This is a genomic window from Curtobacterium sp. MCBD17_034 (genome assembly GCF_003234515.1).
Classification (GTDB): Bacteria; Actinomycetota; Actinomycetes; order Actinomycetales; family Microbacteriaceae; genus Curtobacterium.
Genome location: NZ_QKTN01000004.1, coordinates 1 through 57,671 on the forward strand (window position 1 = coordinate 1; position 57,671 = coordinate 57,671).

Consider the following 57,671-nt stretch of genomic DNA (forward strand, 5'->3'; position numbering starts at 1 on the left):
GCAACCCCCTCGCCCCCGCACGTCTGTCCGTCCCCGACGACCCGAACGCCCTGGTCGCCCGCATCTGGCCGGCCTCGGCGACACGGACGGACGACGGTGACCTCGTCGTCGGCGGGGTCACCGCGTCCGATCTCGTGGCGCGCCACGGTTCCCCCCTGTACGTCGTCGACGCCTCCGACGTCCGCGCCCGTGCGGCGCGCGTGCGCGACGCGTTCGAGGACGCCTTCGCCCGCGTGGGTTCGACGGCGCACGTCTACTACGCCGGGAAGGCCTTCCTGACGACACAGGTCGCCGCGTGGATGGCCGAAGCCGGCCTCCGCGTGGACGTCTGCACGGGCGGTGAGCTCGCCGTGGCGCTCGCGGGCGGCGTCGATCCCGGACGGCTCGGGTTCCACGGCAACGACAAGTCCGACGCCGAGATCGAGCGTGCCGTCGAGGTCGGACTCGGCACGATCGTGCTCGACAGCGTCGAGGAGATCGGCCGCGTCGCGCGGATCGCCGAGCGCGCAGGAGCGGTCCAGCGCGTCCGCATCCGGATCAACAGCGGCGTACACGCCTCGACGCACGAGTACCTCGCCACCGCTCGCGAGGACCAGAAGTTCGGCATCCCCCTGACCGAGGCGGTGGCCGCGGGCCGGGCGGTCCGGGCGGAGCCGGCGTTGGCGTTCGTCGGGCTCCACTCGCACATCGGGTCGCAGATCTTCGACGAGGGCGGGTTCCGCGAGGCCGCCCGTCGCCTCGTCGAGGTCCACGCCGCCCTCGCCGCCGAGGGGCCCGTGCCGGAGCTCAACCTCGGTGGTGGCTGGGGCATCGACTACACCGAGTCGGACCGGGCGTTCGAGCCGGAGGACATCGCCGAGGCCCTCGCACGGATCATCGCGGACGCCTGCGCGGCACGGGACGTCCCCGTGCCGGTCGTCGCCGTCGAACCCGGGCGGTACATCGTCGGGCCGCCCGGCATCACGCTCTACCGCGTCGGTACCGTCAAGCCCGTCGAACTCGCACTCGACGCCTCGACCGCTGCACCGGGCGACGGGTCCGGAGCGGAGGACCCGGTGCGTGCCGAGGAGGCGCCGCACGGGCCGGTCGAGACCGCCGAGCACCGTCCCCTCGGACCGACCGCCGTCCGGACGTACGTGTGCGTCGACGGGGGCATGAGCGACAACGCGCGGCCCGCGCTCTACGACGCGGACTACACGGCCCGGCTCGCCCGCACCTCCGACGCCGCCCCGGTCCTCGTGCGCGTCGTCGGCAAGCACTGCGAGAGCGGCGACGTCGTGGTGCGGGACGACTATCTGCCGGGTGACGTCCACCGGGGTGACCTGCTCGCGGTGGCGGCGACCGGCGCCTACTGCTGGAGCCTCTCGAGCAACTACAACCACGTGGCGCGCCCGGCGGTGGTGGCGGTGGCCGACGGCGTCGCCCGTATCCTCGTGCGGGGCGAAACGGTCGACGACCTGCTCGCCCGCGACGCCGGCCTCGTCCCGAGCGGCGGCGCCTTCGGCGGCCCGACCGCCCACGGCGTCCGCGGCGACGCATCCTGACCACCGTCCGCGCCCGACCCGCACGAGGTACACGAACCCCCATGATCGAATACCGCAACGTCCGCGTCGCGCTCCTCGGGGCCGGCTCCGTCGGCGCCCAGGTGGCGCGACTCCTGCTCGAGCACGGCGACGAGCTCGCGTCACGGGCGGGAGCGGGTCTCGAACTCGTCGGGATCGCGGTCCGCGACGTGGACGCGCCCCGTGACGTCGACCTGCCGCGGTCGCTGTACACGACGGACGCCGAGTCGCTCATCCTCGGCGCGGACATCGTCGTCGAGCTCATCGGCGGCATCGAACCGGCCCGGACCCTCGTGCTGCAGGCGCTCGGTTCCGGCGCCGACGTCGTCACCGGCAACAAGGCGTTGCTCGCGACCCACGGCCCCGAGCTCTTCACGGCCGCCGAGCAGGTGGGCGCACAGCTCTACTACGAAGCGGCGGTGGCGGGGGCGATCCCGATCATCCGGCCGCTGCACGACTCGCTCGCGGGGGACCGTATCGACCGCATCATGGGCATCGTCAACGGCACGACGAACTTCATCCTCGACCGGATGGACCGCGAGGGCGAGAGCTTCGAGGACGCCCTCGCCACGGCCACCCGGCTCGGCTACGCGGAGGCCGACCCCACGGCGGACGTCGAGGGCTACGACGCGGCCCAGAAGGCCGCGATCCTGGCGTCCCTGGCCTTCCACACCACCGTGCCGCTGGCCGCCGTGCACCGCGAGGGCATCACCAGCGTCACGATCGAGCAGGTCCGCGCGGCCCGCAAGGCCGGCTACGTGGTCAAGATCCTCGCGCTGTGCGAGCGCCTGACCGACGCGGACGGCCGCGAGGGCGTGAGCGCACGCGTGTACCCGGCGCTCGTGCCCGAGGGGCACCCCCTGGCAGCCGTGCACGGCCCGAAGAACGCCGTCTTCGTCGAGGCCGAGGCCGCCGGCGACCTCATGTTCTACGGGGCCGGCGCGGGCGGCGTCGAGACCGCGTCGGCCGTGCTCGGCGACCTCGTGTCGGCGGCACGGCGGCACGTGATCGGCGGACCCGGCGTGGCGGAGTCGACGCAGTCGAACCTGCCGGTGTTCCCGATCGGCGTCGTCTCGACCCGGTACCAGATCACGATGCGCGTCACGGACGCCCCTGGCGTGTTGTCCACCGTGGCGGGGGTCCTCGCGCGGCACTCGGTCAGCGTCGAGACCGTCGAGCAGACCGTGGCCGGGGCTGCCCCGGCGTCGGACGCGGGCACCCCCGGGGCCACCGCTACATTGGTGATCGGCACGCACCGGGCCCGCGAGCACGACCTCGCGGCGACCGTGGTGGCACTCCGAGCCGAACCCGTCGTGGCCGCGGTCACGAGTGTCCTGAGAGTAGAGGGAGCCTGATGGCCCACCAGTGGCAGGGTGTCCTGCGCGAGTACGCCGACCGTCTCGACGTCACGGACGCGACCCCCGTCGTGAGCCTCGGCGAGGGCGGCACCCCGCTCATCCGGGCCCGCGCGCTGTCGGAGCGGACGGGCGCCGACGTGTACGTCAAGTTCGAGGGGATGAACCCGACCGGGTCCTTCAAGGACCGCGGGATGACCATGGCCATCTCGAAGGCCGTCGAGCACGGGGCCGAGGCCGTCATCTGCGCCTCGACGGGCAACACGAGCGCCTCGGCCGCCGCGTACGCCGCACATGCCGGCATCACCGCCGCCGTGCTCGTGCCCGAGGGCAAGATCGCGATGGGCAAGTTGAGCCAGGCCGTCGCGCACGACGCGCAGTTGCTGCAGGTGCAGGGGAACTTCGACGACTGCCTCGACATCGCCCGGGACCTCGCGGCGAACTACCCCGTGCACCTCGTCAACTCGGTCAACAACGACCGCATCGAGGGACAGAAGACCGCCGCGTTCGAGGTCGTCGACGTCCTCGGGGACGCGCCCGACTTCCACTTCCTGCCGGTGGGCAACGCGGGCAACTACACCGCCTACGCGCGCGGCTACCGCGAGGACCTGGCCGCCGGACGGACGACCCGGCTGCCGCGCATGTTCGGTTTCCAGGCGGCAGGCGCCGCGCCGATCGTCCGCGGCGAGGTCGTCAAGCACCCGGAGACCGTCGCGAGCGCGATCCGGATCGGGAACCCGGCCTCCTGGCAGTTCGCGCTGGAGGCCCGCGAGGAGACCGACGGACACTTCGGCGCGATCGAGGACGACGCGATCCTCGCCGCGCAGCGGATCCTGTCCGCCGAGGTCGGCGTGTTCGTGGAGCCGGCGTCCGCCATCAGCGTCGCCGGACTGCTCCAGCAGGCCGAGGCCGGCGCGGTCCCGCGTGACGCGCGGGTCGTCCTCACCGTGACCGGCCACGGTCTCAAGGACCCGCAGTGGGCGTTGCGCGGCCCCGAGGGCACCGACGTCACGCCGACGACCGTGCCCGTGGACACCGCGGCCGTGGCGGACGTGCTCGGCCTGGTCGGGGCGCCTCGGTGAGCGCGGACCGCCCCGGACACGATCGGCAGGAGACGCCGTCCCGGTCCGGCGGCGGTCTCCGAACTGCACCGGCCGGACGGACCGTCGTCGTCCGTGTCCCCGCCACCACGGCGAACCTCGGGCCCGGGTTCGACTCGCTCGGGCTCGCCCTGTCGTTGTACGACGAGGTCACGGTCCGGGTGCTGCCCGAGCCGGGGCTCGTCGTGTCGGTGTCGGGCGTCGGCGCGGGCGAGGTACCGGAGGACGAGACGAACCTGGTCGTGCGAGCGGTCCGTCACGGGTTCGCGGCAGCCGGCGTCGAGCAGCCCGGACTCGAACTCCGCGCCACGAACGCGATCCCGCACGGTCGCGGGCTCGGTTCGTCGGCGGCGGCGATCGTCGCCGGGCTCATGGCGGCGCGGGGCCTGCTCGACGGCGTCACCGAGCTCTCCGCGTCCACGATGCTCGCCGTCGCGACCGAGATGGAGGGACACCCGGACAACGTCGCCCCGGCGCTCTTCGGTGGTCTCACGATCGCGTGGATGACGCCTGACGGGCCGGCGTACAAGCGCCTCCTCGTGCACCGCGGGGTGTCACCGGTGGTGTTCGTCCCCACGTCGACGCTCTCGACCAAGCTGGCGAGGAGCCTCCAGCCCGCATCCGTGCCCCACGCCGACGCTGCCTTCAACGTGTCGCGGTCGGCGTTGCTCGTCGCCGCCCTCATCCAGAGCCCGGAGCTGCTGCTCGCGGCGACGGAGGACCGCCTCCACCAGAGCTACCGCGCGAGCGCCATGCCCGAGACCGACGGGCTGATCCGGATGCTCCGCGAGCACGAGCTCGCGGCGGTCGTCAGCGGGGCCGGACCGAGCCTCCTCGTGCTCGGGAGCGACCCGGCGCAGCGCCTCCGGGCGGCCGATCTCGTGGCGCGACACGCGCACACGTCCTGGACGCCGCTCATGCTCGCCGTCGACCTCGGAGGTGCTACAGTGGTGCCGCACCCGGCCCCAGGGGCGAATGTGCCGCTCGTCGTACCCGTCTCGAAGTGATCGCGAACAACCCGATTGCCCGCGTCTGACGTCCTGCGGATCCCCAGGGCCCGGTGCATCGGGAACCATCTCTTTCAGAAGCCGTCTCCCGATCGTCGTCTGAACGGCGGTCGTGGCGTACCCGCGCGGGGGACGGCGAATTTCTCCGCGTTCTGCGGTCCGAAAGGAAATCCATCTTGACCGACGTCACCACCGCTGCGGGCTCCGCGGCGGACACCACAGCCGACCTGCGGGCACTCCGCCTCCCGGAGCTCCAGCGCATCGCCGCCGGCCTCGGCATCGGCGGCCTCTCCAAGCTCCGCAAGGGCGACCTCATCGCCGCGATCGAGGACAAGCGCGCCGAGTCGGCACCGACCGAGGTGCACCCGACGGGCGAGCCCGAGTCGGCCACCGGCAGCGAGGCCGCCGCCGTCTCCGAGACCGCCGCGCCGGCCCGCCACGAGCACCACGACGCGGGCGCCGAGGTCACGGACAGCGCCGACCTCGCCCCGGCCGGTGCCGTCGCCACCGGTCGCGGGCGGTCGCGTCGAGCCACGAGCGGCGGCACGGTCTCGACCGAGCCCACGCCCGCCGGCACCCACGCCAACGCCGGCCACACCGGCACCGAGGACCTGCTCGCCGGAATCGACGCCGTCCGCGCCGAGCGCGACGCCCAGCAGGAGGGCACGCCGCGGCGTCGCCGCCGTGCCACCAGCCAGGACCCGGCCGCTGGCACCGAGGCCCCGACGACGACCGGCCCGGCCGACGCCGGATCCGCGGTGGAGGCCGACACCGCCGACATCGTCGAGCAGGGCGGCACCGGCTCGCCGGCCGAGCCGCAGGGCACCGACCGCCAGCCGTCCGAGCAGGCCGGCGCCGACGCTCAGGCCGACGGCCAGGGTGACGGGCAGGGCGAACGCCGCGGTCGCCGCAGCCGTGGTCGTGGGCGCAACCGTGACCGCAACGGCGCAGAGGGCCAGAACGGTGGCGGCCAGAACGCCGACGCGCAGAACGGCGCCGCGACGGCGGGCCAGAACGGCGCCGGCCAGAACGCGCCTGGCCAGAACGCGGCCGGCCAGAACGCGGCCGGCCAGAACGGTGGCGGCCAGAACGGTGGCGGCCAGAACGGTGGCGGCCAGAACGGTGGCGGCCAGAACGGTGCCGGCCGGGGCGCCGAGCAGCAGCAGGGCCGGGGCCAGCAGGAGCAGGCCCGTTCCCAGGGTGACCAGGGGCAGCAGAACGGCCAGCGCGACCAGGCCAAGGGCCAGGGCGGCAACGGTCGCGGCAGCCAGCAGGAGCAGCAGCAGGAGGAGTCCCGCTCCCGACGCCAGCGCGACCGCAAGCGCGGGCGCGGCGGTCAGGGCGACGACTTCGAGCCGGAGATCACCGAGGACGACGTCCTCATCCCGATCGCGGGCATCCTCGACGTCCTCGACAACTACGCGTTCGTGCGGACCACGGGGTACCTCGCCGGGCCGAGCGACGTGTACGTGTCCCTCGGACAGGTGAAGAAGTACCACCTGCGCAAGGGCGACGCCGTCGTGGGCGCGATCAAGCAGCCGCGCGAGAACGACCACCAGGGCCGCCAGAAGTACAACGCGCTCGTCAAGGTCGACTCCGTGAACGGCCAGACGGTCGACGAGGCCGCCGCGCGGGTCGAGTTCGGGGACCTCACCCCGCTCTACCCGCAGGAGCGCCTGCGCCTCGAGACCGAGCCGGGCAAGCTCTCGACCCGGATCATCGACCTCGTGTCGCCGATCGGCAAGGGCCAGCGCGGCCTCATCGTCTCGCCGCCGAAGGCCGGTAAGACGGTCGCGCTGCAGGCCATCGCGAACGCCATCTCGAAGAACAACCCCGAGGTCCACCTCATGGTCGTGCTCGTCGACGAGCGTCCTGAAGAGGTCACCGACATGCAGCGCACGGTCAAGGGCGAGGTCATCGCCTCGACGTTCGACCGCCCCGCCGAGGACCACACGACCGTCGCCGAGCTCGCCATCGAGCGGGCGAAGCGGCTCGTGGAGCTCGGTCACGACGTCGTCGTGCTGCTCGACTCGATCACCCGCCTCGGCCGCGCGTACAACCTCGCGACCCCGGCGTCGGGCCGGATCCTCTCCGGCGGTGTCGACTCGTCGGCGCTGTACCCGCCCAAGCGGTTCTTCGGCGCGGCACGGAACATCGAGAACGGCGGCTCGCTCACCATCCTCGCCACCGCGCTCGTCGAGACGGGGTCGAAGATGGACGAGGTGATCTTCGAGGAGTTCAAGGGCACCGGCAACATGGAGCTCCGGCTGAACCGCCACCTGGCGGACAAGCGGATCTTCCCTGCGGTCGACGTGAACGCGTCGGGCACGCGTCGCGAGGAGATGCTGCTCTCGAACGACGAGGTCAAGATCACCTGGCGGCTCCGTCGGGCGCTGGCCGGTCTCGATCCGCAGCAGGCGCTCGAGATCGTGCTGCGGAACCTGCGTGAGACGCAGTCGAACGTCGAGTTCCTCGTCCAGGTCCAGAAGTCGGTGCCCGCGACGAGCGGCCACAACGGCCACCAGGAGTAACGGGTGTTCGAGTCGGTGGCGGTGCTGCTGGCCGAACACGAGGACCTGACGCGTCAGCTGTCGGATCCCGCCGTCCACGCGGACGCGGCCAGGGCCAAGAAGATCAACCGTCGATACGCGGAGCTCAGCCAGATCACGTCGGCGTACGAGGCGTGGGAGGCGGCGGGGGAGGACCTCGCCGCCGCCCGCGAGCTCGCGCGCGAGGACGACGCGTTCGCCGAGGAGGTCCCCGCGCTCGAGGAGCACCTGCAGGCGACGCAGGAGCGTCTGCGGCGGCTCCTCATCCCGCGCGACCCGGACGACGGCCGTGACGTCATCATGGAGATCAAGGGCGGCGAGGGCGGCGCCGAGAGCGCGCTGTTCGCGGCCGACCTCCTGCGCATGTACACCCACTACGCCGAGTCCAAGGGCTGGAAGACGGAGCTCCTCGAGCGCACCGAGTCCGACCTCGGTGGGTTCAAGGACGTCCAGGTGGCGATCAAGTCGAACGCGACGGACCCGTCCCAGGGCGTCTGGGCGCACCTCAAGTACGAGGGCGGCGTGCACCGCGTGCAGCGCGTGCCGGCGACCGAGTCGCAGGGCCGCATCCACACGTCGACGACCGGCGTGCTCGTGTTCCCCGAGGTCGACGAGCCCGAAGAGGTCGAGATCAACCAGAACGACCTCAAGATCGACGTGTACCGGTCCTCCGGCCCCGGCGGTCAGTCCGTGAACACGACGGACTCCGCCGTCCGCATCACGCACCTGCCGACGGGCATCGTCGTGTCGATGCAGAACGAGAAGTCGCAGCTGCAGAACCGCGAGGCCGCCATGCGCGTCCTCCGCGCGCGGATCCTCGCGCGGCAGCAGGAGGAACTCGACGCCGCGGCCTCCGACGCCCGTCGGTCGCAGATCCGCGGCATGGACCGCTCCGAGCGCATCCGGACGTACAACTTCCCCGAGAACCGGATCGCGGACCACCGCACCGGGTACAAGTCGTACGACCTCGACCGGGTCATGGACGGCGCCCTCGAGCCCGTGATCGAGTCCTGCATCCGCATGGACGAGGAGGCGCGCCTGGCCGACATCGGGGACCAGACGGCGTGAGCACCCCGGGCGGGCGCTCCGACGGGGAGGCCCGGCAGTCGACCGAGGCCGACGGCGCGTTCGCGGCGGATCGCCTCCTGCGGGAAGCGGCGGCCGCGCTGGCCGCGGCCGGTGTGCCGTCCCCGGACGTCGACGCCGAGCTGCTGCTCGCGTGGGCGACCACGACGTCGCGCGGGGCGGTGCTCGCCCGCGCGGTCACCGGCGGTCTCGTCCAGCCGGCGCACGTCGCGGCCTTCCGGCTGGCCGTGGCGCGCCGACGGATCCGCGAACCGCTGCAGCACATCACGGGCGAGGCCCACTTCCGTGCGCTGACGCTCGCGGTCGGCCCGGGGGTGTTCGTGCCCCGTCCGGAGACCGAGTCCGTCGCGCAGTTCGCGATCGACGCGGCGCGGGCCACTGCCGTCGCGGAGCCCGTCGTGGTCGACCTCGGGTCGGGGAGCGGCGCCATCGCCCTCGCGGTCGCCACCGAGGTCCCGACCGCCCGGGTCGTCGCCGTCGAGCGGTCACCCGAGGCGCTGCCCTGGACGCGCCGGAACATCGACGCCCACGGCGGGGCGGTCCGGCTCGTCGAGGGCGACCTCGCCGACGCGGTGCCCGACCTCGACGGGACCGTGCACGTCGTCGTGTCGAACCCGCCCTACGTGCCGGACGACGCCGTGCCTCGTGATCCCGAGGTCCGGGACCACGACCCGGCGGTCGCGCTCTACGGAGGCCCGGACGGTCTCGACGCCGTCCGTGCGCTCGCCCGGACGGCCCGCCGGTTGCTCGTGCCCGGCGGCGCACTCGTCGTCGAACACGCGGAGCACCAGGGGGCGGCGGTGCGCGACGTGCTCGTTGCCGAGGGGTTCCGGCGTCCGGAGACCCACCAGGACCTCACCGGGCGGGACCGCACGACCACCGCGACCCGTTAGTCCTGCTGCTCTGGGCCTCCCGACCGGCCGTGCCCGGCGACGAACGCGGCGACGGCGGCGACGAGGTCCGTCTCGGGCGTGACGTGGACGGCCGTGATGCCGACGTGCCGCGCGCCCTCGACGTTCTCGACCCGGTCGTCGGCGAAGAACGTGCGGACGGCGGGCACGCCGTGGTGACGGAGGGCGCTGCGGAAGACCTCGGGGTCGGGCTTGCGGGCACCGAAGTCGCTCGAGGTGTTCAGGTGCTCGCCGAACAGCGCGGGGAGTTCGGGTGCCCAACGCGCGATGTGCCGGGCCGCGAGGGGGCCGTTGTTCGTGAGCAGCGCGACGCGCCCGGCCCGGGCGGCGGTGCGGACGGCGTCGAGGGCGCGGGGGATCGGGGTCATCGCCGAGCCGCGGATCCGTGACCACTCCTGCTCGGGGACGCGGCACCCGAGCGCGGTCTCGAGCGCCGCGAGGTACGAGTCGCCGTCCGGCCAGTGTCCTGCCTCGGCCCGCCACTCACCCTCGTCGTTCCACCACCGTCGGCGCAGCTCGTCGAGGTCGTGCCCGGTGAGCGCCGTCATGCCCGCCATGCGGGTGCGCCAGTCGTACCGGTAGAGGACGTCGTCCATGTCGAACAGGAACAGGAGCGACGGTGCCGGGGCGGTCGCGTGCGAGGACGCGCCGGAGACAGGGTGTTGGTGGTCCACGATGCCTCCATCCTCCCGCACTATCATGGGCGGGCCATGGCCTCCCGACACGACTGCTCCGATGCTGACGGACTCCTGACCGGCATGCGGCTCGCACGGGCCGCGCTCGGTCGCGGGGAGCTCGTCGTCGTCCCCACCGACACCGTCTACGGTCTCGCGGCCGACGCCTTCTCGGCGAAGGCCGTGCAGCGACTGCTCGACGCCAAGGGCCGCACGCGGCAGTCGCCGCCACCCGTCCTCATCCCCGGGATCGCCACGCTCGACGCCCTCGCCGCCGAGGTCCCGGAGGTCGTGCGTGATCTCGTCGCGGAGTTCTGGCCGGGCGGCCTCACGGTCATCCTCCCGGCGCAGCCGTCGCTCGACTGGGACCTCGGCGAGACCCGGGGCACCGTCGCGCTGCGCATGCCGGACCAGCGCATCGCGCTCGAACTCCTGCACGAGGTCGGTCCGCTCGCGGTGTCGAGCGCCAACGCCACGGGCGTGCCCGCCGCGATGGACGTCGACGAGGCCGAGGCCATGCTCGGGGACAGCGTCGCGGTGTACCTCGACGGTGGCCGGCTCGCCCCGCACGAGGGCGTCGCGGCCTCGACCGGCTCGACCATCGTCGACGCGACCGGTCTCGCGACCGGGGGCGGGCTCCGCATCGTCCGGCACGGGGTGATCCCCGACGCCGAGATCGAGCGCGTCGCCGGTGGCGACCTCGTCACATGAGGTACTACCTGCTCGCCGGGGCCATCGCGGCCGCCGTGAGCTTCGGGCTGAGCTGGGTCGTGTGGAAGCTCGGGATGCGGTACCGGTGGTACCCGAAGGTCCGCGAGCGTGACGTCCACCGGACGCCGACCCCGCGCCTCGGCGGGATCGCGATGTTCCTCGGGATCATCGTGTCGCTGCTGTGCGCGTGGTTCGTGTTCCCGCACATCGCGGGCGTCGACTACTTCCGGCTCGTGTTCGCCGAGCCCGGTCGTGTCCTGGCGGTCCTGGCGGGCGCCACGATCATCGTCGTGCTCGGGGTCGCCGACGACATCTGGGACCTCGACTGGATGACGAAGCTCGCCGGGCAGATCATCGCGGCGGGCATCCTCGCCTGGCAGGGCGTCGCGATCGTGTCGCTCCCGATCGGCAACTCGCTCACGGTCGGCTCGAGCTACATGTCGCTCATCTTCACGGTGCTCGCGGTGGTCCTCGTCATGAACGCCGTCAACTTCATCGACGGTCTCGACGGGCTGGTCGCGGGCGTCGCGATCATCGGCGGCGGCGTGTTCTTCCTGTACAGCTTCTTCGTGAACCGCATCGTCGTGCAGACCGAGTTCTTCTTCAACCTGCCGTCCCTCCTGACCGCGGTCCTCGTCGGTGCCTGCTTCGGCTTCCTGCTGCTCAACTGGCATCCCGCCAAGCTGTTCATGGGTGACGCCGGAGCGCTGCTCGTCGGGTTCCTCATGGCGACGAGCGCGGTGTCGCTCACGGGCAACATCGACCCCGCGGCGGTGCACACGCGGACGCAGCTGCTCCCGGTGTTCATCCCGATCCTGCTGCCGTTCGCGATCCTCGTCGTGCCCATGCTCGACTTCGGACTCGCGGTGTTCCGCCGGGTGAGCGCGGGGAAGTCCCCGTTCTCGGCCGACCGCAAGCACCTCCACCACCGGCTGCTGGACATGGGACACTCGCACTTCCACGCGGTGCTCATCTTCTACGGCTGGACCGCCGTCGTGGCCGTCGGAGGCCTGCTGTTCCTGTTCCTGCCCTGGTACTGGGTGCTCGCGTTCGTGACGGTCGGTTTCCTCGTGTGCGCCGTCGTCACGTTCGCGCCCCTCGGCAGGAAACGCGCCGAGATCGTCGCCCAGAGCGCGGCGGGTGGCGAGGTCCCGGTCGACCCGGCCCTCGATCCCCTCGACCGCGCCGCGTCCCGCCGCGACGGCGCCCGCACCATCCCGGACGCGGCGCCTTCGCCGCGCCGACCGACCACCGGAGAGTCCCGCTGATGAGCACCCCCGCGCCGAACGCGCTCGACCACGTCCGCCCCGTCTTCCGCCGGATCCTCGTCCAGGGAGCCGTGCTCGCGGTCGTCCTCGCCGTCGTCGGCGGCGTCGTCGGGCTCCTCGTCGCGGGTGGTCCCGGCCTGGCCGGTGGTCTCGTCGGCGCCGTGATGAGCGTGGTGTTCCTGGGCCTGACGGCCGCGAGCGTGCTCGTCGCGCTCCGGGTCTCCCGCGGGCAGATGATCAGCGGTGCCTTCTTCGGCATCGTGATGGGTACCTGGCTCGTCAAGTTCATCCTGTTCGTGGTGATCCTCGCCGTCCTGCGGGACCAGGACTGGGTGGACCGCGTCGTCATGGCGATCGCGATCATCGTCGGCATCGTCGGGAGCCTCGTCATCGACGTCTCGGCGGTCGCGCGGGCTCGTGTGCCCATCGACGTGCCGCTGCCGGGAGACCGCGACGGCCGGTCGGACCCTCGCGCCTGAGAGACCGAGAAGGCTCCCACACCTGATAGGCTTCTGGAAGTCCGTGTCGCCGAGCCCCGTTGCTCCGATCGGATCGCCTCCACTCAGTCCACCTCCGCGTGCTCATTGCGCGCTCGACACAGGAGACAGCGCTGCTATCCCACGCTCTTCCCCTGTCCCTCACCGCTGCGGGTTCGACCGTCGCGGCGGGGAGCAGTGACGCCGCGACGTTCCAGGGTCCCTCGATCAACGAGTTCTTCCCCGACCCGATCTTCTTCGCGGGGACCCCGATCGAGATCGACCGGCTCGTCATCATCCGGTTCATCGCGGTCGCTGTGCTGCTCGTGTTCGCCTTCGCCGGGACCCGGGCGCTCAAGCTCGTCCCGAACCGTGGGCAGGCGATGATCGAGTACGGCTTCGACGTCGTGCGGCGCAACGCGTTCGACAACCTGGGCGAGCGCGAGGGTCGGCGTTACCTGCCGCTGCTCGCCTCGATCTTCTTCGGCGTGCTGTTCATGAACCTCAGCGGACTCATCCCGGGTCTCAACCTGCAGGGCACCAGCCGCATCGCGATGCCGGCATTGCTCGCGGTGATCGCCTACATCGCGTTCATCTACGCCGGACTCCGGAAGCACGCCGGGACGTTCCTCCGGAACGCGCTGTTCCCGCCCGGTGTGCCCTGGTACCTGTACGTCATCGTGACGCCGATCGAGTTCGTCTCGACGTTCGTGCTCCGGCCGATCACGCTCACGCTGCGACTCCTCATGAACATGGTCGTCGGGCACCTCCTGCTCGTCCTGTTCTTCTCGGCGACCTGGTTCTTCTTCACGGAGTCGCACGGCCTGTTCAAGGTCTTCGGGATCGGGACGCTCGCGTTCGGGATCGCGTTCAGCTTCTTCGAGATCCTGGTGGCGCTCCTCCAGGCCTACGTCTTCATGCTCCTCACCGCTGTGTACATCCAGCTCGCGCTGGCTGACGAGCACTAACGAACCTCACTCCGGTCCCGGCGTCCGCCGGGACCGACCCCCAGGAAGGAAAACACGTGGACGCAACGACCGTTCTCGCGGCAATCAACGGCAACATCGCGACGGTTGGCTACGGCCTCGCGGCGATCGGCCCGGCCATCGGCGTCGGCATCGTGGTGGGCAAGACGATCGAGTCGGTCGCCCGCCAGCCCGAGCTCCAGGGCCGCCTGACGACCCTGATGTACATCGGTATCGCCTTCACCGAGGCGCTCGCCTTCATCGGCATCGCCACGTACTACATCTTCGCGTAAGGCTCCCGATGCAGAACGCACTGATCACCGCGGCCGGGGAGACGCACAACCCGCTCCTCCCCGAGACGTATGACATCCTCTGGTCGCTCGTCGCGTTCATCATCATCTTCATCGTGTTCTGGCGTGTCGTCACGCCGCGCATCACGAAGATGCTCGACGAGCGCACGGAGGCCATCGAGGGCGGCATCAAGAAGGCCGAGGCAGCCCAGCAGCAGGCCGTCGCCGCGCTCGACGAGTACAACAAGCAGCTCGCCGACGCCCGTGCCGAGGCCGCGCGCATCCGTGAGCAGGCCCGTGCCGACGCGACCGCGATCGGCAACGAGGTCCGCGAGCAGGCCGCGGCCGACGCCGCTCGTATCACCGCGAACGCGCAGGCCCAGATCGAGGCCGAGCGTGCGAGCGCCGTGCAGTCGCTGCGCTCCGAGGTCGGATCGCTCGCGATCGACCTCGCGTCCGGTGTCATCGGCGAGTCCCTCAAGGACGACGCGAAGGCCGCCGCGGTGGTCGATCGGTTCCTCGCCGACCTCGAGGCGTCGTCCGCGCGGTCCGAGGCCGGAACGGAGCACTGAGGATGCGCAGCGCCACCAGGACCGCACTCGAGGCCGTCCGCGAGACCCTCGCAGAGCTCGGAGACGCCGCGGACCTGTCCGCCGGTGTCGAGATCCTCTCGGCGGGCCGGACCATCGCCGGCGCTCCCCAGCTCCTCGGTGTGTTCGGCGACGCCACGGCGGACGCCGACGGCAAGCGTGCGCTCGTCCAGCGGGTGTTCGCCTCGCGCTCGGACGCGGTCCGCGCGGTGCTCTCGGCGGTCGTCGCGGAGCGGTGGTCGTCGCACCGGGACCTCCTCGCGGGCATCGAGGACGCGGGCATCCGCGCTCTCGCGCGCAGTGCCGGACCCGAGACGTCGATCGAGCGCGAGCTCTTCACGTTCGAGACCGCCGTCCGTTCCGATGCCGACCTCGAGCTCGCACTCGGCACGAAGCTCGGGAGCCCCGAGCAGAAGGCGGCACTGGTGGAGCGACTGCTCGACGGCAAGGCCTCGGCGCAGACCATCGCGATCCTGTCGGCCCTCGTGCAGCAGCCGCGCGGTCGCCGGATCGGTGAGATCGTGCGGGCCGCGTCCGAGATCGTCGCCGCGGAGGCGGACCAGGTCGTCGCCGTGGTGATCAGCGCCGCACCGCTCGAGCACGAGCAGCGGGATCGCCTCGGCCGGACGCTCGCCAACCGGTACGGGCGCACGATCAACTTGAACGAGGTCGTGGACCCCACCGTCGTCGGCGGCATCCGGGTCCAGGTCGGCGGCGACGTCATCGACGGCACCGTCAACACGCGGCTCCAGCAGTTGCGCCTCGAGTTCGCCGGTTGAGCACGAGGTCGGGGGCAGGACGTACCCTCGACACCACACGGTCAGCAGCAACGCGTCCGAGATGAACCAGGGTGGGGCCGTCGAGGTCCGACTCGAACGGGCACACACACCTCGGGGCCATCGGTCTCGAAAACCAACAAGGAATATCCCCATGGCAGACATCACCATCAGCCCCGATGAGATCCGTGATGCCCTGAAGGACTTCGTCTCGAACTACGAGCCGACGAAGGCCTCCACGGCCGAGGTCGGTCACGTGATCGACGCAGCCGACGGCATCGCCCACGTCGAGGGCCTCCCCGGCGTCATGGCCAACGAGCTGATCCGCTTCGCGGACGGCACGCTCGGCCTCGCGCAGAACCTCGACGAGGACGAGATCGGCGTCATCGTGCTCGGCGAGTTCGCCGGCGTCGAAGAGGGCCAGGAAGTCACCCGCACCGGCGAGGTGCTCTCCGTCCCCGTCGGCGACGGGTACCTCGGGCGCGTCGTGGACCCGCTCGGCACCCCGCTCGACGGCCTCGGCGAGATCGCGTCGGAGGGCCGCCGCGCCCTCGAGCTCCAGGCTCCGGGCGTCATGGCCCGCAAGTCGGTGCACGAGCCGATGCAGACCGGCATCAAGGCCATCGACGCCATGATCCCGATCGGCCGCGGTCAGCGTCAGCTCATCATCGGCGACCGCCAGACCGGCAAGACGGCCATCGCGATCGACACGATCATCAACCAGAAGGCCAACTGGGAGTCCGGCGACGTCGACAAGCAGGTGCGCTGCATCTACGTCGCGATCGGCCAGAAGGGTTCGACGATCGCCTCCGTCAAGGGTGCGCTCGAGGACGCCGGCGCGATGGAGTACACCACCATCGTCGCCGCCCCCGCCTCCGACCCCGCGGGCTTCAAGTACCTCGCCCCGTACACCGGCTCGGCCATCGGTCAGCACTGGATGTACGGCGGCAAGCACGTCCTCATCATCTTCGACGACCTGTCGAAGCAGGCCGAGGCCTACCGCGCGGTGTCCCTCCTCCTCCGTCGTCCGCCGGGGCGCGAGGCCTACCCGGGTGACGTCTTCTACCTGCACTCCCGGCTCCTCGAGCGTTGCGCGAAGCTGTCCGACGAGCTCGGTGCCGGTTCGATGACGGGCCTGCCGATCATCGAGACCCGTGCCAACGACGTCTCGGCCTACATCCCGACGAACGTGATCTCGATCACGGACGGCCAGATCTTCCTGCAGTCGGACCTGTTCAACGCGAACCAGCGTCCGGCGGTCGACGTGGGCATCTCGGTGTCGCGCGTCGGGGGCGACGCCCAGGTCAAGTCGATCAAGAAGGTCTCCGGGACGCTCAAGCTCGAACTCGCCCAGTACCGGGCGCTCGAGGCCTTCGCGATGTTCGCTTCGGACCTCGACCAGGCCTCGCGTCGTCAGCTCGACCGCGGAGCCCGGCTCACCGAGCTCCTCAAGCAGCCGCAGTACTCGCCGTACCCCGTCGAGGACCAGGTCGTCTCGATCTGGGCCGGCACCAACGGCAAGCTCGACGAGGTCCCGGTGTCGGACGTCCTCCGGTTCGAGGCCGAGTTGCTCGACCACCTGAAGCGCAACACGTCGATCCTCGACACGCTGCGCGAGACGAACGTCCTCGACGACGACACGATCTCGGCGCTCGGTGCGGCGATCGACGACTTCAAGAAGGGGTTCCAGACGGGCGAGGGCAAGACGCTCGCCTCGGTCGGGAACGAGCAGTTCGCCGCAGCGGACGCCGACGACGTCGATCAGGAGCAGATCGTCCGCGGACGCCGCTGACCTCCGGGTCCGCGCGTCCTGACGATCTCCACCTCCCGAACAAGAACGGACAGCAATGGGAGCACAACTCCGGGTCTACCGGCAGCGCATCCGCTCGGCGCAGACGACCAAGAAGGTCACGCGCGCCATGGAGCTGATCTCCGCGTCGCGGATCCAGAAGGCGCAGGCCCGCATGGCCGCGTCCGGCCCGTACTCGCGGGCCGTGACGCGTGCCGTGTCCGCCGTGGCCACCTTCTCGAACGTCGAGCACGTGCTGACGACCGAACCGGCCAGCTCGACGCGTGCCGCGATCGTCGTGTTCACGTCGGACCGCGGGCTGAACGGTGCGTTCAGCTCGAACGTGCTGAAGCAGACCGAGGAGCTCGCGTCGCTGCTGCGCAGCGAGGGCAAGGACGTCGTCTACTACCTCGTGGGCCGGAAGTCGGTCGGGTACTTCTCGTTCCGCCAGCGTGACTCGGAGCGGCAGTGGATCGGCGGCACGGACCAGCCGTCCTTCTCGACGGCCAAGGAGATCGGCGACGCGGTCGTCGGCAAGTTCCTGCAGGAGACGTCCGAGGGCGGTGTGGACGAGATCCACATCGTGTTCAACCGGTTCGTGAGCCTCGTGACCCAGGAGCCGCAGGTCGTGCGACTGCTGCCGCTCGAGGTGGTCGAGGGAGTCGACGCTCCGGCGGACGACGCTCCGCTCCCGCTGTACGAGTTCGAGCCGGACGCGGACGCCGTCCTCGACGCCCTGTTGCCCGTCTACATCGAAAGCCGCATCTTCAACGCGATGCTGCAGTCCGCCGCCTCGGAGCACGCTGCTCGCCAGCGCGCGATGAAGTCCGCCAGTGACAACGCGGACTCGCTGATCCGCGACTTCACGCGGCTCGCGAACAACGCGCGTCAGGCCGAGATCACCCAGCAGATCTCCGAGATCGTCGGCGGTGCCGACGCGCTCTCCGGCACCAAGAAGTAACCCCACCAGGGTCAGAAACCACCCCCAGGAAGGCACCAGCCATGACCGACACCGCCACCATCGCGGTCGAGTCGTCGTCGGCACCCGGCGTCGGCCGGATCGCCCGCGTCACGGGCCCCGTCGTCGACATCGAGTTCCCGCACGACGCGATCCCCGACATCTACAACGCGCTCCACACGACGATCACGCTCGGCGAGAACCAGCAGGAGATCACGCTCGAGGTCGCCCAGCACCTCGGCGACGACCTGGTGCGCGCGATCGCCCTCAAGCCGACGGACGGCCTCGTCCGCGGCCAGGAGGTCCGCGACACCGGTGCGCCGATCTCGGTGCCGGTCGGTGACGTCACCAAGGGCAAGGTGTTCGACGTCACGGGGAACATCCTCAACGCCCAGCCCGGTGAGCACATCGAGATCACCGAGCGCTGGCCCATCCACCGCAAGGCCCCGGCGTTCGACCAGCTCGAGTCGAAGACCACGATGTTCGAGACGGGCATCAAGGTCATCGACCTCCTCACCCCGTACGTGCAGGGTGGCAAGATCGGCCTGTTCGGTGGTGCGGGTGTCGGCAAGACCGTCCTCATCCAGGAGATGATCCAGCGCGTCGCCCAGGACCACGGCGGTGTGTCGGTGTTCGCGGGCGTCGGTGAGCGCACCCGTGAGGGCAACGACCTCATCGGCGAGATGGACGAGGCCGGGGTCTTCGACAAGACCGCCCTGGTGTTCGGCCAGATGGACGAGCCGCCGGGAACGCGCCTCCGCGTGGCGCTGTCGGCCCTGACCATGGCCGAGTACTTCCGCGACGTCCAGCGGCAGGACGTGCTGCTGTTCATCGACAACATCTTCCGCTTCACGCAGGCGGGCTCCGAGGTCTCGACGCTGCTCGGTCGCATGCCGTCCGCGGTGGGCTACCAGCCGAACCTCGCCGACGAGATGGGTGTGCTCCAGGAGCGCATCACCTCGACGCGGGGCCACTCGATCACCTCGCTCCAGGCGATCTACGTGCCGGCCGACGACTACACCGACCCGGCGCCGGCCACGACGTTCGCACACCTCGACGCGACGACGGAGCTCTCGCGTGAGATCGCGTCGCAGGGCCTGTACCCGGCGGTCGACCCGCTCGCGTCGACCTCGCGCATCCTCGACCCGCGCTACCTGGGCCAGGACCACTACGAGACCGCGACCCGCGTCAAGCAGATCCTCCAGAAGAACAAGGAGCTGCAGGAGATCATCGCGATCCTCGGTGTGGACGAGCTCTCCGAAGAGGACAAGATCACCGTCGAGCGTGCTCGTCGGATCCAGCAGTTCCTCTCGCAGAACACCTACATGGCGAAGAAGTTCACGGGCGTCGAGGGCTCCACCGTCCCGCTCAAGGACACGATCGAGTCGTTCCGCGCCATCGCGGACGGCGAGTTCGACCACGTCGCCGTGCAGGCGTTCTTCAACGTCGGTGCGATCTCCGACGTCGAGGAGAAGTGGGCGCAGATCCAGAAGGAGAACCGCTGATCATGGCCGGTCTCACCGTGAGCGTCGTGTCGGCCGACCAAGAGGTCTGGACGGGCGACGCCACCATGGTCGTGGCCCGGACGACCGAGGGGCAGATCGGTGTCCTCGCGGGGCACGAGCCCATGCTCGCCATCCTCGCGCAGGGGCAGGTGCGGATCTCGCGCGCCGACGGGAGCACCGTCCACGCGGACGCCGAAGACGGCTTCCTGTCGGTCGAACACGACACCGTCACGATCGTGGCGCGCCAGGCCGCCCTCGCGTCCACCGGAGGACGGGCCTGAGCGGACTGACGATCCTCCTCCCGCCGTCGGAGACCAAGCGGGAGGGCGGTGACGACACGCGCCCCTTCGACCTCGGTGCGCTGTCGTTCCCAGAACTGACCAGTGAGCGGGTCGCGGTGATCGCCGCGGCCCGCTCCGTCAGTTCTGACGACGAGTCGGCGCGGTACGCGCTGCGACTCGGTCCGCGATCCGTGGGGGAGCGTCTCCGCAACCTCTCCCTGGAGGGTGCGCCGACCCTCCCGGCCGTGGAGCGGTACACGGGTGTCCTGTACGACCCACTCGACGCGTCCTCCGCGCCGCCGGCGGTCCGCGAGTGGTGGCAGCGACACGTGATCGTGCAGTCCGCGATGTTCGGTCCCATCGCGGCTGGTGATCCGATCCCGGCCTACCGCCTGTCCCACGACGCGCGGCTGGGGAACCTCCGCCTGGGGAGCGTGTGGCCGGGGTCGACCGCGCGGGCGCTCGGATCGCGCGGAGTCGACGGCGTCGTGCTCGACCTCCGTTCCGAGGGGTACCGTGCGCTCGGGCCGGTGTCCGGATCGGTCCGGCTCCGCGTCGTGTCGGAGGGAACGGACGGCCGTCGCCGCGCGCTGAACCACTGGAACAAGACCGCGAAGGGCCGGCTCGTCTCCGCACTCGGTCGGGCTCAGATCGAGCCGGGGTCCATGTCGGACCTCGCCGACTGGGCTCGGACGGTCGGGATCGGGCTCGATCGGACGTCCGACGGATGGGACCTCGTGGCGGAGACCCTCGAACCCGCGACAGTGTGACGAGTGCCGCCCCTCGCGGGCAGGGGAGCACGGTCGACTACGGTGGAACGACCGATCCGGGGAGGTGGACATGGGCGAGGACGACGACACCATCCTCGGACGTCCGGTGACGCGGCCGTCCCCGCCGCATCCCCACGTGCGGCACGCCCGTGACGACGGCGGTCCGGCGCGGCCCACGGCAGGGTCGACCACGACCGGGTCGCCGCATCCGGGCACCGACGGCGTCGAGTCCGGGCGCGTCCCGGCGATCCGGGTCGGCGAACAGGTCGTCCGGCTCGACCGGCCGGTGGTCATCGGTCGTCGTCCCGCACCACCGCGGGTGCCGCTCACCGCACGGCCGCTGCTCGTCACCGTGCCCTCCCGGCACGGTGAGGTCTCGGGCTCGCACCTCGCCGTCCGCGCTGAGGGAACCGCCGTCGTCGTGGAGGACCTCGCGTCCACGAACGGCACGGTCGTGCGTGCGCCCGGTGCCCGTCCGTTCCGCATGCCCTCCGGTGCCGCGATCGTCGTGCTCACCGGTACGGTGGTGGACATCGGGGACGGCAACACCGTCGAGATCCTGTCCCGTCACCTCCGCATCCCGGAAGCGACCCGCGGCGGTCTGGCCGGTGACCCCCTCGACCTCCCACCGATCCCACGACACCACGACTGAGAGCGACCCACCCGTGACGGAACTCGGCCGACCGACGTCGGCGCACTCCCTGGCCCTGCCCGGTGCGGACGGCGGTGCCCTCACGCTCTCGTGGGGGGCCGCGACCGACGTCGGTCGGCGTCGCGACCACAACGAGGACAGCTACCTCGTCGAGTCGCCGTTCTTCGTCGTGGCGGACGGCATGGGCGGCCACCTCGCGGGGGACCGGGCGAGCGACGCGGTGGTCCGTCGTCTCGGGGCGCTCCGCGACGTCTTCGCCTCGGAGGACGCGATCCAGGCCGCGCTCGTGCGCGCGACGTCGGACATCGAGCGCGCGGCCGGGGGCAACGCGATCGGTGCCGGCACCACCGTGACGGGCGTCGCGATCATCGCGGCAGGGGGCGTCCCCGCGGCGCTCGTGTTCAATGTCGGGGACTCGCGGACCTACCGTGTCGAGAACGGCGCGATGCGACGGGTGACCGTCGACCACTCTGTGGTCCAGGAGATGGTGGATGCCGGGCTGCTCCGCGCCGAGGACGCCGAGTCTCACCCGGACAGCAACGTCATCACGCGCGCGGTCGGGTTCGGCGAGACGCCGGAGCCCGACTTCTGGACGCTGCCGCTGCACGCGGGTGACCGCTACATCATCTGCTCCGACGGTCTCACGAAGGAGATCGGCGACGTGGGGATCTCCCGGATCGCGGCGAAGGTGGACGACCCGCAGCAGCTCGCCGAGCGCCTGGTGGGTGACGCGATCGTCGCCGGTGGCCGCGACAACGTGACGGTCGTGGTCCTGCAGGTCGACGCCGCGCCGCACGCCGACGACGTCGAGGACACGCTGCCCCGCCACCGGTCCGCCTGAGGTCCGTCACCACCCCCGAACTGGGGTGCCGACGCCGTGCAGTTGTCCACAGACCGACCGACGACGCCGGGACCGCTCCGTAGAATCGAGGGGTTGCGGGCCGGATCGCGGTCGCGCTCGGAGCACGTGGTCGTAAGGAGAGGTCATGGCCCGCCGCCTGCCGTCCACGCCACCCGTGCTCCCCGGCTTCACGTACGTGCACGTCCTGGGATCGGGCGGGTTCGCCGACGTGTTCCTGTACGAGCAGAACATGCCGCGTCGCCAGGTCGCGGTCAAGGTCCTCCTCGACGAGGTCGTCGACGACCGGGTGCGGCAGTCGTTCCAGTCCGAGGCGAACCTCATGGCGCGGCTCAGCACCCACCCGTCGATCCTGACGGTGCTCCAGGCCAGCGTGGCGGCCGACGGTCGGCCGTACCTCGTGATGGAGCTCTGCTCGGCGTCGTTGAGCGAGCGCTACCGTCGGGACCCGGTCCCGGTGTCCGAGGTCCTCGCGATCGGTGTCCGCGTCGGGTCCGCCCTCGAGACCGCGCACCGCGAGGGCGTCCTGCACCGGGACGTCAAGCCCTCCAACATCCTCCGCACCGCGTACGGCAGCCCGGTGTTGTCGGACTTCGGTATCGCCGCTTCCATCGGCGAGGCCGACCCGGACGAACCGATCGGGATGTCGATCCCGTGGTCCGCGCCCGAGGTGCTCATGGACGAGTCCCGCGGTTCGGTGCAGTCCGAGGTCTACTCGCTCGCCGCGACGGTGTACTCGTTGCTCGCCGGCCGGAGCCCCTTCGAGGTACCTGGTGGCGCGAACGGTGCGGACGACCTCATGGGCCGCATCGACAAGGGCACGCCGAAGCCGACCGGGCGGCCCGACGTCCCCCCGTCGCTCGAGCGGCTCCTCGCGGCGGCGATGTCCCGACGCCCGGAACAGCGGCCCGCGACGGCGATCGAGTTCGTCCGCGGACTCCAACAGGTGGAGGCAGAACTCGGTCTCCCGCAGACCCCGGCCGAGGTCGAGGTCGAGAACTGGGCGATGGCGTCGGTCGGTGACGCCACGGACCGCACCATGCTCCGCAACGTCGCCGCGCCGGTCGCCGGTGGCCGTCGGCGCCGTGCGCGGCAGTCCCCGCGCGGCGGGCTCACGACCACGGCGTCCCGGAGCGTCGGCACGGTGCACCGCAGCGCGTCGACGGCCCGGGTCGGCCGGCGGTCGCGGTCGACCCTGCTGTGGGCCGCCCTGGCCGCCGTCGTGGTCGCCGTGGTCGCCGTGTCGGCGACGCTGGTGCTGACCCGGACCGGCTCGGGATCGATCCCGACCGTGTCGGACATCCGGGCGACGACCGTCGGCACGACCGTCACGTTCCGCTGGGGTGACCCGGGCACACGCGCCGGTGACACGTACGTCATCAGTTCGAACGGCGGCACGAGTCAGCAGACCGGGCGGAGCTTCGTCGTCTCGGGCAAGCGGGGCGACGAGGAATGCGTCGCCGTCGCGGTCAACCGGGACGGCAAGAACGGCGACCAGAGCGCCCAGAAGTGCGTCACCATCGGGGACGACTAGGTGCTGCGCGTCGTACTGCGACGGCACCGCTCGGTGCTCATCACCACGATCGTCGCGTTCGTGGTGATGGTCGTCGTCGCCACCACCGCGATCGTTTCGAGCGGCTACCACACGCAGCGGGTGGACCTCGGCGACGGGACCGTGTGGGTCCCGAGCGGACAGTACGGAGCGGTCGGCCGCGCGAACACCGGCGTGCTCCAGCTCAACACGGCGGTCGCGGCCGCCTCGGACACCCTCGCGGTGGTGCAGCGAGGCCACCGGGTGTGGAGTGTCGACGAGACGAAGGGCACGCTCACGCGGGTGGACGTCGCCGACGCAACCCTCGGGGATCCGGTCACGTTGCCCTCGGGGTCCCCGCAGGTGTTCCTGGCCGGCGGCACGGGGGTGATCGGCAACGGTGACACCGGGCAGTTGTGGGCGACCCCTGCCGACGCGATCGGTGCGTTCGACACCGCCACGAAGGCCGACCTCACCCTCGGTGCCGACGCCGTGTTCGATGCCGATGACTCGGACGTGGCCGTCTACTCGCCCCGCACCGGCACCGCGTCGCTCGTCGCGGTGGGGACGTCCCTGAGCGTCCGACGGACGTTCGACGTCGCGATGTCCCGGAAGCACGACCTCCAGACCGCGGTGGTCGGCGACCACCTGGCCGTGTTGGACCGCACGAGTTCCGTGCTCGCGATCGACGGCCGGCGCGTCGCCCTCGGCGACCGGGTGAGCGGTCGGGCGACCCTCCAACGGTCCTCGTCGTCCGGAACCGCGGTGACCGTGGCGAGTGCTGCCGGGCTCCTGCGGGTCTCACCCTCGGGCGGGGTGACGGCGGTGCGCCTCGGCGTCTCCGGCACGCCCGCGCGCCCCTACGTCGACGGCTCGTGCACGTTCGGCGCGTGGAGCGGGGGCCAGGCCGTGGACACGTGCGACGGTCGAGCCGTGCAACGACTCGACGCGGTGCCGTCGGGGGCGGCACTCACCGTGCAGCACAACGGCGACACGGTCGTGGCCAACGACCCGGAGTCCGGGCGCACCTGGGCGATCGACCGGAGCGGGCAGCTCATCGACAACTGGGGCGACCTGATCCAGAAGCAGGACGACCGGCAGCAACGACAGGCCTCGTCCGACGACGCGACCGCGGACACCGAGCAGAAGCCGCCTGTCGCCACCGACGACGTCCTCGGTGCGCGGCCGGGCCGGACGACGGTCCTGCCGGTGCTCCTCAACGACTACGACCCCAACGGGGACCCGATCGTCATCGAGGACGTCGGCAGCATCGATCGTACGACGGGGACGGTCGCCCGCATCGACGAGCGGCAACAGCTCCAGATCACCCTCTCGCCGCGAGCGACGGGCACGGTCCGCTTCCGCTACGAGATCAGCGACGGCAACGGCGGCACCGCCTCGGCGACCGTGAGCGTCACCGTGAAGACCCCCGCGCAGAACGGCGCTCCCGTGCAGGTCCGCGACACCCACGCCGTCGTCGTCCGTGCCGGCACGGTCTCGACGAACGTGCTGTCGGACTGGGTCGACCCCGACGGCGACCCCGTCTACCTGGCCTCTGCCTCCGCGCCGGACGGCGACACCGTGACCACGACGCCCGACGGGGTCGTGGACGTGACCGACCACTCCGGTCGCACCGGCGAGCGCACCGTGCAGCTGGTCGTGAGCGACGGGCGCCTGCAAGGACGGGGGACCCTCACGGTCGACGTGGACGCACAGGGCAAGGCGCCCCTGTCCGCGGATTCGTTCGCGGTGCAGGCGTACGCGGGTGAACCCCTGACGGTGCACCCGCTCGACCACGTGCGCGGCGGCAACGGCACGGTGACCCTGACCAGCGTCCCGGCGGTGGCCAGGACCACGCTGACGCCGAGCTACGACGCGGGCACCTTCGTCGTGTCGAGCGCCGTACCGGGCGACCACCTGCTCGCCTACACCGTGACCGACGGCACCAAGACCGCCACCGGAGTCGTCCGCGTCACCGTCGAGGCGGCGCCGGACGCCTCGACCGCGCCCATCACGACGCCGAAGACGGTCTTCGTGGACACGCTCTCCACGAAGGACACGGACGTCACGGCCACCGACATCGACCCGGCAGGGGGCGTCCTGCTCGTCACGGGACTCAGCGGGGTCGACGGCGGCAGCGGCGTGCAGGCCACCGTGCTCGACCAGCACACCGTCCGGGTGACGCTGATCGCTCCGCTCTCCGGGCCCGTGACCTTCACCTACACCGAGACCAACGGGCTCGCGTCGAGCACCGGCACGGTGACCGTCATCGAGGTCCCCGAACCGGACCACGTCCAACCACCCGTCGCCCAGCCCGACAGCGCGACCGTCCGCGTCGGCGACGTGGCGACGATCGACGTGCTCGCGAACGACACGCAGCCGGACGGAGAGCCGTTGACGCTCGAGCCGGACCTGGTGCAGAACCTGCCGGCCGGTGCCGGTCTGCTGTTCGTGTCGGGAGACACCCTCCGGTACCTCGCCCCCGACACCCCTGGCAACTACACGGCGGTGTACCGCGTGGACGGACCGGACGGCCAACACGCGGACGCCGTCGTCTCGATCGCCGTGCGCGAGCGGGACGCCGCCACGAACGCCGCACCGGTCCCGGACACGATCACGGCCCGGGCGGTGGCGGGGCAGACGGTGCGGGTGACCGTGCCGCTGTCGGGGATCGACCCGGACGGCGACTCCGTCCAGCTCGTCGGAGTCGCGTCGAACCCGGACAAGGGCTCCGTCAGCGACGTCACCGCGTCCACGCTCGACTACGCGGCGGGGGACTACTCCGCAGGGACGGACCAGTTCACCTACACGGTGGTCGACGCCCTGGGCGCCCGTGCGACCGGGACCATCCGCGTCGGCATCGCGCCGCGGGCGGACCAGGCGTCGAACCCGGTCGCCCAGGCGGACCACGTCACCATCCGGCCGGGCGGCAGCGTGACCGTCCGGGTCCTCGAGAACGACTCCGATCCGGACGGCGGTGACCTGCGGGTCACGCGAGCCGAGCCGAACGGTCCCGGTCTCGAGGCCCGTGTGTTGCGGCACCAGGAGGTCAAGGTCACGCCCCCGCCGGCGGCCCGACGCGGCGACTTCGCGGTCCTCTACACCGTCGCGAACGACGACGGCGGTGCGAGCACGGCCTTCCTCACCGTCACCGTCGACCGGGACGCCGCACCGCTCCGGCCGGAGGTCTCGGACTCCACCCTCGACCTCGTCGACATCCTGCATCGCAAGGCGGTCTCCGTCGACGTCCTCGCGAACACGTTCTTCGCCGAGGGCTCGACCGCGGACCTCCGCGTCGGGCTCGTCCGCGGCTACGCGGACGGCGCGCGGGTCACGCGGTCGGGCCGGATCGTGGTCCCGGTGACGGCCCGGTCCCGGATCATCCCGTTCTCCGTCGCGCGTCGCGACCACCCTGACGTCGTCTCGTACGCGTTCGTGCACGTGCCCGGACTCGACGACGCGCTGCCGCAGATCGACCGCACCGCCCCGGCGATCACGGTGCGGAGCGAGTCGACGGTCCAGATCCCGCTGTCGAAGTACGTGGTGACGGCCAACGGCGCCGTCGCGCACGTGACCGACCCGAGCACCGTCAAGGCGACCCATGCGAACGGGGCCGACCTCGTCGTCGACCCGACCACCCTGTCGTTCACCTCCGCCAAGCTCTACTACGGGAACGCCTCGATCTCGTTCGAGGTCACCGACGGTTCCGACGCGAACGGAGGCAAGGGCCGCGTGGCGACGCTCGTCCTGCCGATCAAGGTGACCCCGCGCACCAACCAGCCGCCGTCGTTCACCGGGAGCACGATCGAGCTGCAGCCGGGTGACCGCCGGACGGTGGACCTCACGAGGCTGACGGACTACCCCTACCCGAAGGACCTCGGCGAGCTGCGCTACGACGTCGTGAGCCGCCCCGCCAGCGGCGTCACGGCGACGATCAGCGGGCAGCGGATGACGCTCGCGGTCGACGACGACGCGACCAAGGGCTCGACGGCGTCCGTCGGCGTCGGCGTCGCCGATCGGAGTGCGGCGGGTCGCAGCGGCACGATCGCGGTGGAGGTCGTGGCGTCGACCCGTCCGCTCGTGCAGCCGGCCGCGGACCGCGCCGTCGTCAAGCGTGGACAGACCGCCGACGTCGACGTCCTGGCGAACGACGCCGCGACCAACCCGTTCCCCGGTCGGCCCCTGCGGGTGGTCGCGATCCGCGGACTGTCCGGCGGCGTCCCGGCGGGCGTGTCGATCACCCCGAGCGCCGACCGTGCGCGCCTGACGGTCCGGGTGGCCGCGTCCGCTCGCCCCGTCGACACCCACCTGCAGTACGAGGTCGCGGACGCGACGAACGACCGCGACCGGTACGTCTGGGGCGACGTCACCGTGTCGGTCCAGGACGTCCCGGAGCAGCCCTCCGTGCCCACCAGGACGGGGACGTACCAGGGTGGGTCGTTGTCGCTCACCTGGAACGCACCGGCGGCCAACAACGCCGCCATCTCGGACTACCGCGTGACCAGCCGGACCTCGGGTGGCCGCACCGCGACGCACGACTGCGGTGCGAGCACCGTCTGCACGCTCACCGACCTCGATCCGCAGGAGCGGTACACGTTCACCGTCACCGCGGTGAACGCGGCCGGCAGCTCGAAGCCGTCCGGGGCGAGCGCCGTGATGAGCGACGACTTCATCCCGGCGGCCCCGGCCTCGGTGACGGTCACGCCGGCCAAGGAGACGCCACGTCGGCTCGTCGTGCAGTGGGCGGCCGTCCCACGACCGGGCACGGGGTCCACGGTCTCGAACTACGTCGTCACCCTCGAGGGGCCGTCCGGCACGCAGGCGCAGACGGTCGGCGCGGCGACCACGTCCACCTCGTTCGACGGCCTGCAGCCGGGCGGCCAGTACACCGCCACCGTGTCGGCGCGGAACGCGGCCCTGGTCCTCTCGACCGCGGACTGGAACGAGCGGACGTCCGCCGCCGCGACGGCCGTCGGTCAGCCGGCAACCCCGTCGCTCTCGGCCACGGGCAGCCCCGACGGCCAAGGACGGACCACGGTGCGGCTGTCCTCCGCGGAGGCCGACTGGGCCGGAGGCACGGCCACGCGCCTGACGATCGCCCGGTTCGATCCGGGCGCCGCGATCCCGTCCGGTTGCCCGCCGACGGGAGCCGGTGCGACGTTCGGAGCGACCGACACCGACACGATCAGCGGCGACGGCGACTACCAGTACGTCGCGTACGCCGACAACGGCCGTTTCTGCAGCGCCAGCGCCCCGACGAGCGTCACGAGCTACGCGCCGCCGGCGACGCCGACGGGCAGCGTCGACGTCGAGCAGGTGGACCCGACCTCGCCGAACTGGCAGATCCGGATCAGCGGGGTGTCCTCGGCCAGCAGTCGCGTGGACCACTACGCCTACACCGTGAACGGTGGCTCGGAGGTGCCGCTGACCGGGGACACGTGGTCGACCGGCACCGGGTACGGTGACCAGGCGGCCATCCGATTGGTGGCCTGCGCGACGGCGTCGGACGACTACTGCAGCACGAGCGACCCCGTGTCCGTCCAGCCCTTCACCACGCGTGCGACCATCGCGAGCGCTGTGCAGGGCCAGGCGCCCGTCGTGAACGCTCCGGACAACGACGGTCGGCTCGCGCCCAGCGGCTACGACGTCAGCTACTGCATCGGTGGCGCCTCGGGGTTGTGCACCGACACGGACCCGGTGACGGGCGAAGCGTTCACCACCACGGACCCGGTGCCCGTGGGGTACGACACGATCCGCGTGCAGGCGACGGTGAACGGACAGCAGGACCCGACGGGCGCGTCGGCGCCGATCACCACGCCGGCCGTTCCACAATCGACCAACGGCTGAACGGCGCGTGACCGACGTCACCACGACCGCAGAGGAACGACATCCGCATGAGCATGACCCCCGAGCAGGCGACCTGGTTCGCCGACGTCGCCGGCCGCATCGTCACGAACGTCGAGCAGGTGCTGCTCGGCAAGACCTTCGTGATCCGACTCGCGGTGACGGCGATGCTGAGCGAGGGGCACCTGCTGCTCGAGGACGTCCCGGGCACGGGCAAGACGAGCATGGCCCGAGCGCTCGCGCAGAGCGTGCAGGGTTCGACTGCCCGGATCCAGTTCACGCCCGACCTGCTGCCGGGCGACATCACGGGCATCAGCGTGTACGACCAGCGCACGAGCGAGTTCGAGTTCCACCGCGGTCCGGTGTTCGCCAACGTCGTGCTCGCCGACGAGATCAACCGAGCGAGCCCGAAGACGCAGTCCGCGCTCCTCGAGGCGATGGAGGAGTCGGCCGTGACCGTGGACGGCGTGACGCATCGTCTCGCCGCACCGTTCATGGTCATCGCCACGCAGAACCCGATCGAACAGGCGGGAACGTACCGTCTGCCCGAGGCGCAGCTCGACCGCTTCCTCATGAAGACGTCGATCGGGTACCCGGATCACGCGGCGACCGTGCGGATCCTCGAGACCCCGTCCGCACCCTCCGCGTCGGTGCCGCTCGCGAGCGTCGTGCCCGCCGCCACGATCACCGAGATGGCCGCGCTCGCCCGCACCGTCCACGTCGACCCCGTCATCGCGGACTACGTCGCGCGACTCGTCGACGGCACCCGAGCGTCGAGTGAGGTGCGTCTCGGCGTCAGCGTGCGGGGCGCGATGGGGCTCATGCGAGCAGCCCGCGTCTTCGCCGCGCTCAGCGGACGGCACTACGTGACCCCCGACGACGTCAAGGCGCTGGCCGAGCCGGTCCTGGCACACCGGATCGTGCTCGACGCCGAGGCGGAGTTCGACGGCGTCAGCACGACGAGCGTCGTCGCGCAGCTCGTGGTCGAGACACCGCCGCCCGTCGACCGGGTGGCTCCGTGACCGACCGCGCCACCCGCGACCGGGCCCCGACCGGGACGGCGTCCCGTCGGCCGGGAGGGACCCGGTCGCGTCGCCCGGGCGTCGAACGGACCGCGACGCTCGGCGCGACGAACGCGCGCACCCACCTGGTCGGCGGCTCCCGAGGCGGGGCGGCGGACGCCGTGGCGGGCGCAGCCCGTCTCGCGCGAGCGGTCGGGAGGCTCGGCGCGCGGGTCGGGGGGCAGGTCGCGTCGGTCGTCACCGGACTCGGCTGGACCGTGGCGGTGCTCACGGCGGTCGCGCTCGTCCTCGGGTACCGGTACGGGCTGCGTGAGGTCGTCGCCGTCGGCTGGACCGGTGTCGTGCTCGCGGTCGTGGCGCTCGTCGCGTTGGTCGGGCGGTCGCGCCTGGCCGTCCGGATGCACCTGCCCACCCGCAGGGTCGCGGTGGGGGGCACGGCCACGGTCCGGATCACGGCGGAGAACCCGGGCCGCGTGCCCACGGTCGCCACGAGCGTCGAGGTCCCCGTCGGACCCGGACTCGTCGACGTCGCGTTGCCGGGCATCGCCCCGCAGGACACGGTCGAGCGGGAGGTCCCGGTCCCGACCCTCCGCCGCGGTGTCCTCGACGTCGGGCCCGTCCGCGGCGTCCGCGCCGACCCGGTCGGCCTCGTCCGACGCGAGGTCGTCTGGACGCAGCGGGAGCAGGTGATCGTGCACCCGCGCACGATCGCGATCCCGTCCACCAGCACCGGTCTCGTCCGCGACCTCGAAGGGCAGGTCACGCGCGACCTGTCGCCCGCGGACATCGCGTTCCACGCCATCCGCGAGTACCAGCCGGGCGACGACCCGCGCACGGTGCACTGGAAGTCGACGGCCAAGACCGGCGCGCTCATGGTCCGTCAGTTCGAGGAGACACGCCGATCGCACCTCGTGGTCGCGCTCGGGACGGCCCGGAGCGAGTTCGGCGACGACGACGAGTTCGAGCTCGCCGTGAGCGCTGCGGCGTCCCTCGGCGACCGCGCCATCCGTGACGGTCGCGAGGTCACCGTGGTCGTGTCAGCGCGGACACCGGAGTTCGCGCGGCGTCGGGTGTACGCGGTGCACCCGCTGACGACACGATCGCCGTCGCTGCTGCTCGACGACTTCGCGCGCGTCGCGGCCTCCGATGCTTCCCTGCCCACCAGCGAGGTGGCCCGGATCGTCGGTGACGACAGCGTCGGGACGTCCGTCGCCTTCCTCGTCGTGGGCTCCGCCGTCGGACTCGGTGCGCTGCGGCTCGCCGCGACCCGGTTCCCCGTCGGCGTCGAGGTCGTCGCGGTGATCTGCGAGACCGAGTCGCCGCCGCGTGTCGTCCGGGTGCCCGGACTCACCGTCATCACGATCGGGTACCTCGAAGACCTCCGGCACGCCCTGCGACGATCGGCAGCGGCGTGAGCGCCCAGCCGGTCGCGGCCGCCGCCGACGTCTCCTCGCGTCGGGCGGAGCGCGAGCGCCGGCAGCGGCGTCCCGCGGTCCTGCGCGTCGTCGGCGGCACGCTCGTGGTCGTGCTGCTCGTGGGCCTCGCGAGTGTCGCGTGGTGGCCGCTCTACCGGTCGTCCGCCATGGTGGGGGCCGGCGTCGCGGCGGTGGTCGCCGGGGCGCTGATCGCGCTGGCGGGCTCGTGGTGGCGCCTCCCCGGCCCGGTGCTCCTGGCACTGACGGTGGCGGCGTTCACCCTCGTCGGCGTGCCCGCCGCGGTCCCGACCGAGGCAGCCGGGGTCCTGCCGACTCCGGCCGGTCTCGTGGACCTGTTCTCGTCGGTCGCCCTCGGGTGGAAGCGCCTGCTCACCATCGGGCCGCCGGTGGGCGACTACGAGGCGCTCCTCGTGCCCTACTTCGCGTCCGCGCTCGTCGTCGTCGTCGTCGGCGTGACCACCGCCGTCCGGACACCCCGTCCGGAGATCGCGGCGCTTCCACCGCTCGCGTTCTTCGCGGTCGGCGTCCTCGTCGGCCCCACGCGGCTCGCCTACCCCGTGGTGTCCGGCGTCGTGCTCGTGGGGGCGGCCCTGGCGTGGGCGCTCGTGTCCCGGCGGGTGCGTCGCGCGGTCGCGGTCGCGGGGACCGCCGGGAGCCGGGTCCACGTCGGTCGGTCGATCGTGCGCCCGTCGCTCGTGGGACTCGCGACCATCGTCGCCGCCGGGGTCCTCGCGAGTGGGCTCGGGGTGGTCGCGACCCCGCACGCCGACCGCCGCGTCGCACGGAGCAGCGTCGTCGCGCCGTTCGACCCCCGCGACTACGTCAGCCCGTTGAGCGGGTTCCGCGCGTACGAGGAGGCGGGAACGGCGGACGCCCCGCAGCTCACCGTCACCGGGCTCCCGGCCGACGGTTTCGTCCGGATCGCGACGCTCGACACCTACGACGGCGTCGTGTACTCCGTCGGCGGGCCGTCGGGTGCCTCCGCGTCCGGCACGTTCAGTCGGGTCCCGACGTCCGTCGACACGAGCGGTGTCCGAGGCCGCCGGGTGCACGTCGACGTGCAGGTACGCGGGTACGGCGGGGTCTGGGTGCCCACGGTCGGCGACCTCGAACAGATCCGGTTCACCGGCTCCCACGCCGATGCCGAACGGAACGCGTTCTACTACGACCGGAGCACCGGCACCGCGGCCGTCGTCGGCGGAGTGGGCCGCGGGACCGCCTACTCGCTGACCGCGGTGGTCCCCGCCCGACCGTCCGCAGCGGAGCTCGCCGGCGCGCGCCCCGGTGCTGCCCGGGTCCCGACCCCGACACAGGTCCCCCAGGCCGTGTCGGACACCGTCGCCGCGACGACGAAGGGCGTCACCGGCACGGGTCGCAAGCTCGCGGCCGTGATCGCGGCGCTGCGCACGCACGGGTACGTCAGCCACGGTGTGGGCGACGACCGACCGAGCCGTTCGGGCCACGGTGCCGACCGCATCACCGAGCTCCTCACCGCGCCGCTCATGATCGGGGACGGCGAACAGTACGCCGTCGCCGCGTCCCTCATGGCGCAGGACCTCGGGTTCCCGGCACGGGTGGTCCTCGGGTTCGCGTCGGGCGGTTCCGGGGCAGACCGCGTCGACACCGGTCGGACGACCTTCCGTGGTGCGGACGTCACTGCTCGGATCGAGGTCGACACCGCCCAGTACGGCTGGGTCATGATCGACCCGAACCCGCCCGTCCGGGCGATCCCCGAGGACCAGGACCAGACCCCGCAGCCCGTCACACGACCCGAGACGGTCGTCCCGCCACCGCCCGCGGCACAGGAGGACCAGGACACCCAGACCCCGCCACAGAGCGACCGCGGTACCCCGCCGGAGGCGCCGCTGTGGCTCCGGATCCTGCTGGCGGCGCTGCCCTGGGTCATCGGGGCGCTGGCCGTCGCGGCGCTCGTCGCACTGCCGTTCGCCGTGGTCGTCGCCCGCAAACGCCTGCGTCGACGTCGCCGCCGTCGTGCTCCCACGGGCCGCGCACGGGTCGTCGGCGCCTGGGACGAGTACCGCGACGCCCTGACCGACCGAGGCGTCCCGATCGGACGTGCGGCCACACGGCGGGACGTCGCGGGCATGGCACCGGACCCGGCGGCAGCGGGATTGGCCGCGCTCGCCGACCGGGTCGTGTTCGGCCCCGCCGACGCGGACGGTGCCACGGCGGACCGCATGTGGTCCGCGACCGACACCGCGGTGCGGGCGCTGCAGGACGGCCGGACGCGGTGGCAGCGGTTCCGGGCCGCCACGTCGCTCCGTTCCCTGCGTCGGCCACGGTCGCCGCGCGCGTCCGCTCCGGCTCGGTCGTCCTCGACGCCGGGTTCCGCTGGGTAGCATGGCGGGAGTTCGAACGAGGACAGAGGTCACGAGTGATCAGATGTGAGCACTGCGGATCGCCGCTCCCGGACGGGGCCATCATCTGCGGTGAGTGTGGTCGGTCGGTGTCGGTGGCGACGGCACGTCGCTCCGTCGAACCGGAGCCCGGACGCGCCCCGCAACCACCGCCGCTCCGCCCGCCGGCCCCCTCGGCCGGGCGACCGGACCCCGCGGCCGATGCCTGGCTGCCGGAGACCACGCTCGACCCCGCGACGCGTGCCTGGCTCACCGGCGCGTCCGACCGGCGCGACGAGTCCGGTCGCGGTGGGGACGAGATCCGGCGCCCGCACGACCCGGACGACGACGGCGACCGTCGGTTCGCGCCGCGGAGCGCACCGAGCCATGTGAACGGCTCGGACAGCGGTCTCGCGAGCTGGGCCGGCCGACGCACGGAACCCTCGCTCGACCCGGACCGCATCCGGCCCGTTCCGGTCGACGACCGCCCGGACGACCGAGCCGGTCGGGTCGACGACGGCGCTCCGGTGGACACACCCGGTGCGGCCACCCGGGCGGATCAGCTCGACGAGGACCCCGAGGTGACGCTCGTCGCGCCGCCCACGCCGCAGCGCCGCGTCCCCGATCCGGTCGTTCCCGAACCCGCCGCTCCCACGTGGTGGGTCGGGCGGAACCGGCCCACCGCAGCGGCTGATGCGGGCCACGATGCCGACACCGCAGCCGTTTCCGGCACGGAAGCCGACCCGGTGGACCGAGACGACGACGCGGTGCCGGGAGAGCGCTCGAACGCCGGAGACGCTCCCGCCGCCGTCGACGGCCGCGCGGACGACGCCGGGCGCGGTCATGACGCAGCCGCGAGCGGTCATGACGCAGCCGCGGGTCAGGACGGATCCGAGGGGCACGGCCATGCCGAGGGTCACGACGGACTCGAGGGCCGCGGGGACGCCCGTGGCCAGGACGATCGCACCCGGGACGACGACTCGCGATCCCGGGCAGCCGGCGTCACCACGGACGTCCCGGGACCGGGCGACACCGCGGTCATCATGCCCTTCCCGGAGCGGCGCGTCGCGCCACGCCCCGTGCCGCTCGTGGCGCCGGGAGCGCAGGGAGCAATGTGCCACGTGTGCGGGCACCCCCTCGAGCCGGACGACATCTTCTGCGAGGAGTGCGGCGCCGTCGTGCCGGCGGTGACCGCGGCGTACACGGGCCCCGTGGTGCCGCTCCCGATGGAGCGACCCGACTGGTCGATCGTGGACGACTCGGACCCCGTGTCCGGGAGCGCGGACGAGGCCAGTACCGACGCCGGCTCCGACGCTGTAGACGACCCCGACCCCGACCAGGACACCGACGCGTCCCAGGCCGACGCGCCCCAGGACAACGACGCGTCCCAGGCCAACGCGCCCCAGGACGCCGAGGCGGACCAGGACGCCGAGGCGGACCAGGGCGACCCGGACCAGGACGCCGACGCGGACCACGTGGCTGACGCGCAGCCGCTGCCGCAGGCCGACTCCGGAGACGCAGCACCCCTTGCCGTGCCGGATCCGGCGTCCCGGATGCGTGCCGGACACGCCGCCTCAGCGCCGTCGGACGACCTCCCGCCGATGCCGGGTCGCCTCGACGAGCCGCCCGCGGCCGCACCGCTGCGCCCGACGCTCCCACCCATCCCACCGTCGCCGATCGCCGAGGACACCCTCCGCACGTGGAGTCGACGGCGGCAGGACGATGACGGCGAGGACGTCGAGGCGACACGCATCGTCGCCCGTTCGCCCCAGCGCGCTCCCGTCGTCCTGCACTTCAGCACGGGCGAGCGGGTCGGACTCGTCGGTTCCGGGCTGCTCGGACGCCTCCCGCGCCCCGAGCCGGGTGAGCGGATCGACGAGGTCATCACGATCGTCGACCCCGGCAAGTCGGTGTCGAAGACGCACCTCGAGTTGGGGCGGGAGGGCGACGACCTGTGGGTGTCCGACCGGTTCTCCGGCAACGGCACGGTGATCCGGCACATCGACGGCAGCATCCGCCGGTGTGAGCCCGGACGCCGCTACCGAGTCGAGCGCGGGGCGCGGGTCGACATCGGCGAGCAGTTCTTCCTGGTGCAGTAGGCGGAAGGCGCCGCGTCGGGCGGACCGGACGGGGCCTTCGGGGGCCGGGATGACGTGCTGGCGTCGTGGTGTCCCTCGACTCGGCCTTCGTCCCGGCGATCCGCGGTCGTTTCCACGAGCGGTCGATCCGCGCTTCCGCCATCGCGCGCTCGAGGGCTCCCGATCGCCGGGGCGCTCCTCGCGGGCGCATCAGCCGACCCTGTACAAGAGCTCGTCCGTCGAGGGCGTCGAGGGCGTCGAGGCCGCGATGGTCGCACACGAGCACGTCGGCGCGGCCTCGCGCGCGATCGTCGAGCCCCGCTACCGGGGACCAGGAGCACGCGGCCTGAACCCTCCCGACGCGGCTCGGCGTCCACGTACGGGTCGCGGTGTCGACCCTGCCGACGACCGGATCCGAGAACACGCGAGGTCAGGACCCGCGACGCTCCTCCTCCACAGACGGCGGGGATCCGGAGGTCCCACACCGCGCGCCCCCTCGGTGCCGGGGTCGCGTCCGGTGTGCGTCACGCTCGTGCCATGCAGAACGGTCAGGAGGGCCGTGGCCGCGCCGTCCTGGCCCTCGCCACGGCGGTGGTCGCCCTGGGCAGCGCCGTGTCCGCGCTCCCGGGGACGGCTGATGCCGCCGTCTCCCGCATCGTCGGTGTCATCGCAACCACAGCCGCGCTCGTGGCCGTCCGCTGGGCGTCGCGTCGGCCGGGTGGTGGACCGTCTCCGACGGGGCGGGCGGGTCCGGCCCCGTCGACTCCCGATGGCGCACCCGGCCTCGACATCGACCGTGCCCAGCATGCTCAGGACCTCGGTCGGTTGCCCGTGCTCCTCGGTCACCGGCCGGAGCGCAGCGGGGCAGCGTCCCGGATCGGTGCGATGCGGGACCACGTCGACGGCGTGCCTGACGAGGTCATCGGCTGGTCCGCCGTCGTCGCCGACGTGGCCGGCGGCCTCGCGGTCGTCGGCCGGGGCGTCGCCGCACGCGCCGTGTTCCGTGCGGTCGTGACGGCGCTGGCCGACGGCGCCGGAGGCGAGCACGTCGAGATCCGGAGTGTGGGCGACGACGTGGTGTCGGGCCTGCCGGCCGCCGGGCGGCCGCCCGCCGGCGCGCTCCGCTGGACGTCGGACGGGACCGCGGTGGCCGTCGTGCACCCCAGGCACGGTCCGCCCGGCGCGCTCGGCTGGGTCGTCCTCGCCCCGACGCGCGCCGACGTGCCGCCCGCCGTCCGGACCCGGCTGCTCATGGACGCCGGAGGTTGCCGTCTGCTGCCCGGCGGGTCCGTCGAGCCGATCGACCTCGTGGCGGACGGTGCCGATGGCATCGTGCCGGTGTTGCCGCCGGTCCCAGGCCGACCGCCGGTCGAGCCCCGTCCGTCGCCCGCGACCTCAGGCCACGAGGCCGCGCCCGGGCCGCACGCCCCCGACGCGCTGCCCACCACCGAGGACCGACGGGACGGACGCCGCGATGACGGCACGCGCGTCGTCGGGGTCGACCATGCCGGAACGGGCGAGCAGCGTCAGCGCCGCGAGCGTGCCGGCGCGCTGTGATCCGTCGAGCACCTTCACGGCGACCGCACCGGAGCCGGGTACCCCCATGACCATGACGCCCTCGGCACCGAGCTTCGCCAACACCCCGAGACGCTCGATGGTGAGGGTGTTGGCGCGACCCGGCCCGTCGATCGCCCACGGCTCCGCGAGCACGGCCGTCGTCAACGCCCGACCGTCCGCGTCCGTCGGGCCGACGACGGTCGCGATGCCGCGGGCCAGGCCGTGCAGGGTCAACGGGACGACGGGCGCACCGCAGCCGTCCACGCCGACGACGTCGACCGACTCACGGGTCAGGTCCTCCACCGTGTCGACCACCACGCGCTGCAGCGGGTGGTCCACGGCGAGGTAGGTCGACCGGTCCCATCCGTGCAGTGCGCAGGAGGCCAGCATCGCCGCGTGCTTGCCGGAGCAGTTCATCGCCAGACGACGGGGTGCGGTCATCCGTCGTGCGGTCGCGCCGTCGAAGGGGAAGTCCGGGGGGCATCCCAACGTGTCCTCGTCGTGACCCCATGCGGCGAGCATCGCCGCGGCGACCTCCTGGTGCGCGGGCGTACCGGCGTGGCTCGCGGTGCTGAGCACGAGCTGCGCTCGCTCGAACCGCGCTCCCGTCCGACGGACCGCGATCGCCTGGAACGGCTTCAGCGTGCTCCGCGTCCAGACGCTCGCGGCTGCGTCGCCCACCACGTCCACCATCCGCCCGTCCGCGTCGACGACCACGCCGGCGCCGACGTGCCGGCTCTCGTCGAAGCCCGAGCGGGCCACGACGGCCAGCTCGACCGACCCGTCCGCGGTGAGGGGGTGGCGGTCGGAGCGGACGTCGGCGGTTCCCGGCATGATGGGGAGTGTAACCGCGGTGTCACACCCCCTCGGCAGGAGGCTCCATGCTCGACCACGACCACACCGTCGAGGTCCGGTGGACCGGCGACCGGGGGACCGGCACGTCCGACCACCGTGCCTACGGCCGCGACCACGTGGTGTCCGCGGCGGGCAAACCGGACCTCCCCGGCTCGGCGGCGCAGCCCTTCCGCGGCGACGCGGACCGCTGGAACCCCGAGGACCTCCTCGTGGCGGCGCTCGCCCAGTGCCACATGCTGAGCTATCTCCACGTCGCCGCGCTCGCCGGGATCACCGTCGTCGAGTACGAGGACCGCGCCACCGGGCACCTCGACGTCCACCCCGACGGCTCCGGCGAGCTCACCGACGCGCTGCTCCGACCCGTGGTCACCATCCTCGAGCCGGACCGCGTGGCCGACGCGACCGCCGCGCACGCCCGGGCCTCGTCCCTGTGCTTCATCGCCCGGTCCGTGTCGTTCCCGGTCCGGCACGAGCCCGTGATCCGCGTGCGCTGACGAGCACACGGGAACGGTGCGGCAGACTGGTCCGGTCGAAGCGGCCGTCGTCCGCCCGAACGCACCTCAACCCCAACCGAAGGTCCTCGTGAAGCGTCTCCGTCTCGTCCCGTTCCTGATCGTCCCGGCGGTCGTCCTCGGCCTCGCCGCGTGTTCCTCGTCCGGGTCGGGTGGTGGTGCCTCCAGCTCGGCCAGCGCGAGCTCGTCGTCGGCGGCCTGCCCGTCGCCCGGCTCCGCGTCGCGCAGCATCCGGGTCTCGGGGGACTTCGGCGGGACGACCGCGCCGAAGGTCACGTTCGCCAAGGGTCTGTCGGCGAGCCCCACGCAGGCGTCGCGCGTCGTCAAGGGTGGCGGCAAGGCGCTCGCCGACGGCGACTTCATCAAGGTCTCGTACTCCGTGTACCAGGCGAAGACGGCGAAGAAGCTCGGCTCCGTCGGGTTCGATCAGGGTGACCCACAGGTGCTCTCGGTCGGTGGCACCGGGTTCGGTCAGGTCCTCGGCTGCGCGAACGTGGGGTCGCGCCTGGCCATGGTCGGTTCGAGCAAGGCGCTCGGGTTCGGCACCACCGGCCAGATCGTCGTGGTGGCGGACGTCATCGGCACGACCGCCAAGAAGTCGACCGGGCACCCGCAGACGCAGGACCCCTCCCTTCCCACCGTCAAGGACGCCTCGAGCGGCGAGCCGACCATCACGATCCCGAAGACGGCTGCGCCCGCCAAGACGACGACCGAGGTGATCAAGCTCGGCTCGGGTGACACGGTCGCCAAGGGTGACACCGTGCTCGTGCAGTACAAGGGCGAGGTCTACGCGACCGGCAAGGTCTTCGACTCCACCTGGAAGCGCGGACAGCCGGCGAGCTTCACCGTGCAGGACGGCCAGCTCATCGCGGGGTTCGTGACCGGCCTCGTCGGCCAGAAGGTCGGCTCGCAGGTGATGATCGCCATCCCGGCCGCGGACGCGTACGGTGCGAACCCGCCCGAGGGATCGAACATCCCGAAGAACGCGCCCCTCGTGTTCGTCGTCGACATCCTCGCCAAGGGCTGAGCGTGACGAGCGCCGGATCGAGCGCGCACCCGGACGGCAAGCGTCGGGTCATCGTCCTCGGGAGCACGGGGTCGATCGGCACCCGGGCCCTCGACGTGGTCGCACGCAACCCGGATCGGTTCGAGGTCGTCGGCCTCGTGGCCGGCACCAACCGCGGACTGGCGTCCGAGCAGGCCGAGCGGTTCGGCGTGACCGAGGTCGCGTTCGGCGCGGCCGACGCCCAACGGCTGGTTCGTGCCGTCGAGGCGGACGTCGTGCTCAACGGCATCACCGGGTCGGTCGGGCTCGGCCCGACGCTCGCGGTCCTCGAGACGGGTGCCTTGCTCGCGCTGGCGAACAAGGAGAGCCTCATCGTCGGGGGTCCGCTCGTGCAGGCGGCGGCGGCACCCGGTCAGATCGTGCCGGTCGACAGCGAGCACTCTGCGATCGCGCAGGCACTCCGCGCGGGGTCCGCCACCGAGGTCCGCCGGCTCGTGCTGACCGCTTCGGGAGGCCCGTTCCGCGGACGCTCACGGGCGGAGCTCGCCGACGTGACCCCGGCCGCGGCACTCGCGCACCCGACGTGGGACATGGGTCTCGTCGTCACGACGAACTCGGCGACGCTCGTCAACAAGGGCCTCGAGGTGATCGAGGCGCACCTGCTGTTCGGGGTCCCGTACGACCGCATCGACGTGACGGTCCACGCGCAGTCGATCGTGCACTCGATGGTCGAGTTCGTCGACGGCTCGACCATCGCGCAGGCCTCCCCGCCCGACATGCGGTTGCCGATCGCGCTCGGTCTGGGGTGGCCCGACCGTGTCGCGGGAGTCGGCGTGCCACTCGACTGGACGCGGTCGTCCGCCTGGACCTTCGAGCCGCTCGACCAGGACGCCTTCGGCGCCGTCCGACTGGCGAAGCAGGTGGGGGAGCGCGGCGGGACCTACCCGGCGGTGTTCAACGCCGCGAACGAACAGGCGGTCGCGGCGTTCCACGCGGGCGCGATCGGGTTCCTCGACATCGTCGACACCGTGGAGCGGGTCGTCGACGCACACGACGCGGGGGAGTCCTCGCTCGAGGGCGTGCTCGCGGCCGAGCGGTGGGCGCGCGCCGAGGCGGATCGTCTGCTGCGTCGCTGACGCGCACCGCGCCTCCCGGCAGGACGCCCGTCTCCCGACCCGTCGTCGATGCCCGACACGGCACGGTGACTCCGCGATGAGCAGTCGCCGCTCAGCGGTCCCTCGGCTGCTGCTTGGCGAGGGTCCCGTACGCTACCCCGGTGACCCCCGGATCCGTGCTCCTGTTCGTCCTCGGCGTCGTCGTGTTCGTCGTCGGCCTGCTGGTCTCGATCGGCCTCCACGAGCTCGGACACCTGTTCTTCGCCAAGCTCTTCGGCGTGAAGGTGACGCAGTACATGCTCGGGTTCGGGCGGACGCTGTGGTCGTTCCGCCGCGGCGACACGGAGTACGGGGTCAAGCCGATCCTCCTGGGCGGCTACATCTCGATGGTCGGGATGCTCGCCCCGCGGTCGTCCGGCAGACCCGCACCGATCACGAACACCGGGTTCTACAGCGCGATGGTGCAGGACGCCCGAGACGCCAGCGCAGAGCAGATCGCCGAGCAGGGGGACGAGCGGGCGTTCTACCGACTGACACCGTGGAAGCGGATCATCGTCATGATCGCGGGCCCGGCCATGAACCTCGTGATCGGCATCGTGCTGTTCGCGGTCCTGCTGTGCGGCTTCGGCGCGCCGACGACGAGCATCGCGGGCACGACCGCGTGCGTGTTGCCGACGTCGCAGTCGACCCGGTGCACGAGTGACGATCCGGTGTCCCCGGCGAAGCGGGCAGGACTGCGTGCCGGCGACGCGGTGCTCGCGGTCGACGGCCGGTCGGATGTCTCGACGACCGAGCTGACGACGATCCTGCAGCGGTCGGCCGGCTCGCCCGTGCGACTCACGGTCCTCCGCGACGGGCAGCGGCGCACGATCACCGTGACGCCCCGGCTGGCGACGCGCGACGTCTACCGCGCCGACGGCACGGTGGCGAAGGAGCAGGACGGCAGCACGAAGACGGAACGCGTCGGCGTCGTCGGCGTCTCGATCGGACAGACGCTCGTCCGGCAGTCGCCGGCGGCGGTCCTGCCCGCGGTCTGGGCGCAGACCGAGGCGTCGGCGTCGCTCATCCTCGACCTGCCGCAGCGACTCGTCGCGGTGTGGAACGCCGCGTTCGGATCGCAACAGCGCGCGCAGGACAGCCCGGTGAGCGTCGTCGGCGTCGGCCGCGCCATCGGGACCGTGGCGTCGGCGAGCGGCGTCCCGGTCGTCGACAAGATCTACACGATCCTGTCGCTGCTCGGCGCGCTCAACATCGGTCTCTTCGTGCTCAACCTCGTGCCGCTGCTGCCGCTCGACGGCGGGCACGTCGCGGGCGCACTGTGGGAGGCCGTCAAGCGTCGAACGGCCAAGCTCCTCGGCCGCGGGGACCCGGGCCCGATCGACCTGGCCAAGACGATGCCGCTCACGTTCGCCGTCGTCGTCCTGCTCGGGGGCATGAGCCTGCTCCTGATCTACGCGGACATCGTGCGTCCGGTCCGAGTGTTCGGCTGAGGTCGACCGGGAGGCCCCGCCGTCGGCCCCGCCCGTCGCCCCGGCCCGGGAGGCACGCCGACAGCGGACTGTCGGCCGCCGGTCACCGGGCTGTCACCGGGAACGCGTAGGCTGCCGACCGTGCCAGCAGTCAATCTCGGTATGCCCAAGGCCCCCGTCACCCTCGCTCCGCGCCGCAAGTCGCGCCAGATCAAGGTGGGCAAGGTCCTCGTCGGCGGCGACGCACCCGTGAGTGTGCAGTCGATGACCACGACGCCGACCACGAACATCAACGCCACCCTGCAGCAGATCGCGGAACTCACCGCGTCCGGCTGCGACATCGTGCGCGTGGCGGTCCCGAGCCAGGACGACGCCGACGCACTGCCGATCATCGCGAAGAAGTCCCAGATCCCGGTGATCGCGGACATCCACTTCCAGCCGAAGTACGTGTTCCAGGCGATCGACGCGGGCTGCGCGGCCGTCCGGGTCAACCCGGGCAACATCCGCAAGTTCGACGACCAGGTCGGTGCGATCGCCAAGGCAGCCAAGGACGCCGGCGTCTCGCTGCGCATCGGTGTGAACGCCGGGTCGCTCGAGCCCAGCATCCTGCAGAAGTACGGCAAGGCCACGCCGGAGGCCCTCGTCGAGTCGGCGGTGTGGGAGGCCTCGCTGTTCGAGGAGCACGACTTCCACGACTTCAAGATCTCCGTCAAGCACAACGACCCGGTCGTCATGGTCCAGGCATACCGACTGCTCGCGCAGCGGGGGGACTGGCCGCTCCACCTCGGCGTCACCGAGGCCGGACCGGAGTTCCAGGGCACGATCAAGAGCGCGACCGCCTTCGGCATCCTCCTCGGTGAAGGCATCGGCGACACCATCCGCGTGTCGCTGTCCGCACCGCCCGCGCAAGAGGTCAAGGTCGGCCTGCAGATCCTGCAGTCGCTCAACCTGCGCGAGCGCAAGCTCGAGATCGTCTCGTGCCCGAGTTGCGGCCGGGCACAGGTCGACGTCTACACGCTGGCGAACGACGTCACCGAGGGCCTGCAGGGCATGACGGTCCCGCTCCGCGTCGCGGTCATGGGCTGCGTCGTCAACGGACCGGGTGAGGCGCGCGAGGCCGATCTCGGCGTGGCGTCGGGCAACGGGAAGGGCCAGATCTTCGTCAAGGGCGAGGTCATCAAGACCGTGCCCGAGGCCGAGATCGTCGAGACCCTGATCGCCGAGGCGAACCGCCTCGCGGCCGAGATGCCCGCCGGAGAGGTCGGCAGCCCCGAGGTCGTCACCGCGTAGATGCGTCGGACCGGACGGCGCGCGGGTGGTCCTGCTGCGGGCCGCTCGGGCGTCCTGCGCGGCCGGTAGGCTTTCCGCGTGGTCACACGGCTCTCGCACCTCTTCCTCCGCACGCTCCGCGACGATCCCTCGGACGCCGAGGTGAGGAGCCACAAGCTGCTCGTCCGCGCGGGCTACATCCGTCGGCAGGCGCCCGGCATCTTCGCCTGGCTGCCGCTCGGGCTGCGGGTCAAGGGCCGGATCGAGGCCATCGTGCGCCAGGAGATGACCGCCGCAGGCGCACAAGAGGTCCACTTCCCGGCACTGCTCCCGCGCGAGCCGTACGAGGCGACGAACCGCTGGACCGAGTACGGGGACGGGATCTTCCGCCTCCAGGATCGCAAGGGTGCGGACTACCTGCTGGCGCCCACGCACGAGGAGATGTTCGCGCTCATCGTCAAGGACCTGTACTCGTCGTACAAGGACCTGCCGGTCACGCTGTTCCAGATCCAGGACAAGTACCGCGACGAGGCCCGGCCTCGTGCCGGTCTGCTCCGCGGGCGCGAGTTCACGATGAAGGACGCCTACTCGTTCGACATCGACGACGCCGGGCTCGACGCCAGCTACCAGGTCATGCGCGACGCCTACGAGCGGATCTTCACGCGCCTCGGCCTGGAGTACGTGATCGTGCAGGCCGACGCCGGCGCGATGGGTGGGAGCCGGAGCGAGGAGTTCCTGCACCCGATCGCCGTCGGCGAGGACACGTTCGTGCGGAGTGCCGGCGGGTACGCGGCGAACATCGAGGCGTACACGACCCCGGTGCCCGAGGCGTCGCCCACGACCGGACTCCCGGCACCCGTCCTCCTGCCCGTGGCCGAGACGCCGACGATCGCGAGCCTCGTGGAGCACGCGAACGCGGTGGCGCCGCGCGACGGAAGCGGCTGGAGCGCATCGGACACGCTGAAGAACGTGGTGCTCGCGCTCACCCACCTCGACGGCACGCGCGAGATCGTCGTCGTCGGGCTCCCCGGCGACCGCGAGGTCGAGTTGAAGCGTGCGGAGGTCGCCTTCGCCCCGGCCGAGGTCGAGCCCGCAACGGACGCGGACTTCGCGAAGCACCGGTCGCTCGTCAAGGGGTACATCGGTCCGACGGCCGCGTCGTTCATCGAGGAGGCCGCTGCCGGGCACGGGACCGAGGGCTCGGTGCGGCAGTTCCTCGGCGCTGACAGCGAGACCGGACTCCGGTACTTCCTCGATCCGCGGGTCGTCGACGGCACCACGTGGATCACGGGCGCGAACACCGCCGGGCGTCACGTCTCGGGGCTCGTCGCCGGGCGCGACTTCGTGGCCGACGGCGTCGTCGAGGTCGCGGACGTGCGACCGGGGGACCCCGCTCCCGACGGCTCGGGTCCGCTCGAGACGGCGCGCGGCATGGAGATCGGGCACGTGTTCCAGCTCGGGCGCAAGTACGCCGAGGCGCTCGGTCTCAAGGTGCAGGACGAGCGGGGCAAGCTCGCCACGGTGACGATGGGCTCCTACGGGATCGGCATCACGCGCATCATGGCGATCCTCGCCGAGGCCCACAACGACGACCGTGGGCTCGTCTGGCCGAAGGACGTCGCGCCCTTCGACGTCCACGTCGTGGCCACCGGCAAGGACCAGGTGGCCTACGACGTCGCGTCGGGCATCATCGCCGAGCTCGAGCGCGCCGGGATGGACGTCCTGTACGACGACCGGCCGAAGGTGTCGCCGGGTGTCAAGTTCGGTGACGCCGAGCTCATCGGTGTCCCGGTGGTCGTCGTCGCGGGCCGGAACGCGGGCGACGGCGTGGTGGAGCTGTGGGACCGTGCGGCGGGGGAGCGTCGCGAGGTCCCGGTCGCCGAGGTGCTCGCCGCCGTGCGCGCGATCTGATCGCGCCGTCCACTCGATCCGGTCCGGATCGACGGGCCTGCGTCGTGCCTCCCGGTCGTCGGACAGGAAGTGCGGCGCCGGCGGTCGGTCGACGTGCGCTATCCTGGACGCCGCCTTCCGCGCGGTGTCCGAGCGCGGGGTTCCCATCATCTGAATACTGGAGGCCCTCGATGCAGATCGATCTCGCGGTGCTGCGGCTCATGGAACGGGAGCGGGAGATCCCGTTCGACGAACTCGTCACCATCATCGAGCAGGCCATCCTCACCGCGTACCAGAAGCACGCAGCCGAGAACGGTGAGCCGGCCGACCCGCAGGCGCGGGTGGAGCTCGACCGCAAGTCGGGCCAGGTGCGTGTCTACGTCCCCGAGCGTGACGACGACGGCACCGTCGTCGGTGAGTCCGTCGACGAGACGAACGACTTCGGTCGCATCGCGGCGTTCGCGGCCAAGCAGGTCATCAACCAGCGGCTCCGGGACATCGGCGACGACAAGGTCCTCGGCGAGTTCCGTGGCAAAGAGGGTGACATCGTCGCCGGCGTCGTGCAGCAGGGGCCGAACCCACGCATGGTGCACGTCGACCTCGGCACGATCGAGGCCATCCTCCCGCCCGAGGAGCAGGTCCCTGGCGAGACCTACCCGCACGGTCAGCGGCTCCGCGTGTACGTGACGAGTGTCGGCAAGGGACACAAGGGCCCCCAGATCACCGTGTCCCGGACGCATCCGGGTCTCGTCCGCAAGCTCTTCGCGCTCGAGGTCCCCGAGATCGCGTCGGGCGTGGTCGAGATCGTGTCCATGGCGCGCGAGGCAGGTCACCGCACGAAGATCGCGGTCAAGGCGAACGAGCCCGGCGTCAACGCCAAGGGTGCCTGCATCGGGGAGCTCGGCCAGCGCGTCCGTGCGGTCACGAACGAGCTCGGGGCCGAGAAGATCGACATCGTCGATTACTCGCCGGACCTCGCGACCTTCGTGGGCAACGCCCTCTCCCCGGCGAAGGTCACGAGTTCGTTCGTGATCGACAAGTCCACCAAGGCGGTCCGCGCCCTCGTCCCGGATTACCAGCTCTCGCTCGCCATCGGGAAAGAGGGGCAGAACGCCCGCCTCGCGGCGAAGCTGACCGGTGCCCGGATCGACATCCAGCCGGACTCCATCCTCGAGGGCGACTGAGCGCCGGATGCGGAGCGCGCGCGGTCGTTCGCTGACCGCACCGCCTCGTTGGCGTGCCGGGATCGCGTCCGTCCGAGGCAGGGAGTAGAGTGGAACCCGTCAGAACGTGCATCGGCAGTCGTCGCCGTGCACCCCGATCCTCCCTCCTCCGAGTCGTCGCCCGTGGCGACCGCGTCGTGGTGGATCCGAAGGCAGTCATGCCAGGCCGGGGCGCGTGGATCACCCCGACGGTCGATGCGTACGAGCTGGCCGTCTCGCGTCGGGCCTTCCGACGCGCGCTGCGGCTGGATCGTGAACCGGACACGTCGGCGGTCCGCGAGTACCTGGAACGACTCCGGTCGGGCCAGGACCCGGCACGGGACCTCGACACGACAGAACAGGCTGAACGGCTTATGGACAACTGATGAGCGGCTCGAAATGAGACCCATCACTCAGTGAGTCCCACCCTTCTCGGGTGGGACCCGAGAAGGAGAACAGTGGCAAAACCACGCGTACACGAGATCGCCAGCGAGCTCGGTGTCGACAGCAAGACCGCGCTCGAGAAGCTCAAGGAGCTCGGCGAGTTCGTCAAGGGCCCGAGCTCAAGCATCGAGCCGCCCGTCGCCCGCAAGCTCCGCGCGGCGCTCGAGGCATCTGGCGCGACGTCGTCGTCGGCGACCAAGCCGGCGGCACCGAAGGCCGCGCCGCGCCCGCAGGCACCGCGCCCCGCCGCACCGGCACCCGCGCCCGCCGCGCCCGTCGCAGCGGAGCAGCCCTCGGTGAACGACGCGCCGCGTCCGGCCGCCCCCATGTCGGTGGCCGAGCGGCAGGCGCAGGCCGAGGCCGCTCAGAAGGCCCAGGCGCAGAAGAACCAGGCCGACAAGGTCGACGGTGCCGCATCGTCGACGGCGCCGAAGCCGGGCGCCGCACGCCCCGGCCCGAAGCCGGGCGGCGCGCGCCCGGGCAACAACCCTTACTCGTCGAGTCAGGGCATGGGCTCGCGCCCGCCCCGCCCCGGCAACAACCCGTTCTCGCAGAACCAGGGCATGCCGCGTCCGGGTGGCGGTACGGGTGGCATCCCGCGTCCGCAGCCGCCGCGTCCGGGTGCTCCCCGCCCCGGTGCTCCGCGTCCGGGTGGGCCTGGTCAGGGTGCGCGTCCGAACGGGTTCGGCCAGCGTCCGGGTGGGCCCGGCCGTGGTGGCCAGGGCGGTGGCTTCCAGCGTCCCGGTGGTGCCGGAGCCGGTGCCGGTGGCGGATTCCAGCGCCCCGGTTTCGGACCCGCGCGTCCGGCCGGCGGTGGCGGTCGTGGCCGTGGTCCGGGTGGTGGCACCGCTGGTGCGTTCGGTCGTGGTGGCGGCAAGAGCCGCGCTCGCAAGTCGAAGCGGACGAAGCGCGCCGAGTACGAGATGCGGCAGGCGCCGTCGATCGGCGGCGTGCAGGTCCCGCGCGGCGACGGCAACACGGTCGTCCGGCTGCGTCGTGGTGCGAGCATCTCGGACTTCGCGGACAAGATCGACGCGAGCCCCGGCAACCTCGTGACGGTGCTGTTCCACCTCGGTGAGATGGCGACCGCGACCGAGTCGCTGGACGAGGCGACCTTCGAGGTCCTCGGCGAGGAGCTCGGTTACAAGATCCAGATCGTCTCCCCGGAGGACGAGGACAAGGAGCTCCTGGAGGGCTTCGACATCGACCTCGACGCCGAGCTCGACGACGAGGACGACTCGGTCCTCGTCGCTCGTCCGCCGGTCGTCACGGTCATGGGTCACGTCGACCACGGCAAGACCCGCCTGCTCGACGCGATCCGGAACGCGAACGTCGTCGCGGGTGAGGCCGGCGGCATCACGCAGCACATCGGTGCGTACCAGGTCATCACCGAGCACGAGGGCATCGAGCGCCCGATCACGTTCATCGACACGCCGGGTCACGAGGCGTTCACCGCCATGCGTGCCCGTGGTGCCCAGGTGACGGACATCGCGATCCTCGTGGTCGCGGCCGACGACGGCATCATGCCGCAGACGGTCGAGGCCCTGAACCACGCCCAGGCGGCGAACGTGCCGATCGTGGTCGCGGTGAACAAGATCGACAAGGAAGGCGCGAACCCCGCCAAGGTCCGCCAGCAGCTCACCGAGTACGGGCTCGTGGCCGAGGAGTACGGCGGCGACGTCATGTTCGTCGACGTGTCCGCGCGGAACAACACGAACATCGACGCCCTGCTCGAGGCCGTGCTGCTCACGGCCGACGCGGGACTCGATCTCCGTGCCAACCCCGACAAGGACGCCCGCGGTGTCGCCATCGAGGCGCGTCTCGACAAGGGACGCGGTGCGGTCGCGACCGTGCTCATCCAGTCCGGGACGCTGCACGTCGGCGACGCGATCGTGGCCGGCACGGCGTACGGCCGCGTCCGCGCGATGATGGACGAGAACGGCAACGCGGTCGAGGCCGCGACGCCGAGTCGTCCCGTGCAGGTGCAGGGTCTGTCGAGCGTGCCGCGTGCCGGTGACACCTTCCTGGTGACGGAGGAGGACCGCACGGCCCGCCAGATCGCCGAGAAGCGTGAGGCCGTCGAGCGCAACGCCCAGCTGGCCAAGGCCCGCAAGCGCATCTCGCTCGAGGACTTCACCCGTGCACTCGAAGAGGGCAAGGTCGACGCGCTCAACCTCATCATCAAGGGTGACGTCTCCGGTGCCGTCGAGGCGCTCGAGGAGTCGCTGCTCAAGATCGAGGTCGACGAGAGCGTCCAGCTCCGGATCATCCACCGCGGTGTCGGTGCGGTCACGGAGTCGGACGTCAACCTCGCGACGGTCGACAACGCGATCATCATCGGGTTCAACGTCCGCCCCGACACGAAGGCACGGGAACGTGCCGCTCGCGAGGGTGTGGACATCCGCTTCTACTCGGTCATCTACTCGGCACTCGAGGACATCGAGCAGTCCCTGCGGGGCATGCTCAAGCCCGAGTTCGAAGAGGTCCAGTCGGGTGTGGCGGAGATCCGCGAGGTGTTCCGTTCGTCGAAGTTCGGCAACATCGCCGGTGTGGTGGTCCGGTCCGGCACGATCACGCGCAACGCCAAGGCGCGCGTCATCCGTGACGGCGTCGTGCTCGCCGACGGTCTCGCCATCGAGTCGCTGCGCCGGTTCAAGGACGACGTCACCGAGGTCCGGACGGACTTCGAGGCGGGCGTCGGTCTCGGCAAGTACAACGACATCCAGATCGGCGACGAGATCGAGACCATCGAGATGGTCGAGAAGCCGCGCGGCTGAGTCCGCTCGTCCGGCGGGGCCGCGCCGGGACGCACACCGCGTCCCGGCGGGGCCCCGCCTTCGTTCCCACACCACCAGGAGGACCCCATGGCCGACCCACAGCGCGCCCGCAAGATGGCGGACCGCATCCAGGAGATCGTCGCCAGGCGGCTGGACAAGGGCATCCGTGATCCGCGTCTCGGATTCGTCACGATCACGGACGTCCAGGTGACCGGCGACCTGCAGCACGCGTCCGTCTTCTACACCGTGTACGGCTCGGACGAGGAGCGGCAGGACACCGCGGCGGCGCTGAAGTCCGCGACCGGCATGCTCCGCAGCGAGGTCGGCAAGAACATCACGGCTCGGCTGACCCCGACCCTCGAGTTCATCGCCGACGCCGTGCCGGAGAACGCTGCGCACATCGACGCGTTGCTCGCCGAGGCGCGTGACCGCGACGCCGCGGCACGGGCACAGGCGTCCGCCGCGTCCTACGCGGGCGACGCCGACCCGTACCGACACGACGACGAGGGCGACGACGAGGACTCGGCCGACGTCGTCACCCGTCAGGCGGACCCGGGCAGCGAGTAGCCGACGGCGTCGGACCCGACGGCGAGCCCGTCCCGCACCAGCGATCGGAGCGCGCGGTCGCGCTGCTCGGCGTCGGGCCACACCATCGCGATCTCGTCCAGGGTCACCGGGACGTCGCTGGCCCGGAGTTCGGCCATGATCAGCCCGCGGACCTGTCGGTCGCTCCCGGCGAACCGCGACTGCCGGGGCGCCCGCGGGCCGTCGTGCGCGGGGTGCCCCTGCGCGCGCCAACGGCATCGATCGGAGATCGGGCACACGTCGCATGCGGGCCGCTTCGCGACGCACACGAGCGCGCCGAGCTCCATGACCGCCGCGTTCGTCGCAGCCGCGTCCTCGAGGTCGGAAGGCAGCACCGCAGCCATCAGCGGCAGGTCACGTCGAGCGTTCGCCGGCCCCGGCTCGGCCTGCCCGAGCAACGCCCGGGCGAGGACCCGGCGGACGTTGACGTCGACGACCGGGTGGCGCAGCCCGAAGGCGAACACCGCGATCGCCCGTGCCGTGTAGTCGCCGATGCCGGGGAGCGCGAGGAGGGCGTCGACGTCCGATGGGACGACGCCCCCGTGTCGGTCGACGATGGCGGTCGCCGCGGCGTGCAGCGCGAGCGCGCGTCGCGGGTAGCCCAGCCGGTCCCAGGCACGGACCGCCTCGGACGGCGGGTCGGCGGCGAGGGCGGCCGGCGTCGGCCAGCGCGCGAGCCACGCCTCGAGCCGTGGGACGACCCGTGCGACCTGTGTCTGCTGGAGCATGATCTCGCTCACCATCGTGCCCCAGGCGGGGAACCCGGGTCGTCGCCACGGGAGGTCGCGGCCGTGCTGGCGGAACCAGGCGATGAGCGGGGTCGCGATGTCGGGGCCGGGTCGGGCCTCCCGGGCGACGACGTCTGGGGAGACGTCCGAGGGCTGCTCGGGGCGCGGAACGGGGACCACCAGGAGAGCCTACGGTGGAGCGATGGCACGATGGGCACCGCAGGAGACCGACACCATGCAGGCGATCGCGACGGAGGTCGCGCACAACGCGGGCGCCGCTCGGACGGTGATCGCCGTCGACGGCGGGCCGGACGTCGACCTGGAACGCGTCGCAGCGGGCCTCGTCGCGGCACTCGAGCAGCAGGGGGTCAAGGCCATGCACGCCGCGGCGTCCTCGACGGATGCCGATGGCCTCCGAGCCGAGGTCGTCGATCCCTTCCGGACGATCGGCACCGACCCCGGGATCCTCGTCGTCACGGGGAAGCGTCTGCTGTCGCGCTCCGTGCGGTCCCTCTGGCGCTGGTCCCTGTGGGTCGAGCGCGACGATCGGTCCGAGCCGCGCGCCGACGACCCGTTCGCCACGTACGTCCGTCAGGACGACCCGAAGGGTGCTGCGTCGGCCGTCCTCGACGTGACGGACCCCGAGCACCCGCGGCGGAACTGGGCGGACGCGTGCTAGCCGGAGGCGACCTGTGCGACGCCGGCTGAGCGCCGGCGCTGCTACCCTTTCCCGGTGCTCGAACCGGCCCCCAACGGGATCCTCCTCGTCGACAAGCCGGGCGGCATCTCCAGCCACCGGTCGGTCTCGATCGCGCGCCGACGCTTCGGCATCCGCAAGATCGGGCACGCCGGGACCCTCGACCCGATGGCGACGGGTCTGCTCGTCCTCGGTGTCGGGCCGTCGACACGTCTGCTGACGCACCTGGTCGGCCTCGACAAGCGGTACACCGCGACGATCCGCCTCGGTGTCGCGACCGACTCCGACGACGCCGACGGTGCCGTGGTCGCGTCCCCCGGACTGCTCCCGGACGCGCTCGACGACGTCCGGCTCGAGGAGGCCGTGGGCGCGCAGCGGGGGACCATCGCGCAGGTGCCGAGCACGGTCAGCGCCATCAAGGTCGACGGCCGACGGGCGTACGCCCGGGTGCGCGCGGGCGAGACCGTCGAGCTGGAACCGCGACGTGTGACGGTGGCGCGCTTCGACGTCCTGGCCCGGCGTGACCTGGTCGTGGCCGTGGAGGGCGTGGAGACCCCGGTCGTCGACCTCGACGTCGACGTCCAGTGTTCCTCCGGCACCTACGTCCGCGCCCTCGCCCGTGACGTCGCAGTGGCCCTCGGGACCGGCGGCCACCTCACCGCACTGCGCAGGACCCGGATCGGACCGTTCGCCGTCGCCGACGCCGTCGTGCTCGAGGACGACGACGTCGACGTCCGGGCCCGGTTGCGCCGTCCGGCGGACGTCGCCCGCGTCCTGTTCCGGGAGGTCGTGCTCGACTCCGCAGCGGCGCGGGACCTCAGCGACGGCAAACGGGTGCCGACCGACCTGGCCGACACCGACGGTCCGGTCGCGGCCGTCGCCGCGGCGGACGACCGCCTCGTCGGACTCGTGTCCGTCCGACGTGGCGCGCTGCGGGTCATCACGAACTTCCCGACAGGAGCGGACGCATGATCGACTGGTTCACCTGGGTCCAGGTCGGCTTCGCGGCCCTCACCGGCCTGTTCTGCGTCGTGGTCGGCCTGATCGGTTGGAAGCCGAACGACCCGACCGTCGGCGCGCTCGTGCTCATCGAGCTCCTGCTCATCGCCCAGGGTGTCGTCGCGATCGTGCAACCCGCGGTGGGCAACCCGCCGAGGGGCAACGCGCTCGAGTTCGGGGTGTACGCGGTGTCAGTGCTGCTCGTCCCACCTGCGGCGATCGTCTGGGCCCTCATCGACCGCACCCGGTGGAGCACCGTGGTGCTCGGAGCGGGAGCGTTCACCGTCGCGGTCATGGTCTACCGGATGTCCCAGATCTGGTTCGCCCAGGCGTGACCGGTCGGCGCCAGACCGAGCCGCGCCTCCCGGCCGCTAGAATCGGGGCGATGCCGACCAAGTCCTCTCGCGCGACCGGCATCGGTCGCGTCCTCATCGCCGTCTACGGCATCCTCGCCCTCGCAGCGACCGGACGCAGCGTCGTGCAGATCATCGAGAAGTTCCACCACGCGCCGTTCGCCTACACGTTGAGTGCCCTGTCCGCCGTGGTCTACATCGTCGCGATGGTCGCGCTCATCGCCCCGGGCCGCACCTGGTACCGCGTCGCTTGGGTGACGATCGGGTTCGAGATGGTCGGGGTCGTCGTCATCGGGTTCCTGTCGCTGTTCGACCACGCCCTGTTCCCCGACGACACCGTGTGGTCGGGCTTCGGAGCCGGGTACTACTGGGTGCCCCTCGTCCTGCCGGTCGCCGGGCTGTGGTGGTTGCGGACCCACCACCGTGCCGCTGTGCAGGCCATCGCGGCGGACCCGCCGTCGTCGCGCGTCGCGCCCGAGCCGGACGCGGAGCGGGCCGCGGCCGGTCGTGCCGACGCCGCGACCTCGGGGGAGTGACGATGCAGTACTTCGCCGACCTCGCCGAGGTCCCGGCGGGCTTCGGTCCGAGCGCGGTCACGATCGGCAAGTTCGACGGCGTCCACGTCGGGCACCGCGCCGTCATCGCGCAGCTCGAGGACGCCGCGCGTGAACACGACCTCGTGTCCACCGTCGTGACCTTCGACCGTCACCCGCTGTCGGTGCTCGATCCCGGGCACGTGCCACCGGCGCTCACGAGCATCCGGCAGCGGCGCGAGCTGCTCGAGGCGGCCGGGGTGGACGCGACCCTCTTGCTGCCGTTCGACCAGTCCCTGCAGTCGCTGCCCGCCGCCGAGTTCGTCGCGCGCGTCCTCGTGGGTGCCCTCCACGCACGGGTCGTGCTCGTCGGGAGCGACTTCCGGTTCGGCGCCCGCGGTGCCGGCGACGTCGACCTGCTCCGGCGCCTCGGCGAGCAGCACGGGTTCTCCGTCCGGTTGATCGATGACGTGGACCTCGTCGACGACGGCCGGTCCGCGGGGGAACGGCGCGTCTCGTCGACCTGGATCCGCGAGCTGCTGTCCGTCGGTCGCGTCGCGGAGGCCGCGCGGCTGCTCGGCCGCGACCACGCCGTGCGGAGCACGGTCGTGCACGGCAACGAGCGCGGGCGCGAGATGGGCTACCCGACCGCCAACCTCGATCCCGACTGCGAGGGGTTCGTGCCCGCGGACGGCGTGTACGCCGCGCGGGTGCTGCATCGGGGCCGGACCTACCCGGCCGCGGTCTCCGTCGGGAACAACCCGACGTTCGAGGGCGTCCCCGAGAAGCAGATCGAAGCGCACCTGCTCGACGTCGACATCGACCTGTACGACGACGTCATCACGGTGATGTTCGTCGCCTACGTGCGCGGCATGGTCGCGTTCGACGGCATGGACGCGCTCGCGGCGCAGATGCGGCAGGACGACCGCGAGATCCGGGTGATCCTCGGCGTCGACTAGCTGCTGGGTCGACCAGCGGCCGGCGGCCGGCGGCGCGACCCGGGCACGTCCGACGAGCGGGTCGCCGACGACGTCACGATCCCAGTGCGTCCAGCCAGATCCTCCTGGCGTCCAGGGCCTCCTGCGCGGCCTTGATCCGAGCGGTGTCGCCCGAGGCCTCAGCGTCGTTCAGCTCGGCCTGGAGCTTGCCGATGGCGTCCTCGAGCTGGCTCGCGAGCCCGGCGGACCGGGCCTTGCGCTCGGGGTCCGACTCGCGCCAGTGCTCGTCCTCGAGCCCGCGGACGTGCGACTCGATCGCACGCATGCGGTCCTCGACACTGCGGACGCGGTCGCGCGGCACGCGACCGATCTCGTCCCACCGGCGCTGGACGTCGGTCAGGCGTCGGCGTGCCGCGACCCGGTCGGTCTCCTGCAGCAGGGGCTCGGCCTCGGTCAGCAGCGCGAGCTTCGCGTCGAGGTTCGCCGTGTACTCCTCGGACTCGCGGGCGACCTCGTCGTGCTTCTGCGCGAAGAGGACGTCACCCGCCGCCTTGAACCGGCTCCACAGTGCGTCGTCGTACCGCTTGCCCGCGCGGCCGGCGTGCTTCCAGTCCTCGAGCAGTTGGCGGTACGCGGGGATGCCGTCCGAGCCGCGGGTCGCGAGCGCCTCGGCCTGGTCGACGAGCTCCTGCTTGCGGGACCGTGCCTCGCGGTGCTGCGCGTCGAGGTCGGCGTAGAAGGCACGGCGGTGCTGGTCGACGGTGGAACGGGCGGTGCGGAACCGCTTCCACAGCTCGTTGCCCTCGTTCTTCGGGATCCGTGGACCATCGTGCTGGTGCCGCTGCCACCGGGCGAAGACGTCGTCGAGCTGCGTGGTGATCTGCTTCCACTGCGCCCGTGCCGGATCCACCGCCGCCAGTGCCTCGGCTTCCTCGACGAGGCCCCGTCGGTACGCCAGCGCGTCGGTCAGGGCCTGCTCGGCCTGTTCGGCCTGCTCGCGACCGAGGGAGCCGACCTGCTCGCCGAGGACGTCCACGCGCCGCTCGAGGGCCTGGATGTCGCCGACCACCCGAGCGTCGGCGAGCGCCGTGCGGAGGTGCTCGACCGTCCGGCCGATGTCCGACGCCGAAGCGCCGCGCTGCGCGCGCTGCTCGGCGATCCGCACCTGACCCTCGAGGTCGGCGTACTTCCGGGCGTAGTAGGCGAGGGCTTCCTCCGGGGCGGCGTCGGGGTACTCACCGACCGCACGCTCGCCGTCGCCGTACCGGACGTACACCGTCCCGGTCTCGTCGACTCGCCCCCAGCTCGTTGCTTCGTCAGGTCCCACAGGTCTCGCCTCGATCGTGGTCGTGCTCGCCGACGTCACCGTCGGCCGGTCAGGACGCCAGCCTATTGCACGGGCTGTGATGGCGACGGGTCACTTGCCAGGGGCGTGGGCGGCCGGTGGCGGCGGCACCTCCGACACCGGACCAACCGTTCCGCCGAGGAGGCCGTGGGTCACCGCTCGATGGCGATGGTCGCGCCCGTGATGGTCGTGGGGACGTTCGGTGCACCGGTACCGTCGCTGCCAGCGGTGCCGATCCCCTTCGACGTGATCGTCTTCCGGAGACGGGGGAGCCCCGCGGTCACCTTGCCGACGACCGTGTAGCCGCCGGTCGAGCCGTCGAGGTGCGTGTCGCCGTAGGTGATGAAGAACTGCGTGTTCTGGGAGTACTGCGAGCTGCTCCTGGCCATGGCGATCGTGCCGGTCGGGTAGTCGCCGTCCGCGGGGACGTTCTCGAGCGGTCCGTACTCGAACCCGGCGTCCCCGGTGCCGTCGCCGTTGGCGGAGCCGCACTGGATGAACTGTGCCCCCTTCGTGACGCTGAGCCGGTGGCAGGACGTGCCGTCGTAGAACTGCTTGCGGATGAGGTCGACCAGGACGCTCGTCGACTGGGGTGCCGCCTTCCCGTCGAGTTCGATGTCCAACGTGACCGTCTTGTTGAGCGTGAGCCTGCCGGTCCAGGTCGAGGCCTTCGCGATGGACGCGCTCGGCACGTTCCCGGTGTCCGCCGCGGTGGCGCTGGCGGACGGGGTCGGCGTGCTCGTGGCGGACGCCGACGCCGACGCCGACGCCGATGCCGATGCTGATGCGGAGGCCGTCGCCCGCCCGTCGTGCACGAGCTGTGAGCCCGTGGCGAGTGCCGCGACGACGACGAGTGCCACGAGTGCGACGAGGTCGTCCCGCCGCCGCCTCCGGCGTCGCCGGTCGTGGAGGCCCTGGCGCGCCTGGTACAGACGGAGGCGGTCGCGCGCCTCCCTGGCATCCCTGCCCTGGTTCCTCGGTGCCACGTGTCCTCC

47 protein-coding genes are annotated in these 57,671 nt (G+C 71.9%); 42 read left to right on the plus strand and 5 right to left on the minus strand.

Translation table 11 applies throughout. From position 1 onward, the window contains the following. From DEI92_RS08725 to prmC, 7 genes are all read left to right on the plus strand, one after another. Positions 1-1,544: alanine racemase (locus tag DEI92_RS08725; protein ID WP_111013221.1), on the plus strand; the 1,544-nt coding region annotated here is incomplete at its 5' end. 41 nt (positions 1,545-1,585) lie between these two features. Beyond that, the gene (locus DEI92_RS08730; protein WP_111009205.1) at positions 1,586-2,917 is read left to right on the plus strand and encodes a homoserine dehydrogenase; all 1,332 of its coding nucleotides are present in this window, start codon (positions 1,586-1,588) and stop codon (positions 2,915-2,917) included. Continuing rightward, the gene (gene thrC, locus DEI92_RS08735; protein ID WP_111013222.1) at positions 2,917-3,999 is read left to right on the plus strand and encodes a threonine synthase; all 1,083 of its coding nucleotides are present in this window, start codon (positions 2,917-2,919) and stop codon (positions 3,997-3,999) included. Before DEI92_RS08730 ends, thrC begins: the two co-directional genes overlap by 1 nt. Beyond that, positions 3,996-5,024, plus strand: a complete 1,029-nt coding sequence (thrB, locus tag DEI92_RS08740) for a homoserine kinase (protein ID WP_111013223.1) — start codon at positions 3,996-3,998, stop codon at positions 5,022-5,024. Before thrC ends, thrB begins: the two co-directional genes overlap by 4 nt. A gap of 176 nt (positions 5,025-5,200) precedes the next feature. Continuing rightward, positions 5,201-7,555, plus strand: coding sequence for a transcription termination factor Rho (gene rho / locus DEI92_RS08745; protein WP_111013224.1), 2,355 nt, complete (start codon positions 5,201-5,203; stop codon positions 7,553-7,555). A gap of 3 nt (positions 7,556-7,558) precedes the next feature. Then, positions 7,559-8,641: a peptide chain release factor 1 gene (prfA, locus tag DEI92_RS08750; RefSeq protein ID WP_111009201.1), complete on the plus strand. Its 1,083-nt coding sequence runs from the start codon at positions 7,559-7,561 to the stop codon at positions 8,639-8,641. 77 nt (positions 8,642-8,718) lie between these two features. Beyond that, complete coding sequence (gene prmC / locus DEI92_RS08755) at positions 8,719-9,552, plus strand: peptide chain release factor N(5)-glutamine methyltransferase (protein WP_181434819.1); 834 nt, start codon at positions 8,719-8,721, stop codon at positions 9,550-9,552. Here prmC and DEI92_RS08760 read toward each other — a convergent pair. After that, positions 9,549-10,244, minus strand: coding sequence for an HAD family phosphatase (locus tag DEI92_RS08760; RefSeq protein WP_258370144.1), 696 nt, complete (start codon positions 10,242-10,244; stop codon positions 9,549-9,551). The genes prmC and DEI92_RS08760 overlap by 4 nt on opposite strands. Positions 10,245-10,280: 36 nt before the next feature. Here DEI92_RS08760 and DEI92_RS08765 point away from each other — a divergent pair, with 36 nt between their 5' ends. The 20 genes from DEI92_RS08765 to DEI92_RS16690 all read left to right on the plus strand — a co-directional run bounded on the left by DEI92_RS08765 (position 10,281) and on the right by DEI92_RS16690 (position 36,423). Next, entirely contained in the window at positions 10,281-10,955 is a 675-nt protein-coding gene (locus DEI92_RS08765) for an L-threonylcarbamoyladenylate synthase (RefSeq protein ID WP_111009198.1), read from the plus strand. Beyond that, positions 10,952-12,223 (plus strand): MraY family glycosyltransferase, encoded by a 1,272-nt coding sequence (locus DEI92_RS08770; RefSeq protein ID WP_111013227.1) that lies wholly within the window; start codon positions 10,952-10,954, stop codon positions 12,221-12,223. Before DEI92_RS08765 ends, DEI92_RS08770 begins: the two co-directional genes overlap by 4 nt. Further along, positions 12,223-12,702, plus strand: coding sequence for a hypothetical protein (locus DEI92_RS08775; protein ID WP_111013228.1), 480 nt, complete (start codon positions 12,223-12,225; stop codon positions 12,700-12,702). The genes DEI92_RS08770 and DEI92_RS08775 overlap by 1 nt, the downstream gene beginning before the upstream one ends. A 104-nt stretch (positions 12,703-12,806) precedes the next feature. After that, positions 12,807-13,667: a F0F1 ATP synthase subunit A gene (gene atpB / locus DEI92_RS08780; protein ID WP_111013381.1), complete on the plus strand. Its 861-nt coding sequence runs from the start codon at positions 12,807-12,809 to the stop codon at positions 13,665-13,667. Positions 13,668-13,723: 56 nt separating this feature from the next. Continuing rightward, positions 13,724-13,957, plus strand: coding sequence for an ATP synthase F0 subunit C (atpE, locus tag DEI92_RS08785; protein ID WP_092096151.1), 234 nt, complete (start codon positions 13,724-13,726; stop codon positions 13,955-13,957). A gap of 8 nt (positions 13,958-13,965) precedes the next feature. Continuing rightward, positions 13,966-14,526: a F0F1 ATP synthase subunit B gene (locus DEI92_RS08790; RefSeq protein ID WP_111009195.1), complete on the plus strand. Its 561-nt coding sequence runs from the start codon at positions 13,966-13,968 to the stop codon at positions 14,524-14,526. A gap of 2 nt (positions 14,527-14,528) precedes the next feature. Next, a complete protein-coding gene (locus tag DEI92_RS08795) occupies positions 14,529-15,323 on the plus strand; it encodes a F0F1 ATP synthase subunit delta (RefSeq protein ID WP_111013229.1) in 795 nt (264 codons plus the stop codon). Between the two features lie 151 nt (positions 15,324-15,474). After that, on the plus strand, positions 15,475-17,112 hold the full coding sequence (gene atpA, locus DEI92_RS08800) for a F0F1 ATP synthase subunit alpha (protein WP_111009193.1): 1,638 nt from the start codon (positions 15,475-15,477) through the stop codon (positions 17,110-17,112). A gap of 55 nt (positions 17,113-17,167) precedes the next feature. Continuing rightward, positions 17,168-18,070: a F0F1 ATP synthase subunit gamma gene (locus DEI92_RS08805; RefSeq protein WP_111013230.1), complete on the plus strand. Its 903-nt coding sequence runs from the start codon at positions 17,168-17,170 to the stop codon at positions 18,068-18,070. A gap of 41 nt (positions 18,071-18,111) precedes the next feature. After that, positions 18,112-19,572, plus strand: coding sequence for a F0F1 ATP synthase subunit beta (gene atpD / locus DEI92_RS08810; protein WP_111009191.1), 1,461 nt, complete (start codon positions 18,112-18,114; stop codon positions 19,570-19,572). Positions 19,573-19,574: 2 nt separating this feature from the next. Further along, positions 19,575-19,853, plus strand: coding sequence for a F0F1 ATP synthase subunit epsilon (locus tag DEI92_RS08815; RefSeq protein ID WP_111009190.1), 279 nt, complete (start codon positions 19,575-19,577; stop codon positions 19,851-19,853). Positions 19,854-19,864: 11 nt separating this feature from the next. Further along, on the plus strand, positions 19,865-20,623 hold the full coding sequence (locus tag DEI92_RS08820; RefSeq protein WP_258370157.1) for a YaaA family protein: 759 nt from the start codon (positions 19,865-19,867) through the stop codon (positions 20,621-20,623). A 70-nt stretch (positions 20,624-20,693) separates the two neighbouring features. Further along, positions 20,694-21,275 carry an FHA domain-containing protein gene (locus tag DEI92_RS08825; protein ID WP_111025662.1) on the plus strand — a complete coding sequence of 194 codons (582 nt, stop codon included), beginning with the start codon at positions 20,694-20,696 and terminating at the stop codon, positions 21,273-21,275. 13 nt (positions 21,276-21,288) lie between these two features. Next, positions 21,289-22,116 (plus strand): PP2C family serine/threonine-protein phosphatase, encoded by an 828-nt coding sequence (locus DEI92_RS08830; RefSeq protein ID WP_111009188.1) that lies wholly within the window; start codon positions 21,289-21,291, stop codon positions 22,114-22,116. Positions 22,117-22,261: 145 nt separating this feature from the next. Next, positions 22,262-23,668 carry a serine/threonine-protein kinase gene (locus tag DEI92_RS08835; RefSeq protein WP_111013231.1) on the plus strand — a complete coding sequence of 469 codons (1,407 nt, stop codon included), beginning with the start codon at positions 22,262-22,264 and terminating at the stop codon, positions 23,666-23,668. Beyond that, the gene (locus DEI92_RS08840) at positions 23,669-29,512 is read left to right on the plus strand and encodes an Ig-like domain-containing protein (protein WP_111013232.1); all 5,844 of its coding nucleotides are present in this window, start codon (positions 23,669-23,671) and stop codon (positions 29,510-29,512) included. A gap of 47 nt (positions 29,513-29,559) precedes the next feature. Beyond that, positions 29,560-30,531, plus strand: a complete 972-nt coding sequence (locus tag DEI92_RS08845) for a MoxR family ATPase (protein WP_111013233.1) — start codon at positions 29,560-29,562, stop codon at positions 30,529-30,531. Then, positions 30,528-31,946 carry a DUF58 domain-containing protein gene (locus DEI92_RS08850; protein WP_111013234.1) on the plus strand — a complete coding sequence of 473 codons (1,419 nt, stop codon included), beginning with the start codon at positions 30,528-30,530 and terminating at the stop codon, positions 31,944-31,946. The genes DEI92_RS08845 and DEI92_RS08850 overlap by 4 nt, the downstream gene beginning before the upstream one ends. Further along, a complete protein-coding gene (locus DEI92_RS08855) occupies positions 31,943-34,327 on the plus strand; it encodes a transglutaminase domain-containing protein (protein ID WP_111013235.1) in 2,385 nt (794 codons plus the stop codon). The genes DEI92_RS08850 and DEI92_RS08855 overlap by 4 nt, the downstream gene beginning before the upstream one ends. Positions 34,328-34,434: 107 nt before the next feature. Continuing rightward, positions 34,435-36,423: an FHA domain-containing protein gene (locus DEI92_RS16690; RefSeq protein WP_220037482.1), complete on the plus strand. Its 1,989-nt coding sequence runs from the start codon at positions 34,435-34,437 to the stop codon at positions 36,421-36,423. A gap of 1,374 nt (positions 36,424-37,797) precedes the next feature. Here DEI92_RS16690 and DEI92_RS08865 read toward each other — a convergent pair. Further along, entirely contained in the window at positions 37,798-38,793 is a 996-nt protein-coding gene (locus DEI92_RS08865) for an asparaginase (protein WP_111013236.1), read from the minus strand. A gap of 47 nt (positions 38,794-38,840) precedes the next feature. Here DEI92_RS08865 and DEI92_RS08870 point away from each other — a divergent pair, with 47 nt between their 5' ends. The 10 genes from DEI92_RS08870 to rbfA all read left to right on the plus strand — a co-directional run bounded on the left by DEI92_RS08870 (position 38,841) and on the right by rbfA (position 51,065). Then, entirely contained in the window at positions 38,841-39,308 is a 468-nt protein-coding gene (locus DEI92_RS08870) for an OsmC family protein (RefSeq protein ID WP_111009180.1), read from the plus strand. Between the two features lie 88 nt (positions 39,309-39,396). Next, entirely contained in the window at positions 39,397-40,353 is a 957-nt protein-coding gene (locus tag DEI92_RS08875; RefSeq protein WP_146242826.1) for an FKBP-type peptidyl-prolyl cis-trans isomerase, read from the plus strand. 2 nt (positions 40,354-40,355) lie between these two features. Next, complete coding sequence (locus DEI92_RS08880) at positions 40,356-41,468, plus strand: 1-deoxy-D-xylulose-5-phosphate reductoisomerase (protein ID WP_111013238.1); 1,113 nt, start codon at positions 40,356-40,358, stop codon at positions 41,466-41,468. 140 nt (positions 41,469-41,608) lie between these two features. Next, positions 41,609-42,937, plus strand: coding sequence for an RIP metalloprotease (locus DEI92_RS08885; RefSeq protein WP_258370145.1), 1,329 nt, complete (start codon positions 41,609-41,611; stop codon positions 42,935-42,937). Between the two features lie 120 nt (positions 42,938-43,057). Further along, the gene (gene ispG / locus DEI92_RS08890; RefSeq protein ID WP_181434785.1) at positions 43,058-44,206 is read left to right on the plus strand and encodes a flavodoxin-dependent (E)-4-hydroxy-3-methylbut-2-enyl-diphosphate synthase; all 1,149 of its coding nucleotides are present in this window, start codon (positions 43,058-43,060) and stop codon (positions 44,204-44,206) included. A gap of 78 nt (positions 44,207-44,284) precedes the next feature. Then, positions 44,285-46,096, plus strand: coding sequence for a proline--tRNA ligase (locus DEI92_RS08895; RefSeq protein ID WP_111009175.1), 1,812 nt, complete (start codon positions 44,285-44,287; stop codon positions 46,094-46,096). A gap of 170 nt (positions 46,097-46,266) precedes the next feature. Continuing rightward, positions 46,267-47,259: a transcription termination factor NusA gene (gene nusA / locus DEI92_RS08900; RefSeq protein ID WP_111013240.1), complete on the plus strand. Its 993-nt coding sequence runs from the start codon at positions 46,267-46,269 to the stop codon at positions 47,257-47,259. Between the two features lie 89 nt (positions 47,260-47,348). After that, complete coding sequence (locus tag DEI92_RS08905) at positions 47,349-47,663, plus strand: YlxR family protein (RefSeq protein ID WP_111013241.1); 315 nt, start codon at positions 47,349-47,351, stop codon at positions 47,661-47,663. 72 nt (positions 47,664-47,735) lie between these two features. Then, a complete protein-coding gene (gene infB, locus DEI92_RS08910; protein ID WP_111013242.1) occupies positions 47,736-50,498 on the plus strand; it encodes a translation initiation factor IF-2 in 2,763 nt (920 codons plus the stop codon). Between the two features lie 87 nt (positions 50,499-50,585). Next, positions 50,586-51,065, plus strand: a complete 480-nt coding sequence (rbfA, locus tag DEI92_RS08915) for a 30S ribosome-binding factor RbfA (RefSeq protein ID WP_111013243.1) — start codon at positions 50,586-50,588, stop codon at positions 51,063-51,065. On the opposite strand, the gene DEI92_RS08920 is transcribed toward rbfA, so the two are convergent. Further along, on the minus strand, positions 51,041-51,910 hold the full coding sequence (locus DEI92_RS08920) for an A/G-specific adenine glycosylase (RefSeq protein WP_111013384.1): 870 nt from the start codon (positions 51,908-51,910) through the stop codon (positions 51,041-51,043). The two genes, rbfA and DEI92_RS08920, sit on opposite strands and share 25 nt — an antisense overlap. A gap of 103 nt (positions 51,911-52,013) precedes the next feature. Here DEI92_RS08920 and DEI92_RS08925 point away from each other — a divergent pair, with 103 nt between their 5' ends. Genes DEI92_RS08925 through DEI92_RS08945 form a run of 5 tightly spaced genes read left to right on the plus strand, consistent with a single transcriptional unit; the run spans position 52,014 to position 55,352 of the window. Beyond that, positions 52,014-52,490 (plus strand): hypothetical protein, encoded by a 477-nt coding sequence (locus DEI92_RS08925; protein WP_111013244.1) that lies wholly within the window; start codon positions 52,014-52,016, stop codon positions 52,488-52,490. 54 nt (positions 52,491-52,544) lie between these two features. Further along, entirely contained in the window at positions 52,545-53,480 is a 936-nt protein-coding gene (gene truB / locus DEI92_RS08930) for a tRNA pseudouridine(55) synthase TruB (protein WP_111013245.1), read from the plus strand. Continuing rightward, on the plus strand, positions 53,477-53,842 hold the full coding sequence (locus DEI92_RS08935) for a hypothetical protein (protein WP_111009167.1): 366 nt from the start codon (positions 53,477-53,479) through the stop codon (positions 53,840-53,842). The genes truB and DEI92_RS08935 overlap by 4 nt, the downstream gene beginning before the upstream one ends. 50 nt (positions 53,843-53,892) lie before the next feature. Next, positions 53,893-54,396, plus strand: coding sequence for a hypothetical protein (locus tag DEI92_RS08940; protein ID WP_111009166.1), 504 nt, complete (start codon positions 53,893-53,895; stop codon positions 54,394-54,396). Between the two features lie 2 nt (positions 54,397-54,398). After that, positions 54,399-55,352: a bifunctional riboflavin kinase/FAD synthetase gene (locus DEI92_RS08945; RefSeq protein ID WP_111009364.1), complete on the plus strand. Its 954-nt coding sequence runs from the start codon at positions 54,399-54,401 to the stop codon at positions 55,350-55,352. Between the two features lie 73 nt (positions 55,353-55,425). Here DEI92_RS08945 and DEI92_RS08950 read toward each other — a convergent pair whose 3' ends face one another. Both DEI92_RS08950 and DEI92_RS08955 read right to left on the minus strand, forming a co-directional pair. Beyond that, entirely contained in the window at positions 55,426-56,658 is a 1,233-nt protein-coding gene (locus tag DEI92_RS08950; protein WP_181434787.1) for a DUF349 domain-containing protein, read from the minus strand. Between the two features lie 170 nt (positions 56,659-56,828). Beyond that, on the minus strand, positions 56,829-57,662 hold the full coding sequence (locus DEI92_RS08955) for a peptidylprolyl isomerase (protein ID WP_111013247.1): 834 nt from the start codon (positions 57,660-57,662) through the stop codon (positions 56,829-56,831). Between the last annotated feature and the right edge of the window lie 9 nt (positions 57,663-57,671).

What these genes read in the sequence shown, in the direction of transcription:
- DEI92_RS08730 (WP_111009205.1), top strand. Translation starts at nt 1,586, where the DNA reads ATGATCGAATACCGCAACGTCCGCGTCGCGCTCCTCGGGGCCGGCTCC.
- thrC (WP_111013222.1), top strand. Translation starts at nt 2,917, where the DNA reads ATGGCCCACCAGTGGCAGGGTGTCCTGCGCGAGTACGCCGACCGTCTC.
- DEI92_RS08765 (WP_111009198.1), top strand. Translation starts at nt 10,281, where the DNA reads ATGGCCTCCCGACACGACTGCTCCGATGCTGACGGACTCCTGACCGGC.
- DEI92_RS08770 (WP_111013227.1), top strand. Translation starts at nt 10,952, where the DNA reads ATGAGGTACTACCTGCTCGCCGGGGCCATCGCGGCCGCCGTGAGCTTC.
- DEI92_RS08775 (WP_111013228.1), top strand. Translation starts at nt 12,223, where the DNA reads ATGAGCACCCCCGCGCCGAACGCGCTCGACCACGTCCGCCCCGTCTTC.
- DEI92_RS08790 (WP_111009195.1), top strand. Translation starts at nt 13,966, where the DNA reads ATGCAGAACGCACTGATCACCGCGGCCGGGGAGACGCACAACCCGCTC.
- DEI92_RS08795 (WP_111013229.1), top strand. Translation starts at nt 14,529, where the DNA reads ATGCGCAGCGCCACCAGGACCGCACTCGAGGCCGTCCGCGAGACCCTC.
- atpA (WP_111009193.1), top strand. Translation starts at nt 15,475, where the DNA reads ATGGCAGACATCACCATCAGCCCCGATGAGATCCGTGATGCCCTGAAG.
- DEI92_RS08805 (WP_111013230.1), top strand. Translation starts at nt 17,168, where the DNA reads ATGGGAGCACAACTCCGGGTCTACCGGCAGCGCATCCGCTCGGCGCAG.
- atpD (WP_111009191.1), top strand. Translation starts at nt 18,112, where the DNA reads ATGACCGACACCGCCACCATCGCGGTCGAGTCGTCGTCGGCACCCGGC.
- DEI92_RS08815 (WP_111009190.1), top strand. Translation starts at nt 19,575, where the DNA reads ATGGCCGGTCTCACCGTGAGCGTCGTGTCGGCCGACCAAGAGGTCTGG.
- DEI92_RS08825 (WP_111025662.1), top strand. Translation starts at nt 20,694, where the DNA reads ATGGGCGAGGACGACGACACCATCCTCGGACGTCCGGTGACGCGGCCG.
- DEI92_RS08835 (WP_111013231.1), top strand. Translation starts at nt 22,262, where the DNA reads ATGGCCCGCCGCCTGCCGTCCACGCCACCCGTGCTCCCCGGCTTCACG.
- DEI92_RS08845 (WP_111013233.1), top strand. Translation starts at nt 29,560, where the DNA reads ATGAGCATGACCCCCGAGCAGGCGACCTGGTTCGCCGACGTCGCCGGC.
- DEI92_RS08865 (WP_111013236.1), bottom strand. Translation starts at nt 38,793, where the DNA reads ATGCCGGGAACCGCCGACGTCCGCTCCGACCGCCACCCCCTCACCGCG.
- DEI92_RS08870 (WP_111009180.1), top strand. Translation starts at nt 38,841, where the DNA reads ATGCTCGACCACGACCACACCGTCGAGGTCCGGTGGACCGGCGACCGG.
- nusA (WP_111013240.1), top strand. Translation starts at nt 46,267, where the DNA reads ATGCAGATCGATCTCGCGGTGCTGCGGCTCATGGAACGGGAGCGGGAG.
- rbfA (WP_111013243.1), top strand. Translation starts at nt 50,586, where the DNA reads ATGGCCGACCCACAGCGCGCCCGCAAGATGGCGGACCGCATCCAGGAG.
- DEI92_RS08925 (WP_111013244.1), top strand. Translation starts at nt 52,014, where the DNA reads ATGGCACGATGGGCACCGCAGGAGACCGACACCATGCAGGCGATCGCG.
- DEI92_RS08935 (WP_111009167.1), top strand. Translation starts at nt 53,477, where the DNA reads ATGATCGACTGGTTCACCTGGGTCCAGGTCGGCTTCGCGGCCCTCACC.
- DEI92_RS08940 (WP_111009166.1), top strand. Translation starts at nt 53,893, where the DNA reads ATGCCGACCAAGTCCTCTCGCGCGACCGGCATCGGTCGCGTCCTCATC.
- DEI92_RS08945 (WP_111009364.1), top strand. Translation starts at nt 54,399, where the DNA reads ATGCAGTACTTCGCCGACCTCGCCGAGGTCCCGGCGGGCTTCGGTCCG.